The sequence below is a fragment of the Streptococcus sp. A25 genome (assembly GCF_043674095.1).
Taxonomy (GTDB): Bacteria; Bacillota; Bacilli; order Lactobacillales; family Streptococcaceae; genus Streptococcus; species Streptococcus suis_V.
The window spans coordinates 56,640-103,216 of the sequence record NZ_JBIMJO010000006.1; the positions used below are offsets into that span (position 1 = coordinate 56,640).

Here is a 46,577-nt window from a genome sequence, read left to right on the forward strand (position 1 = left end):
TGGCAATAGTCATACTAGCCTTTGCTACCATGCAACTGACAGACATGCTTGGTTTCTATTTGTTGGAATTGCAGGGGGCTACGACGACAGCTAACGACGCCTTCATTATCGAATCTTTGAAGGGAGTTCCTTTTGGGCTGGCACTCTTGACAACAGCATTTTTGCCAGCAATTGCAGAAGAGGTTATATTGCGGGGTTATTTCTTTAAGAAATTGTTTGGGTCGCAAGCAGTTGTTGGAATCATTGTTTCAAGCTTGCTTTTCGGAGCCCTTCATGGACCGACCGATCTTGCCTCTTGGCTGATTTATGGGGGAGGTGGCCTCATCTTTTGTATCCTCTATCATAAGACAGGCTACTTGATTTATCCTATTGCTGTTCATTTTATCAACAATGCTTGGTCGGTAGTGGCACTCTACTATTTTCAATAAGCAACAGAAAAGACGATTCCAAGTGGAGTCGTCTTTTGCAATGACCAGTACAAGCCTTGTCACGATAGAGATAGGAATGTCAACAAAGTCCTGACAGTGACCGCATAATTAAATCAACATCTTGGTTTTCTAATTCACGAATGATATGAAGATAGGTTTTCTGGGTCGTTGTTATGCTTGCATGACCAAGTCGTCTAGCAACACTTGCGATAGAAACCCCGGCAAATAATAAAATAGATGCATGGGTGTGTCGCAGGGCATGAATGGTGATGACAGGAAGGTTTGCACTTAGGCAACGCTTTTCAAGAATGGCATTGATGGTAGAGTTGTATATCCGCTCTTTCTTCACGAAAAGTAGGTCATCAGGTTGGGTGTGCTTCAATAAGTTGGCGAATTGGGTGCTGGTTTGCCAGTCGAGTTGGATTTTTCGAATTGAAGATTTATTTTTTGTAGGTAAAAATCCGCCATCTCCTTTATAATTCCATGTTTTATCAATGGTCAATAGCTGTCGGTGAAAATCAAAATCTTGAGTAGTGAGAGCAAGGGCTTCGGAGAATCGAATACCTGTTTTAGCAATCAATAAGATGAGCCAATCCCAATTCAGCTCCTCTCCGAGACGTAATTCTTGTATCAACTGATGAAGTTCAAATTGGTTGAGGTATTTTGTCTTTTTCTTTCGAGGAAGTCTTCCTTTGATAATCACCTTACGTGTCGGATCTCGTTCAATAATTCCTTCATCTACAGCATCTAAAATAGCTCCTTTCAACTGGTGATGAAAATCCATGGTTGTCTGTCGTTCATGTGTTTTAGCATAGCTGTTAATCAATTCTTGGTAACGAACCCGATTCAAATCTTCCAACAACAGACTAGGAGCTAGCCTGATAAGCCACTGCAATGTCATTCTATATTTCTTGAGAGTGACTTCTCGAATGGCTCCTTCCTTGTAAATCCGTAGCCAATTTGCATAATAGTGATGGAAAAGCAGTTTTTCTTTTGATAAGTTCATAGCAGAAGCTCCTTTTTTAATTTTTATAAATTACATAATTTATTGACATATTTCTGAGAAGATGCTATATTTAGTTTAACAAAAAATGTAATTATGAAAAATTTCAAGGAAAGGAAAATTATGAAACTAGAAGAATTAGCTCACTTTACGGGAGGTAGTTTACAGGTTCGCTTGGATACTACCAGCTGGGAAGATGCTAGAGACTATATCCTCTACAATCAGCAACATCATCAATTGGATGGTTATGAGGTGATAGAAGAAGTGATAGATAGTCGGACCGTGACGACAGATAGAGAAGTGACCTTGCTAGAGGAGGGAGACTTACTCTTTAGTTTACTATCGGGGAAGGCTGTTTTAGTGAGAGCAGAGCACGCAGGCTTACTCTATACACAAAACTATATCAAAATTGAGCCCAATGCAAAGCTGGATAAGGTCTTCTTGTTGTATCTGATCAATGAATCCTCGGCTATTAGACGGCAGTTTTACCAAAGCTTACAGGGGAGTGAGGTAATGAAATATACAGTCAAGCAACTGAAAAGTTTACAGCTAGGCTCCTTGCCTCCTTTAGATAGTCAGCAGAAACTAGGAAAGATTTATTTAGATGGATTAGCCTTACGGCAGAAGCGGCAAGCTTATGCGCAAGGAGATTTTTTACGACTAACATATTTGTTAAAGGAGGTTTACGCACATGAATGAATTAGCATTTGAAACAGAATTGATTCAATATATTACGACAGGGACTATTACACAACCGGAGCACCTAGAAGGTCTAGAATGGTCTGTTAGTGATTCTTCGACCCTGTATGCAGTCAAATCTAAACTGTGGACTTATGAGCCGGGTATCAAGACAACGGAGCAATTATGGGAAAATTTTCGTAATATTCTCTGGCAACACAACCAACATCGATTGGACAAACCCTTGAGCGATACCGAGTTTGCTCAGGTCAAGCAGATTATTTCAGATCTGAAGACACCTTATGAGGCTGGTCAGTTTTTATATGGGATTAGCGGTGTTTCCGAATTGGAAATTACGCTTGATGATGGACGGCATACATTTTTGACAGTATTCGACCAACGTAAGATAGGCGGTGGGGACACTGTCTACCAAGTGGTGAACCAAATTCGTAGGGCTCCTAAAATCCCTGGACGACGAGAATGTATATTCGATACAACCTTGCTGATTAATGGCTTACCTATTATTCAGATTGAAGAGAAAAAGGATACGGTAGATGTGGACAAGGCATTGAACCAAATGCACCAATATATCCAGGAACGGCAATATACGGATATTTTTTCTACCTTGCAGATTCTAGTCGCTATCGCCCCCAACAATGTTCGCTATATGGCCAATACCACTGCGGAGAAATTTAATAAAGACTTTGCTTTCCACTGGCAGCGTAAATCTAACGGTAGTAAGGTTCGGAATTGGAAAGAATTTGCGGATTCCATGCTCAGCATTCCTATGGCTCATCAGATGGCGACCAACTACATGATCTTAGATGGGACACCGCAGAAACAAATGCTGAAAGTCATGCGTCCCTATCAAGTTTACGCCACTCAGGCGGTCATTGAGGGGATAAAAAAAGTCGATTTTGAACTAGGCTGTAACAAGGTTGGCTACATCTGGCATACTACAGGCTCAGGGAAAACGATCACTAGTTTTAAAACAGCTTGGCTGGCAAGTCGAATGCCCAAGGTAGACAAGGTTGTCTTTCTAGTGGATCGTATCGCTTTGACCAATCAGACTAAGGATGATTATCTGGCTTATGATCCAGAAGCTGGGGAAAATAGTTTTGGCAGTATTCGAGAAACTCAAAATACCACAGCCTTGGCACGGCAGTTGACTAGTAAGGATAGTGGGATTATCGTTACTTCTGTGCAAAAATTGGATACACTGGTGAAGAGAAAATCCTTCAAATCACCAGATAAGCATATCGTGTTTATCGTTGACGAAGCCCATCGCTCAACTGGTGGAGATAGTTTTGCAGGGATTCAAAAGGCCTTTAAGAAAGCGGCTTGGATTGGCTATACAGGAACTCCCAACTTAGATGATACAGGTGCTAGTCTGCGGACGCAAGATATTTTTGGCCCTCTTCTTCATGCCTACACTATTAAAAATGCCATTAGTGACCGCAATGTACTAGGGTTTAAGGTGGATTTTGAGACAACCATCGATCAGGAAAAACTAAAAACAACTTACTTACCAGATTTTTATCGGCAAAAATACCCGAAGTGGACAAGTGCACAGATTGAAGAAAAGATTGCCAATCTAAGTCCAGATGATATGGATGATGCGGTGACTTCTAGCGTCTATGATGAAAATCCAGAGCATGTTCGATTGGTAGTCGAAGATGTCTTCAAACACTGGGCAAATCGCTCCGGCAATGGCCGTTACAATGCCTTGTTCACCACCCACGTAGGTGGAGGCAGGGCCTCCACACCCATGGCTATGATGTATTTCCGAGAGTTTCAACGAATCAATCAACTGCATCGAGAGCAAGGAGGTCTGGTCTTGAAGGTGGGAGTGACCTTTGCCTTGAATACTCAAAATAATGATAGCATGGTCGTGTCAAATACTGGTTTGCTTGAAGCTATTACGATCTATAACACAGAATTTGGGACGTCCTTTGGCTTGTCAGATGTTGCTGCTTATACAGAGGACCTGGTTAGTCGCCTTAATAGAACAGCCAAGGACAAGAACTACTTAGATTTGGTGATTGTCGTGGATCAGTTGTTGACAGGTTTCAATGCTCCTGAGCTCAATACTCTTTATGTTGACCGAACCCTTAAAGGAGCCAGTCTTATCCAGGCCTATTCTCGTACCAATCGTGTGGAGGATATGGATAAAAAACCTTTTGGACGGGTGGTCAATTACCGCTGGCCAGCTCATAATGAGAAATTGATGAATCAGGCCTTGGCCATCTATGCAGATGATAGTGCTGCCAATTTATCAGATGCGGAACAAAAAAATAACAATGAAAAAAATGGACTGGTGGCTAAGCCTTTCAAGGAAGTATTTGCTGAAGTCAAACAAACGGTCGACCAATTGAGAGAGTTGACGGGTGATTTCAATGATATTCCGAAGTCTGAGAAAAAGCGTGAAGCTATGTTAGAACTACTCCGTTCTTACAATCAAGGACTGTCTAAGCTCAAACAGTATCAGCCAGAGGAGGTTGATGGGGTGATTGAAGGATTTGATTACAATCAGCCGGACCGCTTTATTGAAAGTTTGGGAATGTCTGTAGAGGAAGAAAAACTTTTGACGACGGTCTTAGCCAACGAATTGAAACGAACCTTGGCGAAAGAGCAAAAAGTTAGCATTCACCAAATTGAACTCAAGATGACTCACATCAAGGAAGTGACAATTGACTACGATAAATTGACCGAACTGGTTGAGCTCTTGCTGAATCAGGTTCACGAAGAGAAGATGGTAGAAGCCGCAGCTACCAGGGATGAATTGGATAGATTTGCAAGCGGTTTGGAAGACCTCTACTATGCTGATCAGATCCGTCAAACAGGGGATGCAATCTATCGAGGTGATTTTCCGACACAAGATATGAACTTTGCTTATCCAGTCAAGGGGATTGATAGTCAGAAGATTATCCAAGAAGCTTCGCATGTTTACATTGACAAGAAGCTCTTTGCTTTCCGAATCCAATGGGGCTTGACGGAACATATCCGCAACCAAGAACTACGAGAGTTGTTGGCGAGACATCGATATGGTCAGAATGACTTGGATGATACCGGACACTTACGTACCTTGATAAAAGAAGCTAGTCGCGATTACCAGACCTGGGCAGAAGGTGATGCTGTTAAAGGCTTGAGCAAGATTCAGTACCGCAATCAGTTGAGACAAGCACTATATGATTTGGCCGACGACTTGGTTGGTCAATAGGTTGCGATTTTGCTGGATGATAGCGTATAATAGAATGGAAATCGTCCGAAAAATTGCAAAAATAACTTTCAAAAATAAAACAAAAAGAAAGTAGAAAAGGAGGGACTATGACAAAAGAAAAATCAACTGTACCACGATTGCGCTTCCCCGGATTCACGGACGCTTGGAAACAGCGTAAGTTGGGGGAAGTGGCGGACTTTTCCATAAAAACAAACTCACTTTCTAGAGATAAGTTATCATCGTATTTTTATGAAGTTCAAAACATTCATTATGGGGATATTTTAACAAAATATGATGCTATTTTAGATGTATGTAACAAAGAACTTCCATCAATTATTGGAAGTACGATTTCAGACTTTACAGATGCTTTACTTATTGAAGGAGATATTGTTTTCGCGGATGCGGCAGAAGACTCGACTGTTGGGAAAGCTGTTGAAGTTCGAAATTTTAAGGGTAAGAATGTTGTTTCTGGTTTACATACGATAGTTGCTAGGCCGAAAGTTTCTTATGCCCCCTACTATTTAGGTTATCTAATTAATTCAACTGCATACCATAATCAAATTTTACCTTTAATGCAGGGGACAAAAGTGAGCTCAATTAGTAAGGCTAATTTAAAATCCACGATAGTAGTGTTCCCCACCCTCCCCGAACAAGAAGCCATCGGTAACTTCTTCTCCGACCTAGATCGGCTTATTACTCTTCATCAGCGTAAATTAGATGATGTTAAAGAATTGAAGAAGGCTTTGTTACAGAAAATGTTTCCGAAAGGGAATGGAAACGATTTTCCTGAGCTAAGATTCCCAAAATTTACGGACGCTTGGAAACAGCGTAAGTTGGGGGAGGTTGCGATTTCGTTTGACTATGGTTTAAATTCGGCAGCAACTGAGTATGATGGTGAAAATAAATATTTAAGAATTACTGATATAGATGATGATAGCAGAGAGTTCAATATTAGTAACTTAACTTCTCCCGAAATAAACCTATTTGGTCTTGATGAATACAGATTAAGTATTGGAGATATTCTATTTGCACGAACAGGGGCCAGTGTCGGCAAAAGCTATATTTATAGAAGTGTAGATGGAAAAGTTTATTTTGCAGGGTTCTTGATTAGAGTAAAAATCAAAGATACTTTTAATCCTGATTTTGTTTTTCAAAATACCCTTACTTCAAATTATGAGAGATTTATAAGTATCATGTCTATGCGTTCAGGACAACCTGGGGTCAATGCGCAGGAATACTCAAATTATGAAATCATGTTCCCTACCCTCTCCGAACAAGAAGCCATCGGCAGCTTCTTCTCCGACCTAGATCAGCTTATTACTCTTCATCAGCGTCAGTTGGATCATCTGAAACTGTTGAAAAAAGCCTTGTTACAGCAGATGTTTATATAGAAAGAGGTTAGTATGACATATTCGCAGGATTATTTAGATGACCTTCTGGTACGAATGGCCTATCATTCCAGCGGGATTGAGGGGAATACCATTTCTCTGCCTGAGACGGTTTCGATTATTTTGGAAAGCACGCTACCAGGCAAGCACAAGAGTATCCGTGAATTTTACGAGATTGAAAATCACAAACAAGCCTTCCAAGCTCTGCTATTTGCCTTAGATAATGGGGAAGAGCTGAGTTTGGGACTGGTTAAGGATATTCATGCCTTGTTGATGGACCGCCTCCAGCATGATCGGGGGCAGTTTAAGTCGGTGCAAAACGCTATTATTGGTGCGACCTTCAAGACTGCATCGCCAGAGGAAACACCTTTTCTCATGCAACAGTGGGTGGACAATGCCAACTATCGCTTGGGGTTGCCTTTGGAAATAGCAGAGCTGTTAGAGGTGCTGGCAGATGTGCATATTCAGTTCGAGCGTATTCACCCATTTAGTGATGGGAACGGCCGGACAGGACGGCTGATTTTGATGTTCCAAAGTATGCTCAAGTTGGGAGCGCCTGTACTGATTAGTAAGGAAGATCGAGCTCTTTATATGGAGATGTTAGCGGAACAAGATGTGACTGGATTATCCCAATTACTCAAACGCTCCTTGGAGTTTGAACAAGAACGAAAAAACCAGTTTTAAGTCGAGTTTTCAGAAAGCGACTTTCAATCGGAACTATTATTTTGGCCTGAAAATACAATGAAAGCCCTACTTTCACAACTACTTGGAAACAGCGTAAGTTGGGGGAGGTGACGGTGGTAGTGATGGGACAATCTCCAGATTCAAAAAACTATACTAATAATCCTTTAGACAATATTTTAGTTCAAGGAAATGCCGATTTAAAAAATGGGAATGTTGAACCAAGAGTTTGGACAACGCAAATTACAAAGATTGCAGAAAAAGGAGACATCATTGTATCGGTCAGAGCCCCTGTTGGAGATGTTGCCAAAACTAGATATAAGGTTGTTCTTGGGCGTGGAGTTGCAGGTATTAAGGGAAATGATTTTATCTATCAGACTTTAATAAGAATGAAGCAGTTTGGTTATTGGATGAAGTTGAGTACTGGTTCCACCTTTGAATCAATAAATTCTGGTGATATTAAAAGTTCATTGATTCCTCTCCCCTCCCTCCCCGAACAAGAAGCCATCGGCAGCTTCTTCTCCGACCTAGATCAGCTTATTACTCTTCATCAGCGAAAATGAGATTTTGAGTAAAAAATGAAACAACATGAAAGGATTACAAAAACATGTCAAAAACTATTCAAGCCATTACCAATCAAATTTGGTCTATGGCTAATGAATTGCGAGGAAACATGGATGCTTCGGAATATAAGAACTATATCCTAGCCTTCATGTTTTATCGCTACCTATCTGAGCATCAAGAGCGTTTCTTGGTGGAAGATGAAATTATCAGTCCTGCTCCAGGGGAAACTGTTCAGGATGCCTATGCGCGAGAAGCAGTTGGGAATGACTTGGTAGAGCATTTGGAAAATACAGCTTCTCACCTTGGGTATGCCATCGAGCCTGAAGATACATGGGCAAGACTGGTAGCCAAAATTGATAACAGTGAGATTGTAGCGAGTGATTACCAGACGATTTTCGATCATTTTAATGCCAATGTAGAACTCAATCAGGATGCTATGGAAGATTTCAGAGGCGTCTTTAATGACATCAATCTAGGGGACTCTCGTTTGGGCAATTCAACAGTTGCGCGTGCAAAATCCTTGAACAGTATTGTGAAGCTGATTGACAGCATTGAGTATAAAAATGACGAAGGAAAGGATATTCTGGGAGAAATCTACGAGTACCTTATTGGACAGTTTGCTGCTTCGGCAGGTAAAAAAGGTGGAGAATTTTATACCCCGCATCAAGTGAGTAAGATTTTAGCCAAGATTGTTACTTTAGGTTTGGAAAAATCAGATACTAGCTTCTCTGTTTACGATCCAACCATGGGTTCAGGGTCCTTGCTACTAACAGTGCGTAATGAACTACCTCAGGGCCAGCATATCAAATTCTATGGCCAAGAAATGAACACAACTACTTATAACTTGGCGCGGATGAACCTGATGATGCATCAGGTCGGCTACAGCAATATGATTTTGAATAATGCTGATACCTTAGAAAGTGACTGGCCGGACGGGGTGGATGAACTTGGAATCGATCAGCCACGTAGTTTTGATGCGGTCGTCGCAAACCCACCCTACTCTGCTAAATGGGACAATCGTGAGTCCAAATTGAAGGATCCACGGTTTATGGAATACGGTAAGTTAGCACCAGCCTCTAAAGCGGACTTTGCTTTTATCTTACACAGTCTTTATCATTTAAATAATACAGGGACCATGGCCATTGTTTTACCACACGGAGTGCTCTTTAGGGGAGCAGCAGAAGGTCATATTCGCAAACTGATTATTGAGAAAAATTACCTGGATGCAGTTATTGGCTTGCCAGCTAACCTGTTTTATGGCACAGGTATTCCAACCACTATTCTGGTCTTCAAAAAAAATCGTCAGACCAAGGATGTATTCTTTATCGATGCGAGCAAGGAGTTTGAAAAAGGGAAGAACCAGAATCACCTTTCCGATGATATGGTAGAAAAAATTGTAGAGACCTATCATAATCGTCAGTCTGTTGACAAATATGCTCATTTGGCATCAATAGAAGAAATTGTAGAAAACGACTACAATCTAAATATTCCTCGTTACGTTGATACTTTTGAGGAAGAGGAAGAAATCGATCTCGGGCAAGTAACGCAGCAACTAGAACAAGATAGACTAGAGATTCGGGCTCTAGAAGATAAGATTCGTCAACAATTAAAGACTTTGGGAGTAGATTTTTAGATAAATGAAAAGAGCGAGTAGGAATTCTACTCGCTTTTTGAATATCCACAATTGCAATACAAATCAGAAATTAGCTTACCATTCTGCTGCCGGTTTTTATATAGTCGAATGAATTAGCTTTCAGACAAGGAACTGAGGTGCAGGCAGTACTAGAGTAGAGCAATTCGAAAGTTGCAATGTTTCAAAGCTAATTCAAATGTCTATAGTTTTTTCCGAAACAAAAAAACGCATAAAATTATGTAGTTAAAACTTGCTTTTATGCGTTTTGTTATATCCATTTGTTCTTTGTTAGCTTTAGTTGAGTTCAGACTTGTCTGGTAAAAGTATGGCCAGAATGATATAGGCAGTTAGAAAGGGGAGGTTGGTGACAATGGCCAAGATAATGACCACCAAACGAACATTTTCTAATTTCCAACCGTAGTTCTCATATAGGTCAAAGTAGTCATAAAGACCTGCGATAACGCCAGCCAGTTCACCACGACTTTTGTCCTTATACCATTTCTTGTTCATCTTCCTTACTCCTAAGGTTTAATCACTTCTACCCCACCCATGTATGGACGGAGAACTTCTGGAATGGTCACTGATCCGTCTTCATTTTGGTAGTTTTCAAGGATTGCCGCCACTGTACGACCAACTGCTAGGCCAGAACCGTTAAGGGTGTGGAGCAATTTGACCTTACCGTCAACAGCATCGCGGTAGCGGATTTGGGCACGACGAGCTTGGAAATCCTCGGTATTTGAACAGCTTGAAATTTCACGGTAGGCATTTTGGGCTGGAATCCAGACTTCTAAGTCATAGGTCTTAGCAGCTGAGAAGCCCATGTCCCCTGTACAGAGGGCTAACACGCGGTATGGCAAGCCTAATTTTTGAAGGATATTTTCTGCATTTGCCGTCATTTTTTCCAATTCATCATAAGACTGTTCTGGTGTGGCAAATTTGACCATTTCAACCTTGTGGAATTGGTGGAGGCGGATAAGACCACGGGTGTCACGACCAGCAGAACCAGCTTCAGAACGGAAAGATGGGCTCATTGCTGTGAAGTAGATTGGCAGGTTTTTTTCTTCCAGAATCTCGTTACGGTAGTAGTTGGTCAATGGCACTTCCGCAGTTGGGATGAGGACGAAGTTGGTATCCGCCAACTCGAAAGTATCTTCCTTGAACTTAGGATATTGACCAGTACCAAACATAGAGTCGTGGTTGACCATGTAAGGTGTGATGATTTCCTGGTAGCCTTCTGCGATATGCTCGTCCAACATGAAGTTGTAGAGGGCACGCTCCAAGCGAGCACCCAAGTTTTTGTAGAAGAGGAAGCGGGCACCTGTTACTTTTGCCCCACGTTCCCAGTCCAGAATATCTAGGTCTTCACCCAAGTCCCAGTGTGCTTTTGGCTCGAAAGTGAATTCACGAGGTGTTCCCCAACGGCGAACCTCCACGTTTTCTTCTTCATCTGCACCAACAGGAACAGAGTCATGTGGCGTATTTGGAAGTACAGTGAGAATAGCGTTCAATTTTTCATCGATTTCCAAGAGTTGAGCGTCCAAATTTTTCACGTCCGCAGACAATTTTTGCATAGCCGCAATCTTGTCATCAGCATTTTCCTTGTTGCGTTTCGCTTGGGCAATCTCCGCAGAAACGGTGTTGCGCTCTGCTTTTAATTCTTCTACAGTAACCAAGATTTCACGGCGTTTTGCATCCAATTCCTTGATGTTTGCCAAGGTTTCAGCAGCCACACCACGAGTAGCTAATTTGGCAGCCACTCCGTCAAAATCTGTACGAATACGTTTGATATCTAGCATAGATGTCTCCTTTAGAATAAAAAACACAGAATGAGAGATGCTGGAGCGATATTTACCGCGGTTCCATCCAGCTTCACATTCTGTGCACTTTAAGTATGTCATTTTTAGCCAACGGTAGAATTTCATATCCCTTGTTTATCTGCTCACAGCGACCGCAGACTTTCTGAAAAACGCCTGATACTACTTATCCGTTTGTCTTATTATACTTGATTTCTTATTTTTTTGCAAATAGATTTGAGATTTTCTGTCCTAGAATTTGCAGGAGAGTTGGCAGTTTGACCACCTTGTCATTGCCAATATGTTCACGAGCAATTTTTAGGATTTTACCAGAATCTTTAGAAGCAAAAAGGAATTTGCCGCTATCAGTATAGACTTCGAAGTGGCGACTGATTTTCTTGTTGGAAACATTGGCACCGATTTGATCGATAGATGTCCAAGGAATTTGAACGTAATTTTCAACGTTGTTATCAGCATAAAATTCCAGAGCTTGATCACCTAGCAGGAACTTGCCAACCGTTCCACCTGCAAGACTGAGATAGGAAACGCCTGTTGTGGATAGTTCGACGTGTTTGTTTAATGATTGTGCCATAGTTACCTCATTTCTTGTTTAATTATACCATAAAACCCCGCATGAGCGGGGTTTCTTAATGGATTACATAATTCCAAGTAGGCGAGCTACGATACCGAATGCGAACAAACCAACGATGATAGTGATTGGAGAAACTTTTTTCTTCAACAACCACATACATAGGAAGGTAAGAAGCAAGTGCATGAAGCCTGGGATAAGACCGTCCAAGTTTTGTTGGAAAGTAGTAACTTTAGTTGGAGTTTGTGACAAACCTTGACCAACCAATTCAAAGGCTTTTTGGATACCTTCGTAGCCTTCTGGCAATTTATCCCACTCGATGTAAGCACCTTCTGAGAGTGGAACTTCAGAAACCGTGAAGTTGAAGCCGATAGATACCCAACGTTGAGCAAGTACGGCAAGGATGAACATACCGAGGATAGAAGCCCCTTTAGTGATGTCTTGGAGAATACCACCTGACATATCTTTAGTGATTTCTTTACCTGATTTGTAACCAAACTCTTGAGTGTACCATAGGAAGCTCATACGGATAGCGTTCCAAAGACCGAAGAAGAGGATTGGGCCAAGGATGTTACCTGACACAGCAAGTGAAGCACCTAGGGCACCGAGGATAGGACGTACTGTAAACCAGAATACTGGGTCACCGATACCAGCGAGAGGTCCCATCATACCGATTTTCACACCTTGGATAGCAGCATCATCGATGTCAGCACCGTTTGCACGCTCTTCTTCAAGGGCAAGTGTTACACCGACGATAGGTGCAGCAACGTATGGGTGTGTGTTAAAGAATTCCATGTGGCGTTTAAGAGCCGCAATTTGATCTTCTTTCTTAGTGTAAAGTTTTTTGATAGCTGGAACCATTGTGTAAGCCCAACCCAAGTTTTGCATACGCTCAAAGTTCCATGATGCTTGAAGGAAGGTTGAACGCCAGCAAATCGCTTTACGATCTTTTACTGAAAGTTGAATTTTTTCTGTCATGATTGTGTTCTTCCTTTCTTCTTAGTAGTCTTCTAGGATGTCGCCGATTGGATCGTTAGAACCAGCTCCGCCACCGTTTCCACCTTTTTTAGAAAGGTTAAGGTAGATGAAGGCAAGAGATACACCGATAGCACCAAGAGCGATAAGTGTCAACTGGCTAACAGCAGCAAGAGCAAAACCGATAGCGAAGAATGGCCATACTTCACGAGTAGCCATCATGTTGATAACCATAGCGAAACCTACGGCAACAACCATACCACCACCGACGTTCATACCACCTGACAACCAAGCTGGCATAGATTCAAGAGCAGCTTGAACAGCCTCAGTTGGGATAGCAAGAAGAAGGGCAGCAGGAACAGCAATACGAAGACCTTGAAGTGAAAGAGCGATCAAGTGGTAGCGCTCAAGTGCACCGAAATCACCGCGTTCTGCAGCAGCGTCAGCACCGTGTACAAGGGCAACAGATGCAGTACGCACAAGCATTGTAAGGAAAAGACCTGCAACAGCAAGAGGGATAGCAAGACCTTGAGCAACTGAGATAGCAGTTGCTGAGAAGTCACCACCCTTAATCAAGATGATAGCGGCAGCAACAGAAGCAAGGGCAGCGTCTGGTGCAATCGCAGCACCGATGTTTGACCAGCCAAGAGCAACAAGTTGGAGAGTTCCTCCAAGCATAACACCAGCTGTTAGGTTACCGGTAACAAGACCGATGAGGGTACATGCAACGATTGGTTGATGGAATTGGAATTGGTCAAGGACACCTTCCATACCTGCAAGAAAGGCCACAAAAACGACCAAAATTGCAGAAATAATTGAAATATCTGACATAGTTATAATCCTTTCATATTTCTGATAATCACACAGTGTTAATCAGTTATTATTTAACATCTGCCTTGTTAATCAAGTCAAACAAATCTTTTGGTGAATCGTTTGGAACTTTACGGACATCGAATTTGACACCAAGTTCACGCAAGCGTTCAAAGGTTGCAACATCGTCCTTATCCATAGAAAGAACAGTGTTCACCATTGTTTTACCTGTTGAGTGAGCCATAGAACCAACGTTCAATTCCTTGATTTCTACGCCACCTTCAATTGCTTCAAGAGCTTCTTGAGGTGTTTCAAAGAGAATCAAAGCGTGTGTGTTACCGAAGCGAGGATCTTTAGAAACCTCAATCAGTTTCTTGATAGGAACAACGTTTGCTTTAACGTTTCCTGGAGCCGCTTGCTTGATCAATTGCTTACGAAGGTCGTCTTGTGCAACTGTATCTGAAGCGACGATGATACGGTCAGCCTTAGAAGCTGGAGTCCAAGCAGTAGCGACCTGACCATGCAAGAGACGAGTATCGATACGAGCTAAGTTGATTTTCAACTTACCATCACCGATAACAGTTCCTGGTGGGATTGCTCCTTTAGGTGCTTGAGCAGCACTTGCAGCTGGAGCAGCCTCAGCTGGTTGAAGTTCTTCTGGAAGAACCTTGATACCATCTTTGGCTTCCTTGATAATGTTTGCGGCAACCTTTTCAACTCCTGCAGATGCATCCATTAGACGCTCTGTGTAGGCTTGAATTAGCATTGGCAAGTTAAGTCCAGTGATGATGGCAAATTTACGGTCTGGACGTTCGCCAGCAACGCGACTTGCTTGGTTAAATGGAGAACCACTCCAAAGGTCCGCCAATACCAACACTTCATCATCAGCATCGAATGAGTCAACAGCTGCATTGAGCTTAGCATATAAATCATCTGGTCCTTCACTTGGCATAAAAGTTACAACTTGAACTTTTTCTTGTTCGCCAAAAATCATTTGACCAGACTGATGAATGCCAGCTGCAAATTCACCATGACTTGCAATAATGATTCCAATACTCATTATTGTTCCCCCTAAATTTTTTCTAGTTCCTTTGAAATGTAAAACTAATGAATGGGCTTACATTTCCTTGAACTTGTATATTATAAAACGTTTTCATGTAATTTGTCAAGCAAATTTGTGTTAAAAACAGAAAAAATTTCCGAAATTTTACATACTCTTTTCAGAAATCTGTTGCTGGCTATGCAAAACAAAAGAAAAAAACTGCAGACGCAGTTCTTTCTTATAGAAATAATTTTTCTAGTTCTTTGGCAACCCCATCTTCAACATTTGTAAATTCAGTCAAGCGGTCTGCGTGAGGACGAAGGGTATCACTACAGTTTTTCATGGCATAGCTAATGCCAGCCAGTTCCAGCATTTCGACATCATTGTGCTCATCGCCAAACGCAACTAAATCGCTAGGACTGGCCTGGAAGAGGTTTAAGACATAGCTAAGGGCGGTAGCTTTATTAACTCCTTTAGCACAAGTTTCTAGAATATTTAAGGGACCTCCCCAAGTATTGATTTCCAGTTCATCATTGAAGTAGGCCTTCATTTCCTTGGCAAGCTGATACTTATCTGTAGCACGTGTTTGCATGAGGATAGAGTGAGGGTCGCTGGTAATCAGCTCAGGTTTAATGAGTGTGTCTGGTGTAATTTGCTCAACTCCCATGAGGGAAGGGTCGATTTTATCTAAATGTTTTTGCGTAATGAAGAATTTATTTTTGTATTCTCCTGCGATAAAGTCTGCTTCAAACCGCTCCTCTTCTTTCAAAAAATCGAGTAGGTATTTTTTATCAATAAGAATATTCTTTTCCCAGGCCCATTTTTTTCCTGGGAGATGAATGAGAGAACCATTGAAGTTAATCATGGGCGTATCTAGCTCTAATTGGTTGTAAAATTGCTCTGCCATACGATAGGGACGACCTGTAGCAATCAAAACGGTATGTCCAGCCTCTTTTACTTTTTTAATAGTAGAAACTGTGTAATCACTTAGTTGGCTATCTTGATTTAGTAGGGTACCATCTAGGTCAATGGAAATAATTTTTTTCTTCATACCTTGTCTTATCCTTTTTGAAACTAATAAGTTCCAGTATAGCAAAATGCCTGTAGAAAAGCAAAAAGCTAATCGTTTTTAGGATGTGAAGAAAAATCAAGAGGGAATATTCGTGAAAAACGAACATTGTTTTAGAAAATAACGTTTTCATACACGAATTGCTTGAAGTATAAAAACGATTTGTATATAATAGCTATATCGTTCGTAAATAAAAGGAGAATAATTGAAAAATGGAACAGTTTTTTAAACTAAAAGAACATGGAACGACCGTTTCGACTGAAATCATGGCAGGTCTTACGACATTCTTCGCTATGTCTTATATCTTGTTTGTGAACCCTAGCATCCTCAGTGTTGCAGGCATGCCTTCTCAGGCAGTTTTCTTGGCAACCATTATCGCTAGTGCGGTTTCAACTTTGGTTATGGGTCTCTTTGCCAATGTACCTTATGCCTTGGCGCCAGGTATGGGTCTCAACGCCTTCTTTACTTATACTGTTGTTATTGGACTTGGTTTCACCTGGCAGGAAGCTTTGGCAATGGTATTCCTTTGCGGTCTCTTCAACGTCTTTATCACAGTGACCAAGGTTCGTAAGAGCATCATCAAGGCTATTCCAATTAGCTTGCAACATGCTATCGGTGGTGGTATCGGGGTTTTCGTAGCCTACCTTGGCTTCAAAAATTCAAACCTAATTACCTTCCTGACGTCAGCTTCGGATATCATCACAGTTAATGGTGTTGCTCCTGCTGATGCGACAGCTGAAACCTTCTCAAACGGGGTCTTCTCCGTGTTTGCAGGTGGTGGCGTTGTTCCAGCCATCTCAACCTTTACAGATCCAAGCGTTCTCTTGACTGTTTTTGGTCTTCTCTTGACTGCTGTCTTGGTCATTAAAAATGTTCGCGGTGCGATTTTGATTGGTATCATTGCTACGACTCTTGCGGGGATTCCAGCTGGTGTGGTTGATATTTCTGCTATTGATTTTGCCAACAATAATATTGGTTCTGCCTTTGCTGAGCTTGGCACAACCTTCCTAGCAGCCTTTGATGGCATGGCTTCACTCTTTGCGGACTCTAGCCGTTTGCCACTAGTATTGATGACCATTTTTGCCTTTAGCTTGTCAGATACTTTTGATACCTTGGGAACCTTCATCGGTACTGGCCGTAAGACAGGCATCTTCTCTGAGGAAGATGAGAAGGCGCTTGAAAATAGTACAGGCTTTAACTCTAAAATGGACCGTGCTCTCTTTGCAGATGCTATTGGTACGTCAATTGGTGCGATTTTTGGTACGTCAAATACGACAACTTACGTGGAGTCTGCGGCTGGTATTTCTGCAGGCGGACGTACTGGTTTGACAGCTGTGACAACTGCAGTTCTCTTCCTATTGTCTATCCTCATTTTGCCATTCGTTGGTATCGTGCCAGCAGCGGCAACTTCACCAGCTTTGATTATCGTCGGTGTGATGATGGTATCCAGCTTCCTTGATGTGGATTGGCAAAACTTTGAAGATGCGCTTCCTGCTTTCTTCGCTGCCTTCTTCATGGCCCTTTGCTTCTCTATCTCTTACGGCATTGCGGCAGCCTTTATCTTCTATTGCTTGGTAAAAGTTTCGACTGGTAAGGCAAATGAGATTCACCCAATCCTCTGGGGTTCAACAGCACTCTTTATCTTGAACTTCATTATCTTAGCGATTATCTAAAGCAACTTTGAAACTGGGGAGACCCAGTTTTTTTGTTGGGTAGGGCCATGACAAACTAGGGGAAGCTATGCTATAATGCTAGATATGTATAGTCAAAATGAACAAGAATTACAAGCTATTGGAAGAAAACTAGGAGAATTGCTTAGGGCAGGGGACGTCCTTGTTTTATCAGGTCAGCTAGGTGCTGGGAAAACGACCTTGACCAAGGGAATTGCCCTGGGACTGAATATTGAGCAAATGATAAAAAGCCCAACCTATACCATTGTAAGAGAGTATGAGGGTCGTCTGCCACTCTATCATTTAGATGTCTATCGGATTGGTGATGATCCGGATTCCATTGATCTAGATGATTTTTTGTATGGCGATGGGGTGACCGTGATTGAATGGGGAGAGTTGTTAGATGCCGACCTCTTGGACGATGTCTTGACAGTTCGTATTGCCATCGAAAAGGACGGTCGGAGGTTGGAGTTTAATGCGTCAGGACCGCGTAGTGCCCAATTGAAAGAGTTGTTAGATGATTGTTGAGAAGGAAATTTATTTTCAGGAAGCAGAACCAGCTGATGTCCAATCCTTTATTGACTTTATGAACCAGGTCGCAGGTGAAACCGATTTTCTTGTCATGGATGAGACGGGGTTTAGGCTTGGTGTCCAAGATATCGAAGATATTTTTACGGCTTGCATAGAAAATCCTCGGGAGCTGCAGTTGCTGGCCAAGTTAGACGATGAAGTCATCGGAGTAGTGTCGGTCAAGTCCTCCAGTCAGTTTCGTATTAGCCATATCGGAACTATTTTTATTGCGGTTAAAAAAGCCTACTGGGGACAGGGACTGGGTTCCATCTTGCTGGAGGAAGTGATTCATTGGGCTGAGGAAATGGATTTGCTCAAGCGTTTAGAATTGACGGTTCAGGTCCGTAACCAAAGAGCAGTGGCTTTGTATGAAAAATTGGGCTTCAAGATTGAAGGGACTCTGGCAAGGGGAGCTAGAACAGATGAGGGAGATTGGCTAGATTTGTATTCTATGGCCAAGTTAATAGGTGAATAATGAAAATAGGAACTAAAATTTTATTGATGTTCTTGTCCATCCTAGCGTTGACAATCGGGGCAGGAGCAATCTATACCGCGACTTTTTTGAATTACTCGACCGGGGAGATTGCAAAGACTTTTCGCTCTATCGGTAACCGAGAAGATGAAGGGATTATCGAGGCTACTGAGCCCTTGACCATTCTTTTGATGGGGGTGGATACCGACCAGGCAACTCGGGGTCTGGACTGGGAAGAAGGGCGGAGTGACTCCATGATTTTGGTGACGGTCAATCCTCTAACTAAGAAAACGACCATGATGAGCTTGACGCGTGACATCATGGTAGAGATAGCAAATAAGAATGGTCGTTCTAGTGATAAGATTGAGAAGTTGAATCACTCCTATGCCTATGGTCAAGCGGCCATGTCCATTGCGACCATTGAGAAGATGATGGATATTACCATCAATCGCTATGTCGAAATCAATATGGATGGCCTGGTGGAGCTGGTTGATGCCATTGGTGGTATCAAGGTCAACAATACCTTGGGCTTCCCGATTACTATCGATGAGTATGAACCTGCCTACACAGCTGTCGTTCCACCTGGGGAGCAATTGGTCAATGGAGACCAGGCCTTGGTCTATGCCCGGATGCGTTACGATGATCCGGAGGGAGATATTGGTCGGCAGAAGCGGCAGCGCGAGGTTATCCAGGCCCTGGTGACCAAGCTCTTGCAATTGGATGGATTTACGCAGTATAAAAAGATTTTGAAAGCTGTCTCTAAGCACATGCGGACGGATTTTGTGATTTCAAATTCAACCATTCCTAGTCTTCTGGGCTATAAGGATGCTCTGAATCAGGTTGAATCCTACCAATTGGGTGGTGAAGGTCACACAATTGACGAGTTGTCCTACCAGATCCCGACGGCGGCCCATGTTTTGGAAATGCAAAATGTCCTCAAGGAATCCTTGGGCTTGCCAAAAGTTTCTAAAATCAAGACCAACATCAAGGTTTTGGAATATCTCTTTGGACAATCCAGTCCAATCGAGGTCCTCAATGCCTATACTAATGATATCGAAGTTGAAGCCAACGGTGAAACCTACGAACCGGAAACAGCGCCAACCTACGATATTGACTATAGCCAAACAGAGACCTCTAAGTCAAGAGATTCGGAGTCCAGTCAGGTCGAAACCTCTTCTAGCTCAGCAGAAGGTGGCCAGTGATAGACAATCTCGAGTTTGTACATAGAAAGAAGCCTAGGCAAAAAGTCTAGGCTTCTTTCTTTAGTTCGTGTCAACATATCAGCGCAGTGGTTGATTGGCCTCCAACAGTCTCACCCCAGACTATTTTTTGATACGAACAGAGTTCGCTCAATTTCCAACCTCCAAAGGTTCCCCGAACCTTTGAAGCTATGCGGTGTGGAGTTAAAGGCTCCTGTGGAGGTTTTAAGCTCGAGCCAAGAAATAGGAACGCGAGGCGGTCTGGGGATAGACCGTTTTAGGTCAACAACAAGAAATAGAGACTTGTTGACGAACTCTTCTTAGCTTTGACGAGTTCATTCCCGCTCCCAATGTTGAGAATCTTCTGTTTTGTATTTATCAGTAAATTTTTGGATTTCAGTCAGGTTGCCTGCGATACTCTGCTGGTAAACCTTTAGTTGGTACTGTAAATCCTTGCTGAGCTCCTGGACAGGCGCCTTGAATGAATTGAGCAGGGCTAACTGGTCTGTTATTTTCTGCTTATCTGCCTGGATACGTTGGACCAGTTCTTTGGTTTCTTTAGCCTCTGCAGCGATTTCCTTGCGGTGTTTTACAGCCTGGTAGGCCAAATGAGCAGCTCCGACGGCTAGCAGTAGGTGGCGAAGTTTCATGATTATTCTCCTATGTAGAGGTCTTGGGCTAGTTGGGCTAGGGCTGGGAAATCAGGTTCATTTGTTGCAAATCGGATATCCAGGCCATCTTGTCCCTCAAATCGAGGCAGTAGGTGGATATGGGTATGAAAGACCGTTTGACCAGCAACTTCCTCATTATTATTGATAATATTGAGTCCGCTTGCTCCCAGTTTGTCTTTCAAGTGGCTAGCGATAGCTGGAATGGCTGAAAATAGTTGGCTGGCTGTTTCCTGGTCCAAGTCTAAGACATTACGAAAATGTTTTTTAGGGATGACCAAGGTATGGCCTTTAGTTACCTGGGTAATGTCCAAAAAGGCAAGAATATGTTGGTCTTCATAGACCTTGGAAGAAGGGATTTCTCCTGAGACAATTTTACAAAAAATACAATCTGACATAATACAACCTCTTTCTAGGATTTTTGGTATAATAATTATATCAAATAATAGGACGAAATGTATGTTAGAAGTAAAAAATATAACAGGTGGCTATGCCAATATTCCTGTTTTACATGATGTAGATTTTAAGGTGAAGGATGGGGAGCTAGTCGGCTTGATTGGCTTGAATGGTGCCGGGAAATCGACTACTATTAAAGAAATCATTGGTCTCCTAAGCCCTTACAAGGGAGAAATTCTAATTGATGGGCAGGGTATCAACGAAGACATGGCTACCTATCGAAAAAAAATTGGCTTTATACCTGAAACGCCTAGTCTCTATGAGGAACTGACCCTGAAAGAGCATATCGAGTTAGTGATGATGGCCTATGATTTGGAAGCTGAATCTGCCTGGGCGCGTGTTCAAGAACTATTGGCTATTTTTAGGCTGAAAGACCGTTTGGACTGGTTCCCTGTGAATTTTTCAAAAGGCATGAAACAAAAGGTCATGATTATTTGCGCCCTTATGGTTGAGCCGAGTTTGCTGATTGTCGATGAACCTTTCTTGGGTCTGGATCCGATTGCGATTGCGGATTTAATTAACTTGCTCAATCAAGCAAAGGCTCAGGGAAGCTCCATTTTGATGTCCACCCATGTTCTCGATTCCGCTGAAAAAATGTGTGATCGGTTCGTTATTCTACATAAGGGTCGGGTCAAGGCTACGGGCAATCTGACTGACCTACGCCAGGAATTTGCCATGCAGGATGCTAGCCTTAACGAGATTTATCTTAGCTTGACCCAAGAAGGAGGGCAGGGATGAAGGCGCTCTTTGGTCAACGAAAAAATCTATTTTTAAGGCAGTGTGCAACCTATCTTCGTTATGTACTGAATGACCACTTTGTTTTGGTTGTTTTGGTACTTTTTGGCTTTCTGGCGCTACAGTATCGGCAGTTGCTAGAAAACCTGCCCAGTCAGTCCTGGTTGCTGTACGTTATTTTGGCCCTGGTCAGCTTGCTGCTGTTCTTGGCAGGCAATGTTGCTACCTACGTAGAGGAGGCTGATAAGATATTCCTGCTATCAAAAGAAGCTGAAATGCCTGAAATCTTCTTTGCTGCCAATCGCAGGGCCTTTTTGGTATGGGCTAGCCTCCAACTTGTTGGTCAATTGATTCTACTCCCGCTCTACCTCAAATTAAAACTTCCTATTCTACTTTTTATTCCATTGATGTTCATGCTAACCATTGCCAAATATTTCTATTTTCGATGGAAACTCCTGGCCTTTATGGAAGAAGAAAGGGTGGACTGGGTCCGGGCTCTTCAATATGAGAGCAAGAGAAAAACGTCGATATTGAAATTTTTCTCCCTCTTTACCAATGTTAAGGGGCTGACTAGCTTTGTCAAACGTCGTTCCTATTTGGATTGGCTACTGGGTCATATCAAAAAAGAAACTGGCTTTACCTGGGACTATCTCTTCATGAGGGCCTTTTTGCGCAGTGGGGACTACCTTTCACTGGCTCTTAGACTGGTAATCTTATCCATTGTATTTTTTGTTACGGTGAGGGAATCCTGGCTCTCAGTAGGATTAGCCAGTTTATTTCATTATTTGCTCTTGTTCCAATTGCTCCCGCTCTATTACGCCTATGATTATCAACTGATGGCCGAGCTTTTGCCAGTCGGTCCAGACAAACGACTGATTAGCTTTAAACGAGTCCTGCGACAGATTTTGTATCTTTCCTTGATTTTGCAGTCTGTGCTAGGTCTATTGCTGCTGGAGGAAAAGCAGTATTTGCTGGTCTTTATTGGAATCGGAATTCTTTTAAATCAGCTCTACCTGGATAGTAAAGCGAAAAAATTGATTGACTAAATGGCCTAAAACTAGTAAAATAGTAAGGAATTTTTAAAGGAGGAATGGCATGCAGATTGATACCAGCGGGCTACAGTTGCAGTCTATTGCAGGAAACAGCGGAAAAGCATACAAAGGCTTGCGACCAGATGGTACGCCTGTTTTTGTCAAGTATGAAATGCCACCGATTGTCAATGCTCTGGCTCGGGAACAAATCACTCCGCCCATCTTAAGTAGCGATAGGGATTTGGGTGTGGGAGACCGAGCTGTTCAGGAATGGTTGAATGGTCGGACTCTTAATCGTCACGATATGTCTGGGAAACAGGTCCAGCAAATTTTGGTCAGAATGCACTTTTCACGCATTCTGCTCAATCAGGCTCTCCAACTAAGTTATACCTATTTGGAGCCGGCGGAGTTGGTGAAGAAGTGGCAAAAAGAAGCGCCCAAGCAATTAGCTGGTAATTCCTACCTGCAATCTATCTGCAGAGAATTGTTGCAGACCACACCGCGTTTCAGACAGGATTTGGCAACCTTTGTCCATGGGGATCTCCACCATAAAAACTGGGTGGAAACGACAAGTGGACTGATTTATTTGACGGACTGGGAAACAGCCTGTGTGACCGATCGGATGTTAGATGTCGCCTTTATATTGACCCATTACATTCCTAGACAGGAATGGGAAGAGTGGCTCAAGGGCTATGGCTACAAGTACAACAGTACGGTTATCAGTAAGATTTATTGGTATGGCCAACTAGGCTTCCTTAACCAAATTTCTAAACAACTTGAAAGTAACAATACCGAGGCGGCGAATCTAGAAATCTATGCCCTGCGGTTATTTAGACAGAATTTTTATAAGTATCAATGAGAGTAAGAAATCGTAAAGGTGCTAGTGAGCTCCTAGCCAATAATCCCCAGTATGTTATCTCCAATCCGGAAGAGTGCAAGGGGAAGTGGGCTGAAATTTTTGGAAACAGCAACCCTATCCACATTGAAGTTGGTTCAGGGAAAGGGCGTTTTGTAACAGGAATGGCTGCACAAAATCCAGATATTAACTACATCGGTATTGATATTCAGATGACGGTTTTGAGTTACGCCTTGGACCGAGTTTTAGAAGCAGGTTTACCAAATATCAAACTCTTGCAGGTGGATGGTTCTAGTTTGACCAATTATTTTGCCCCTGCGGAAATTGATCAGCTCTATCTAAACTTTTCTGATCCATGGCCCAAGAAACGTCATGAGAAACGCCGCTTGACCTACAAGTCTTTCTTGGATACCTATAAGGAAATTCTGCCTGAAAATGGTGAAATTCATTTCAAGACGGACAACCGTGGTCTATTTGAATATAGTTTGGCTAGCTTTTCCCAATACGGCATGGTCTTGAAGCAGGTCTGGCTAGACCTACATGCAGATGGTTTGGAAGGCAATGTTATGACAGAGTATGAGGAAAAATTCTCAAACAAGGGTCAGGTTATCTATCGTGTGGAAGCACAGTTTTAAACAATAAAAGAGGAGGCAGTTCGTACAGGCTGCCTTTTCGCATCGTTTTTCTTGCTATTTTCTCTGGCATGTGCTAGAATGATAGGAGTAAATAAGAAGTAAAGGGGGTTGGCGCAAGTCAACCCTTTACCTGTACCTTAAGATAACGAAGGAGGTGTCTATGTCATCGATTGTTGATTTGGTCACAGAGGCGATTGCTCCCACCATCCAGCCCCCTTATGAGCTGGTAGATGTGGAATATGGCAAGATGGGTGGAGAGTATGTCCTGTCCATTTTTGTGGATAAGGAGGGTGGCATTTCCCTGCAAGATACGGCAGACTTATCAGAGGTCATCAGCCCGCTCCTGGATGGGATTAAACCAGACCCATTTCCAGACCAATACATGTTGGAAGTGACTAGTCCTGGTTTGGAGCGTCCTTTGAAAACGGCGGCAGCTGTTGAGCAGGCGGTTGGAAAATACATCAATGTCAAGCTCTATCAGGCTATTGACAAGGTAAAAGTTTTTGAGGGGACCCTCTTGTCTTTTGATGGGACTGATTTGGTTCTAGAATACATGGACAAGACCCGTAAAAAAGAAGTAACCATTCCTTATCAGACTGTTGCCAAAGCCCGTTTGGCTGTTAAGATTTAATAGATTGATTTTTTAAGAAAGGACCTTTTGAAGTCAAAAGGAAAACAAGATGAGTAAAGAAATGCTAGAAGCCTTCCGAATTTTAGAGGAAGACATGGGGATTAACAAGGTTGATATTATCGAAGCAGTGACAGAGTCGCTCCGCTCAGCCTACAAGCGTCGCTATGGCCAATCAGAGTCAGCTGTTATTGAGTTTGACGAGAAGAAGGGCGATTTCCACGTATTTACGGTTCGTGAAGTCGTAGATGAAGTCTTTGATAGCCGTTTGGAAATCAGCCTCAAGGATGCCTTGGCTATTTCATCTGCCTACGAAATGGGCGATAAAATCAAATTCCCAGAAGATCCTGCTGAATTCGGTCGTGTGGCGGCCCAGTCAGCCAAACAGACCATCATGGAAAAAATGCGCAAGCAAAAGCGTGCTATTACCTACAATACCTACAAGGAACATGAAAATGAAATCATGTCTGGTACGGTTGAACGGTTCGACAACCGCTTCATCTATGTCAACTTGGGAACTATTGAGGCACAATTGTCCAAGCAGGACCAGATTCCTGGTGAGGTTTTCCAATCCCACGACCGCATTGAAGTTTATGTTTATAAGGTCGAGGACAATGGTCGCGGTGTCAACGTTTTTGTAAGCCGTAGTCATCCAGAAATGATCAAACGCCTGATGGAGCAGGAGATTCCTGAAGTCTACGATGGTACCGTTGAAATCATGAGCGTGTCTCGTGAGGCAGGTGACCGGACCAAGGTTGCTGTTCGTAGCCACAATCCAAACGTGGACGCTATCGGTACAATCGTTGGTCGTGGTGGTTCAAATATCAAGAAAATTACGAGCAAGTTCCACCCAGCTCGCTACGATGCTAAGAACGACCGTATGGTGCCTGTTGAGGAAAACATCGACGTTATCGAGTGGGTGCCAGATGAGGCAGAATTCATCTACAATGCTCTCGCGCCTGCTGAAGTAGACCAAGTTCTCTTTGACACAGAAGATGGTAAGCACGCGACAGTCGTTGTACCAGATGATAAATTGTCACTTGCAATCGGTCGTCGTGGTCAAAACGTCCGCCTGGCGGCTCACCTGACTGGTTTCCGTATTGATATCAAGTCAGCTTCAGAGTATGAAGCTATTGAAGCAGCCCAATATGCAGCGGCAGAAATTGTCGAAGAAACGTCCGAAGAAGTAGAATAAGATTCAAGGAGCAACCATGGCAAAAGCTAGAAAAATACCCTTGCGCAAGTCTGTGGTGTCCGGTGAAATCATCGACAAACGGGATTTGCTCCGCATTGTAAAAAATAAAGAGGGCCAGGTTTTCATTGACCCGACTGGTAAGGCAAATGGCCGTGGTGCCTACATCAAGCTGGATAATGATGAGGCGGCCCAGGCTAAGAAACGTCAGGTTTTCAACCGATCCTTCAGCATGGAAGTGTCAGAAGAATTTTATGATGAATTGATTGCCTATGTCGACCACAAGGTCAAGAGGAGAGAGCTTGGACTCGAATAAGAAGCAAAAAATCTTAAATTTACTGGGCTTGGCCCAACGGGCAGGTCGCCTGATTTCAGGGGAAGAATTGGTCGTTGATGCTATTCGCAAGCAGCAGGCAAAATTGGTCTTTTTAGCCAATGATGCTGCCGGAAATTTAAGCAAAAAAGTAACAGATAAAAGTCATACCTATCAAGTAGAAGTTGTAACCGCGTTTTCAACGCTGGAATTGAGTGCAGCTGTCGGCAAGGCTAGAAAGGTGCTTGCAGTGACAGACGCTGGATTTACAAAGAAGATGAGGTCTATTATGGAATAGAACAGGAGGACAAGGCATTGTCTAAGAAGAGATTGAATGAAATCGCCCGAGAATTGGGTGTAAGCAGTAAGGAAGTAGTGTCCAAGGCTCAAGAATTGGGTTTTGATGTCAAAAGCCATGCTTCGAGTGTTGATGAAGCGGGAGCTAAGCGAATTACAGATAGTTTTTCAGCTAAAAAGCCGGAGGCGCCCAAACCAGCTCCCGTACAGGCTGAGAAAGTTGTAGAAAAGCCAAAGGTGGCAGAACAAAAGGTGGAGACACCGAAAGCTGAAAAACCAGTTGAAGCAAAAACTGTCAGCCAAGAGGTTAGCAAGCCAGCTCCACCGGTTCGTCGTCCACAGAGCCGTAACTTCAAGGCAGAACGTGAGGCGCGTGCCAAGGAGCAAGCGGCCAAATGTGCCCAAGGTGGACAAGGGAAAGGCCGTCGTGACAACCGTCAAAGTGGCCAAGCTGGTCAAGGCAACAACCGCAACGATCGCCGTGATTTCCGTGGTAACCAAGGGGGCAATGACCGTAAGGAAAACCGCTTTGGAGACCGTCGCGACAATCGTGACAACCGCCGCCAAGACAATCGCGGAGGAAATGGTAGCTTTAATCGCAGCGACCGTCGTCAGGAGGAAGTGGTTCGTCCAGCTGCTCCTAAGATTGATTTCAAGGCCCGTGCAGCAGCTTTGAAAGCTGAGCAGAACGCAGAATACGCTAAGACAAGCGAGGAGCGTTTCTTGCAGGCTAAGGCAGCTAAAGATCAGCCTAAGAAGCCTAAGGAAATCAAATTTGAAGAGCCGGTTGTGGAAACAAAACCAATCGCTGAAACCAAACCTGCTTCAGTCCCAACTGCGGTAGCGGAAAGTACAGTCGATACGCGTCGTAAAAAACAAGCTCGACCAGATAAGAAGCGTGACTTTAATAGTGACGATGAAGATGGTCCACGTAAACAACAAAGAAATCGAAATAGTCAAAATCAAGTGAGAAATCAAAGAACAAGTAACTGGAATAACAACAAGAAAAATAAAAAAGGTAAGAACAATCAGACTGCCAAACCTGTCACAGAGCGTAAATTCCATGAATTGCCAACAGAGTTTGAGTATACAGCTGGTATGACCGTAGCAGAAATTGCGAAACGGATCAAGCGCGAGCCTGCTGAGATTGTTAAAAAGCTCTTCCTTATGGGGGTTATGGCAACTCAAAACCAATCTCTTGACGGAGATACCATCGAACTCCTCATGGTGGATTATGGTATTGAAGCCAAGGAAAAGGTTGAAGTGGACAATGCAGACATCGAGCGTTTCTTTGTAGAAGAGGGCTACCTAAATGAAGAGGAAATGGTTGAACGTCCGCCTGTTGTTACCATCATGGGTCACGTTGACCACGGTAAAACAACGCTTTTGGATACCTTGCGTAATTCTCGTGTGGCGACAGGCGAGGCTGGTGGTATCACCCAGCATATCGGTGCCTACCAGATTGAGGATGCTGGCAAGAAAATTACCTTCTTGGATACGCCAGGACACGCGGCCTTTACCTCTATGCGTGCCCGTGGTGCTTCTGTTACCGACTTGACCATCCTTGTAGTAGCGGCGGACGACGGTGTTATGCCACAGACCATCGAGGCAATCAACCACTCTAAGGCTGCCAATGTCCCAATTATTGTTGCTATCAACAAGATTGATAAACCAGGTGCCAATCCAGAGCGTGTAATCGGTGAATTGGCAGAGCATGGTGTTATCTCAACAGCTTGGGGCGGCGAGTCTGAATTTGTTGAAATCTCAGCCAAGTTCAACCAAAACATCGACGAACTCTTGGAAACGGTGCTTCTTGTAGCGGAAATCCAAGAGCTCAAGGCTGATCCCACTGTTCGTGCCATCGGTACGGTTATCGAGGCGCATTTGGATAAAGGAAAAGGTGCGGTTGCGACCCTCTTGGTTCAACAAGGTACTCTTAATGTCCAAGATCCAATCGTTGTCGGCAATACCTTCGGTCGTGTTCGTGCTATGACCAACGACCTCGGTCGTCGTGTCAAGGTTGCAGGACCATCAACACCTGTTTCGATTACTGGTCTTAACGAGGCGCCAATGGCAGGCGATCATTTTGCGGTCTATGAAGATGAAAAATCTGCGCGTGCAGCAGGTGAAGAACGTGCCAAACGTGCCCTTCTCAAACAACGTCAGGCTACGCAACGTGTCAGTCTTGAAAACCTCTTTGATACTCTTAAAGCCGGTGAAGTCAAGTCTGTTAACGTGATTATCAAGGCAGACGTGCAAGGTTCAGTTGAGGCACTTGCTTCATCTCTTCAAAAAATTGAAGTCGAAGGTGTCCGTGTCAATATCGTTCACTCTGCAGTCGGCGCCATCAATGAGTCAGACGTGACTCTCGCAGCAGCGTCGAATGCTTTGATTGTCGGTTTCAACGTTCGTCCAACGGCAGAAGCGCGCCAGCAGGCAGAAACTGACGATGTTGAAGTGCGTCTCCACAGCATTATCTACAAGGTTATCGAGGAAATGGAAGATGCCATGAAGGGTATGCTGGATCCTGAGTACGAAGAAAAAATCATTGGTGAAGCAGTTATCCGTGAGACCTTCAAGGTATCCAAAGTTGGTACCATCGGTGGATTTATGGTTATCCGTGGTAAGGTTACCCGTGATTCAAGCGTCCGCGTTATCCGTGACGGTGTCGTTGTCTTCGACGGTAAATTGTCTAGCTTGAAACATTACAAGGACGATGTCAAGGAAGTTGGAAATGCCCAAGAGGGTGGTCTCATGATTGAAAACTTCAATGACATCAAGGTAGATGATACCATTGAAGCTTACATTATGGAAGAAATTAAGAAATAATAAGCAAGTAAGAGGTTGGAAAGGCAACCTCTTCGCTTTATAAGGAAATAGAAAGGAGTTCCTATGGCAAATCATTTTCGTACAGATCGCGTAGGGATGGAAATCAAGCGCGAAGTCAATGAGATTTTGCAAAAGAAAGTCCGTGATCCACGTGTGCAGGGCGTGACCATTACAGATGTACAGATGGTCGGTGACTTGTCCATGGCCAAGGTTTACTACACCATTATGAGTAATCTGGCTTCGGACAATCAAAAGGCTCAAACTGGTCTGCAAAAAGCGACAGGAACCATCAAACGGGAATTGGGGCGTAAGTTGACCCTCTATAAGATTCCTGATTTGGTCTTCGAAAAGGACCAATCCATTGAATACGGCAACAAGATTGATGAGATGTTGCGAGCTTTGGATAAGAAAGATTAAGCTAATCCCCTGTATTCACAGTTTGGCACCTGAGAGAAGGCTAGTTTTTCTCGAAATACAGTCAGTATTCCATCTCAACCGACCTTGAGTAGGAAAAAAACTATTTCTTGTCTAAAGGGACCTTACTTGTGAATACAGCTTCAAGAATCGGGTAGAAATACCTGATTTTTCTTTTAAATGGCTATAAAAACCTAAAAAAATATATACTTTTCTAAAAATAGTAAATTTTCTGATAATTGTTGAAATTTGGCAAACAATTCGGTATAATAAATATAATTACAGTGTAAAGAGGAATTTATGGCAACATTATTAGAAAAAACACGGAATATTACGTCGATTTTAAAGCGTTCCGAAGAACAATTGGCAGAAGAACTGCCTTATAATGCGATTGCAGACCACCTGTCTGCAATTATCGACTGTAATACTTGTATTATCAATGCGGAAGGAGAAATCCTTGGCTACCACATGAACTACAAAACCAATAATGATCGTGTGGAAGAATTTTATGTCAATAAGCAATATCCGGAAGAGTATGTTAAGGCCATTGCGCAAGTTTATGACACGCAGGTCAACTTGCCGGTGGAGAGTGAATTGACAGCTATTCCGGTTGAGTCTCGTTCGACCTATCCAAATGGTTTGACGACCATTGCACCAATTCACGTGACGGGTATTCGTTTTGGTTCGTTGATTATTTGGCGCAATGATGAGCAGTTCCACGATGATGATTTGATTTTGGTGGAGATTGCGGCGACGGTGGTTGGTATCCAGTTGCTCAACTTCCAGCGGGAAGAGGATGAGAAGAATATTCGTCGTCGGGCAGCGGTCAATATGGCGGTCAATACGCTTTCTTACTCAGAAATGAAGGCTGTAGCTGCGATTTTGGGTGAGTTGGATGGCAATGAAGGTCAGTTGACGGCCTCTGTCATTGCAGACCGTATCGGTATTACTCGTTCGGTGATTGTCAATGCTCTTCGTAAGCTGGAGAGTGCTGGTATTATTGAAAGTCGTTCTCTGGGTATGAAGGGGACTTATTTGAAAGTTCTGATTCCTGCTATTTTTGATGAGATTAAAAAACGTGACTACTAAGATGACAAAAGCACTGATTTCGATTGATTATACGGTTGATTTTGTAGCGGACGATGGCAAATTGACAGCTGGTAAGCCTGCTCAAGCTATTGCAGACCGAATTGCGCAAGTGACCCAAGAAGCCTTTGACCGTGGGGACTATATTGTCTTTGCCATTGATGGGCATGAGGTGGACGACGATTTGCATCCAGAAAGCAAGCTCTTCCCACCGCATAATATCATGGGCACCAGTGGTCGTGATTTGTATGGTCCCCTGGCGGATTTTTATGCTGAATATCAGAACCATGCACGTGTGCGTTGGATGGACAAACGCCATTATTCAGCCTTTTCTGGAACGGATTTGGATGTTCGTTTGCGGGAAAGAAGGATTGATACGGTGGTTTTGACGGGTGTTTTATCCGATATTTGTGTGCTCCATACTGCCATTGATGCTTATAACAAAGGTTATAAGATTGAAGTCATTTCTTCAGCAATTGCGGCTTTGACGGAGGAAAAACATCAATTCGCCCTCAACCATCTGCAGCATGTGCTCGGTGCGACCATTATTGACTAGTGATTCTGACCAGCCAATCAGGCTGGTTTTTCCATGCCTAAAAGCTGACAAATGAGGTTATTTGGTTCTTTGTCCTCTTTCTAAAGTATGGTATAATGAGAAGATGAATTTCCAATAGGAGGAAGGTAAGTATGAAGATTTCTGAGGCTGAGGTGCGTCACGTTGCCAAGCTGTCTAAGCTGGAATTTACAGACCAGGAAACGGCGGAATTTGCAACGACCTTGAGCAAGATTGTTGATATGGTTGAGTTGTTAAATGAGGTGGATACGACAGGTGTGCCAGTGACGACCACCATGGCAGACCGGAAAAATGTCTTGCGTGCCGATGTGGCAGAGCAGGGTGAAAGTCGTAAGGACTTGTTCAAAAATGTACCTGAAAGTAAAGATTTCTACATCAAGGTACCAGCTATTTTAGACGGGGGAGGAGATGCCTAATGACATGGAATAATAAAACAGTTGATGAATTGCACGACCTCCTGGTCAAAAAAGAGATTTCTGCGGTCGAGTTGACCAAGGCGACGATTGAAGATATTCAGAGCCGCGAAGCTGTTGTGGATGCGTTTTTGAGTATCAATGAAGACAAGGCTTTGGCACAGGCAGCTGCCCTCGACCAAAAAGGGATTGATGCGGACAATGTCATGGCCGGTATTCCTTTGGCGGTTAAGGATAATATTTCAACCAAGGGTATTTTGACAACGGCTGCGTCAAAAATGCTCTACAATTATGAACCGATTTTTGATGCGACGGCTGTTGCTCAGGCCTATGCCAAGGATATGATTGTCATCGGTAAGACCAACATGGATGAATTTGCGATGGGTGGTTCCAATGAAAATTCTGCCTTCAAGCCGACGAAAAATGCCTGGGACCAGACAAAAGTGCCGGGTGGTTCATCAGGTGGTTCTGCGGCTGCTGTTGCGGCTGGTCAAGTTCGCCTGTCCTTGGGCTCAGATACAGGTGGTTCTATTCGCCAGCCTGCGGCCTTTAACGGAATTGTCGGTATTAAGCCGACTTATGGAACGGTTTCTCGTTTTGGTTTGATTGCCTTCGGTAGCTCCCTGGATCAAATTGGTCCTTTCTCTCAGACTGTCAAGGAAAATGCCCAGTTGCTCAACGTCATTGCTGGCCATGATGTTAAGGATGCTACATCTACTGTTAATGAGATTGCAGACTTTACTAGCAAGATTGGTCAAGACATTAAAGGCATGAAAATTGCTATGCCAAAAGAATACATGGGCGAAGGGATTGATCCACAGGTCAAGGAAACCATTCTCAAGGCGGCTAAGCACTTGGAAAGCCTGGGGGCGATTATTGAGGAAGTTAGCCTGCCACATTCTAAGTATGGGGTTGCCGTTTACTACATCATTGCTTCCTCAGAGGCGTCTTCTAACTTACAACGTTTTGACGGTATCCGCTATGGTTTCCGTGCAGAAGATGCGACAAACTTGGATGAGATTTACGTGAAAACCCGTAGCCAAGGTTTTGGTGAGGAAGTCAAACGTCGTATTATGTTAGGGACATTTAGCTTGTCATCTGGTTACTACGATGCCTACTTCAAGAAGGCTGGTCAGGTGCGGACCTTGATTATCCAAGATTTTGAAAAAGTCTTTGCGGACTATGACTTGATTTTGGGGCCGACAGCTCCGACGGTTGCCTTTGGGTTGGACACGCTCAACCATGACCCTGTGGCTATGTACTTGGCGGACTTGTTAACAATTCCTGTAAACTTGGCAGGTCTTCCTGGTCTTTCTATTCCTGCTGGTTTTGTTGAAGGCTTGCCAGTTGGTTTGCAGTTGATTGGTCCAAAATACTCAGAAGAGACCATTTACCAAGTGGCTGCGGCCTTTGAAGCGACAACAGATTACCACAAGCAACAACCAGTGATTTTTGGAGGTGCCAACTAATGAACTTTGAAACGATTATTGGTCTAGAAGTCCATGTGGAGTTGAATACCAACTCGAAAATTTTCTCACCTTCATCTGCGCATTTTGGTGAGGATCCAAATGCCAATACCAACGTGATTGACTGGTCCTTCCCAGGTGTCCTTCCTGTTCTTAACAAGGGTGTTGTGGATGCTGGAATTAAAGCTGCCTTGGCCTTGAATATGGACATTCACAAGGATATGCACTTTGACCGTAAGAACTATTTCTATCCTGACAATCCCAAAGCCTATCAGATTTCCCAGTTTGACGAGCCGATTGGCTACAATGGCTGGATTGAGATTGAGCTAGAAGACGGTTCAACCAAGAAAATTCGTATCGAACGTGCGCATTTGGAAGAGGATGCGGGTAAGAATACCCACGGTACAGACGGCTACTCTTATGTGGACCTTAACCGTCAAGGAGTGCCATTGATTGAGATTGTGTCAGAAGCCGATATGCGCTCGCCTGAGGAGGCCTATGCTTACTTGACAGCCCTTAAAGAAATCATCCAATACACTGGTATTTCAGATGTCAAGATGGAAGAGGGGTCTATGCGCGTGGATGCTAACATTTCCCTTCGTCCCTATGGTCAAGAAAAATTTGGTACCAAGACTGAGTTGAAAAACCTCAACTCCTTCAACTATGTTCGCAAGGGCTTGCAGTATGAAGTAGAACGTCAGGCCAAAATATTACGTTCAGGTGGTCAAATCCAGCAGGAAACACGTCGTTATGATGAATCTACTGGGGAAACCATTCTCATGCGTGTAAAAGAAGGATCAGCTGACTACCGTTACTTCCCAGAGCCAGACCTACCGCTCTATGAGATTGATGATAGTTGGATTGAGGAAGTGCGTGCAGAATTGCCAGTCTTTCCAAAGGCTCGCCGTGCTCAGTATGTGGAGAACTTGGGCTTGACAGCCTATGATGCAGGTCAGTTGACCTCTACCAAGGCCCTGTCTGACTTCTTTGAAGCGGCAGTAGCAGCAGGTGGCGATGCTAAGCAGGTATCCAACTGGTTGCAGGGTGAGGTGGCTCAATTCCTCAATGCTGAAGGTAAGACTATTGAGCAAATCGCTTTGACACCAGAAAACTTGGTTGAGATGATTGCCTTGATTGCGGATGGCACTATTTCATCTAAGATTGCCAAGAAAGTCTTTGTTCACTTGGCGAAAGAAGGTGGCTCTGCTAAGGCTTACGTTGAGAAAGCTGGCTTGGTACAGATTTCAGACCCAGCGGTCCTCATTCCGATTATCCACCAAGTCTTTGCGGATAACGAGGCAGCCGTAGCTGACTTCAAGTCCGGCAAACGCAATGCGGACAAGGCCTTTACAGGTTTCCTTATGAAGGCAACAAAAGGTCAGGCCAATCCACAAGTTGCTCAACAATTACTAGCCCAAGAATTGCAGAAGTTGTTGGATTAAATGAAACAATGAAGAGACTGAAACGGATGTTTTGGTCTCTTTTAATGGCGATAGATATGAAGCTTTGAATTTTTCGATGCCCATCCGTCCTTTTTGCTTGTCATTCTAATAAATGGTATAATGAAAGGAATCAGAAAAAGAGGACATTATGAAATATACAGATATGAAACTTAAGCCGTCCATCCAGGCGGCTTTGAAAGAGATTAACTTTGTCACGCCGACAGAGGTCCAGGAAAAATTGATTCCTGTGGTGCTATCTGGTCGTGACTTGATTGGAGAATCCAAGACTGGTTCGGGCAAGACCCATACCTTTTTAATTCCGATTTTCCAAAAATTGGACGAAGAGCTGGACCAGGTGCAGGCTGTTATCACAGCTCCGTCGCGTGAATTGGCGACCCAGATTTATCAAGCAGCCAAGCAGATGGCAGGGCATTTTCAACCTGAAGTCCGTGTGTCTAACTATGTCGGTGGGACGGATAAAAATCGCCAGATTGACAAATTGCAGGCTGGTCAGCCCCATATCGTTGTCGGAACGCCGGGTCGGATTTACGACTTGGTTCAATCGGGTGATTTGGCTATTCATAAGGCTAAGACCTTTGTCGTTGATGAGGCGGATATGACCTTGGACATGGGCTTTTTGGAGACGGTGGATAAGATTGCTGGGAGCCTGCCGAAAGATTTGCAATTCATGGTCTTTTCCGCGACCATTCCGCAAAAGCTCCAGCCTTTCTTGAAAAAATACCTGTCCAATCCTGTCATGGAACAAATCAAGACCCAGACAGTCATTTCGGATACCATTGAAAACTGGTTGATTTCGACAAAAGGGCGCGACCGCAATGCTCAAATTTTGGAAGCAACCAGGCTCATGCAGCCCTATTTAGCCATGATTTTTGTAAATACCAAGACTCGGGCAGATGAATTGCACAGCTACTTGCTTTCAAATGGATTGCGCGTGGCTAAAATTCACGGAGATATTCCACCTCGTGAACGCAAGCGTATCATGAACCAAGTTAAGAATTTGGATTATCAGTATATCGTAGCGACAGACTTGGCGGCTCGTGGGATTGATATTGAAGGAGTCAGCCATGTCATCAACGATGCCATTCCGCAGGACTTGTCCTTCTTTGTTCACCGGGTCGGTCGGACAGGACGCAATGGTTTGTCAGGTATTGCCATTACCCTTTATCAACCGAGCGATGATGCCGATATTCGTGAGTTGGAAAAACTCAATATCAAGTTCTTGCCCAAAGAAATGAAGGACGGCGAATTTGTCGATACCTATGACCGTGATCGTCGTGTTCAACGTGAAAAGACACGTGAGAAATTGGACATCGAGATGATTGGTCTGGTCAAGAAGAAGAAAAAGAAAATCAAGCCGGGCTATAAGAAGAAAATCCAGTGGGCGGTGGACGAAAAACGTCGTAAGACCAAGCGAGTGGAAGCGCGTGCTAAGGGGCGTGCAGAACGCAAAGCTAAGCGTCAAACCTTTTAAGAGTTAGCAGAGGGAGACCGATGTTACAATCAATATTAAGTAACTATTTGCAAGGACTACTCATTGCCACAATTATTGTGGTATTGCTGAGCTTGATTTGGTTTCTAATTCGAGCTTTAAAAAATCGAGATAAGACCTATCAAGAACGCCAAGAATTTTTATATGATTTATTGCTCATTAACATTATGACCATCCCTATTTTAGCTTTTGGAATCGTGGCCATTTTGTTAATGCTGAAGGCATAGAAGGAAGAAAGAATGTACGATACAATTGTCATTGGTGCAGGTCCTGCAGGCATGACCGCCGCACTTTATGCAGGACGGAGCAATCTCAAAGTTGCCCTCCTAGAACGCGGTATTTATGGCGGCCAGATGAACAACACCGCTGAGATTGAAAACTATCCAGGCTACGACCATATTTCTGGACCAGCTTTGGCTGAAAAAATGTTTGAGCCCCTTGAAAAATTCGGTGTGGACCATATTTTCGGGCCCCTCATCCGCATTGAAGAAGATGGACCTGTTAAAAAAGTGATTACCGAAGATAGCGTTTTGGAGACCAAGACGGTTGTCCTAGCCATGGGTGCCAAACACCGTCTGCTGGGAGTTCCAGGTGAAGATACCTACAACAGCCGCGGGGTTTCCTACTGCGCGGTCTGTGACGGAGCCTTCTTCCGTCAGCAAAAACTTTTGGTTGTCGGAGGGGGAGATTCTGCCGTGGAAGAGGCGCTTTTCCTGACCCAATTTGCAGAGTCTGTGACCATCGTTCACCGCAGAGATCAGCTACGTGCCCAAAAAGTTATCCAAGACCGAGCTTTTGCCAATGAAAAAATCAACTTCATCTGGGACAGTGTCGTCGAGGAAATCAAAGGAGATGACCTGCGCGTGCAAAGCGTGGTTATCAAGAATGTCAAGACTGAAGAATTGTCAGAGCTTGAATTTGGCGGAGTCTTTATCTATGTAGGGCTGGATCCGATGACTGAAAGCGTTGCGGATTTGGGTATTACCGATGAGGCTGGCTGGGTTGTGACCAATGAAAAAATGGAAACCAGCAAGTATGGCATCTATGCCATCGGCGACATTCGCCAAAATCAGCTCCGTCAGATTGCGACGGCTGTTGGAAATGGTGCAGTAGCTGGACAGGAAGTCTACAACTACATTACAGAACACGCTGAATAGGAGGGCTTATGTTTCACATTTACGATATTCAGAAAAATCCAGACGGTATTTCTTTTGAGAAAACACTGGATTTGAGCCAGGAAGTTCAGGGGCGTTCCAGCGAGGTTTTGGACCTATCGCCTGTCCAGGTGTCTGGTCGTGTCCATTTTGAGGCGGGGATCTTTTTCCTAGATTACCAGATGACCTACGACATTACCCTAGCTTCTAGCCGTTCGCTCCAGCCAGTGGTCTTACGTCGTGAGGAGCAGGTCAACGAACTCTTTGTGGCCAATGAAGCTGCTCTCAAGGACCAGGATTTGATTGACGAAGATATGGTTTTTGTGGTGGAAGAGGACTGCATTGTCCTAGAAGAAAGTGTCGCAGACAACATTATTCTCAACATTCCTATCAAGGTTTTGACGCCAGAAGAAGAGGCTGGGCAGGATTTGCCGTCGGGCCAATCTTGGACCCTGATGACCGAGGATGATTTCCAACAGGAAGCCCAGGAAAAGAAAGAGGCTAATAGTCCATTTGCTCAATTGCAGGGCTTGTTCGATGAGTGAAAAAGCTAGTGAAAGATTCAGAAAAATGTCGGAAGGTTAAATTATCAGAAAATTCTTGCCACTAGACTCTTTTCGGTGTATAATAGAAGATAGTAATTATAGGAGTTAGTATACATGACAAAAGCAAACTTTGGTGTAGTAGGGATGGCCGTTATGGGTCGTAACCTTGCTCTTAACGTTGAATCACGTGGTTACACAGTAGCCATTTACAACCGCTCTGCTGATAAGACAGAAGATGTGGTAGCTAGCAACCCAGGCAAAAACTTGGTACCAAGCTATGATGTGGAAAGTTTTGTCGCATCTATCGAAAAACCACGCCGTATCATGCTCATGGTTCAAGCAGGACCTGGTACAGATGCAACTATTCAATCTCTCTTGCCACACTTGGATGAAGGAGACATTTTGATTGATGGCGGAAATACCTTCTACGAAGATACCATTCGCCGTTCAAAAGAATTGGCAAATTCAGGCATCAATTTCATCGGTACAGGTGTGTCCGGTGGTGAAAAAGGTGCCCTTGAAGGTCCGTCTATCATGCCTGGTGGTCAAAAAGAAGCCTACGAATTAGTAGCGGATGTCTTGGAAGAAATTTCTGCAAAAGCTCCAGAGGACGGCGCTCCATGTGTGACTTATATCGGCCCAGATGGCGCTGGTCACTATGTAAAAATGGTCCACAACGGTATCGAGTATGGCGACATGCAGTTGATTGCTGAGTCTTATGACCTCATGCAACACCTGCTTGGTCTTTCGGTAGATGAAATGGCTGACATCTTTACTGAGTGGAATAAGGGTGAATTGGACAGCTACTTGATTGAAATCACTGCGGATATTTTGCAACGTAAGGATGATGAAGGTCAAGAAGGGCCAATCGTTGACTATATCATGGATGCGGCTGGTAATAAGGGTACTGGTAAATGGACTAGTCAATCATCACTTGATTTGGGTGTGCCGTTGTCACTCATCACAGAATCTGTATTTGCCCGTTATATCTCAACCTACAAGGATGAGCGTGTGGCAGCTAGCAAGGTCCTTCCAAAACCAGCACCATTTGCCTATGACGGCGATAAGGCTGAATTGGTGGAGAAAATCCGTCAAGCCCTTTACTTCTCAAAAATCATGTCTTATGCACAAGGTTTTGCGCAATTGCGCGTAGCGTCTAAAGAAAATAACTGGAACTTGCCATTTGGCGAAATCGCTAAAATCTGGCGTGCAGGTTGTATCATCCGTGCTCGTTTCTTGCAAAAGATTACCGATGCTTATGGACGTGATGAAGATTTGGCAAACTTGCTCTTGGATGAATACTTCCTTGACGTAACAGCTAAGTACCAACAAGCTGTCCGTGACGTTGTTGCCTTGGCAGTTCAAGCAGGTGTTCCTGTGCCAACCTTCTCAGCAGCCATTACTTACTTTGACAGCTACCGCGCTGAGAACTTGCCAGCAAACTTGATCCAAGCACAACGCGACTATTTTGGTGCCCACACTTACAACCGTAAGGACAAAGAGGGTGTCTTCCACTATGATTGGTATAGCGAAAAATAAATAATAGAAGTAGGGCGTGCAAGCGCCCTTCTTTCTGACTGAAATGGTCTTGAAACTTTCGATTAGATAAGGATATTATGGCTAAGAAAATTTTGATTGCAGGTCGTGAGCGCAATCTCTCGCATTTTGTTTCCATGGAATTGCAGAAGAAGGACTATTTGGTGGACTATGCTTCTACTGGCCAGGAGGCTTTGTCCTTGGCGCATGAGACGGATTTTGATTTGATTCTCATGAGTTTTCAGCTGTCAGATATGTCCAGTAAGGAATTATCCACGCAGTTATTAGCTATCAAACCTGCATCCGTCCTGATTGTGGCTATTGATTCGGCAGATGTGGATGAGCATGGTGAGGAAGTCTTGTCCTATGCGGTTTCCTATGTGGTCAAGCCCTTTGTCATCAGCGAATTGGTCGAGCAGATTTCAGCTATTTTCCGTGGTCGGGATTTTATTGACAATCATTGTACTCAGGTTCCCTTGCAGGCTGCTTATCGAGATTTGAAAATCGATTTTCAAAATCGCACGGTATCCCGTGGAGATGAGCTGATTAACCTGACTCGTCGAGAGTACGATCTCCTGGCGACACTGATGAATAGTCCTGAGCCTGTCACTCGCGAACAATTGTTAGAGCGGGTTTGGAAATACGAGGCGACATCATCGGAAACCAATGTGGTAGATGTCTATATCCGCTATCTGCGTGGGAAATTGGATGTAGCTGGAAAACCGTCCTATATCAAGACAGTTCGCGGTGTTGGATATGCCATGCGTGACTAAGTAAGAAAGGCTTGTCCTTTCTTTTTTGCTGGGCTTGTGTTAGTATTGTTAGTAAGAAATCTAAGGAGTAATTATGAATTCGTCGTTTAAAGAAAAGGCCTTGCTGATTTTATTGGCGGGTGCAATCCTCTTAGCTGTCCTTAATTGGTCGGCCTTGTACGCTATTATTAAGCTTGTCCTAGCAAGTATGAACTCTCTCTTCATTGGAGCAATCATTGCTTTCATCTTAAATGTACCTATGAAAAAGCTGGAAGTGCAGCTTGAAAAGGTCGCTTTTTTGAAAAAATCCAGCCGTAGTTTGGCCATTGTAGGGGTCCTCATTGCCTTTGTGATGATTGTGACAGGTTTGGTTCTGATTGTTTTGCCAACCCTGACCAAGACAGTTTCAGAGCTAGTAACGGTCAGCAGGACGGCTATTCCAAAATCGGTCACAGCCCTTACGGATTTTCTGGAGTCCAATGGCTTCTTGTCTGGTCAGATTGGTGACCAGATTGCAGGTTTTATTGAACAATTTAGGAATCTAGACTTTATTTCTAGTATTGTCACTCCGGTTCTGTCTCATCTGGTATCCAATGTTACAGGCATTTTTTCCAACACAATGACCCTGGTTATGGCCTTTTTCTTCACTTTGGCTATCCTGGGAAGCAAGGAACATCTGCAGTCCATGACGGGGAAACTCTTGCAGGCTACTCTGCCACAGAAAGCAGTTCGTCTGATCAACTACGTCGGGGAAGTTGTGATAGATACCTATGATAAATTCTTGATGAGCCAAATTGTAGAGGCCGTTATTATTGGGGTCCTGGTCTTTGTCAGCTATGGACTTTCTGGTATCCCCTATGCTAGCATGGCCGGTATTTTGGCAGGGGTCCTATCCTTCGTTCCCTATATCGGTCCATTTACAGCCTGCCTGATTAGTGCCCTCTTTGTGGCGGTACAAAATCCTTTGTTGGCTCTGTGGTCTATTGTTCTCTTCCAAATCATTCAATTGATTGAGGGTAATGTAATCTATCCGCGCGTAGTTGGACAGTCGGTTGGTCTGCCAACCCTCTTCACCCTGGCTGCAGCCCTGATTGGTGGAAATTTGTTTGGCCTTCTAGGAATGGTCTTCTTCACACCAATTTTTGCGGTCATTTACCGTCTGGTCAGGGAATGGGTTCACCATCGCCTGGATGACCAGATTGAAAGTACTTAGGAAAGCGTGCTTATCGCTTTCTTTTATTTTTGATTATTTTATGCTATACTGAAGTGATAAAAGCAAAGTAGGAGAAAGAGTATGCGTTGTCCAAAGTGTCAGAGTTTGAAGTCAAATGTTGTTGATAGTCGCCAGGCAGAAGATGGGAATACCATCCGTCGTCGCCGTTCCTGTGACCAATGCGGTCAGCGTTTTACCACCTATGAGCGAATTGAGGAAAAAACACTAGTAGTTGTTAAAAAAGACGGCACCCGTGAGCAATTTTCGAGAGAGAAAATCTTTAATGGCATTATTCGTTCGGCTCAGAAACGTCCAGTATCAACCGGTGATATTGATCAGGTGGTCAATCGAATAGAACAAAAGGTTCGCGCCCAAAATGATAGCGAAGTAGAAAGTGACTTTATCGGCAATTTGGTCATGGAAGAATTGGTTGAACTAGATGAAATCACTTATGTACGCTTTGCCTCTGTCTATCGCTCTTTCAAAGATGTTGGTGAGTTAGAAAACTTGCTCAAGCAGATGATTTCTAAGGGGTCAAAAGTGAAACCAGGTGCCAAAGATGAAACCAAATGATCCCTTTACCTATCTGAAAGCTGGGAATTTTGCACCTGATGTAATCAGTCTGAGCAAATGTTACCAGCCCATCATCGGTTTGGATGCGCTAGCGCTGTATTACTATTTATATAGTTTTGGTGACTCGGGGCAGGGGCGTTACCAATGGACTAGCATTCTAAATCACATGAATGTTGGCTTTCATCGCTTGCAGCAGGCGCTGGATATTCTGTCAGCAGTGGGTCTGTTGAAGATTTATCAGCTTGACGAGACTAGGGGCCTAGAGCTAATGCCTCCTTTAAGTGTCGGAGAATTTTTAGGCAAGCCCTTGTATCGGCATCTTCTTGAGCAAAGAATTGGCGAGGTTTCTGTGGAGAATCTCATACCCGCTAGCCCTAGCCAGGATAAGAATGTTTCCAAATCTTTCTCAGACGTTTTTGATGTGGAAGGACATATTTCTCCTGTAGCTAAGAGTAAGAGGGACTTTGACTGGTCAGCCTTCAAGGCTATGATGGCCAAGGACCAGCTACGATTTCAGGATGAGACGGACGATGTGATTGCTCTTAGTCACATAGCAGAGCGGTCCGGCTGGACCTGGTTGGAAACCTATCACAAGGTCAAGGAAACGGCTATCGGCCAGGTTATTTCGACCAAACGACTGTCACAGTCAGACCAAGCCTCCGCTAAACAAACGAGTGGGCTCACAGACCAGGAAAAAATCATCGTTCGTGAGGCCAAGTCCAAGTCTAGTCTGGAATTTTTGGTCTTCATTAAGGAACAAAGAAAGGCAGCAGTGACCCAGTCGGAGCGCAAGTGCCTGACAGATTTGGCTCAAATTGGTCTCTTGGATGAAGTTATCAATGTCCTTGTTCTTTACACTTTTAATAAGGTGGATTCGGCCAATCTCAATGAAAAATACGCCCTCAAGTTGGGCAATGATTTTTCCTATAAGGGGATTGGAAATGCAGAGGCAGCTGTCCTTTATCTGAGGGAATTGAAAGCAGGAAACAACAAGAAGGCAAGTGTCCTGAACAAGCAAGTGTCAGCAACTAATGTGCCGGACTGGAGCAAGGAAGAAGTTAAGCAAGAGCAAACGAGAGAAGGACAGGCCCAACTAGCCGCCCTCTATCGCGAATTGGAAGAAATGGAAACACAAGGAGGTGGCTGATGAAATCAGTGCAAGACAGGCTGTCACAAACAGCCAACTCTAGTCGCAAGTCCTATCAAGAACTCTACCAGGAGATTGTAGCGGATGCAGATGTGGCTGACTTTATAAAAGAACAAGGTTTGACACAGCAGGAAATTACCTTGTCTATTTCCAAATTTTTGGAATATATCAGCCAGCGCGACCAGTTTCTCAAGCAAGACGAAAGTTATATGGCTAAGGGCTACCAGCCTGTTCTCATTATGAATGAGGGCTATGCGGACGTGTCCTATTTGGAAACGGCAGAATTGGTTGAGTATCGTCGTCTGGAAGCTATCAAAAATCGCATTCAGCTCATCAATATGCCAGCCAGTCTGAAAAATGTGACGGTGGCGGACATTGATAAGAACGATGAAAATCGGGTGGAAATCATGTTGGCCATTGCAGATTTTGTCAAACGCTTTGATGAAAAGCCCAAAGGACTCTATATCTACGGTCATTTTGGCATTGGCAAGTCCTATCTCATGGCTTATTTGGCTAATCTCTTGTCTAAAACGCATTTGCAGTCGACCACCATGCTCCATTATCCGACTTTTGTGGTGGATATAAAAAATGCCATCAAAGACGGTTCAGTTAAGGATAAGATTGACGAGATTAAGACCGCTCAAGTTTTGGTCTTGGATGATATTGGGGCTGAGCAACATAGTCCGTGGGTGCGTGACGATGTGCTACAGGTCATTCTTCAATACCGCATGCAGGAAAATCTACCGACCTTCTTTACTTCCAATTTCTCCCTTGATGATTTGGAGCGGCATTTCGCCTCTGGCAAGTCTGGTGATGAAACCTGGCAGGCCAAACGTGTCATGGAGCGCATTCGCTATTTGGCACGAGATTTACACCTGAAAGGGATCAACCGACGATGAATGAAACCATTGATTTGATGCTGGCCCATAGTTCTGTCCGCCGTTTTACAGATGAACCGATTGAGCGGGCGGATTTAGAGGCTATTATCACAGCTGGCCGTGCTGCCTCCAGCTGGAAGAATTTCCAGTCCTACTCAATAATTGTCATCCAGACTGAGGAAAAAAAGCAGGCCCTGTATGATTTGGTGCCCCAACCTGCTATCTTGCAGGCCAAGGCCATTCTGTTTTTCGTCGGCGACCACAATCGTGCCAGCAAGGCAGCGGAACTCCACGGAACCGATTTTGATGCCAAGGGTACGGAAAATCTCTTGATTTCCTCGGTTGATGCGTCTTTGGCTGGTCAGAATGCCCTGCTTGCTGCGGAAAGTCTAGGTTACGGCGGTGTCTTTATCGGCATGATTCGTCATCAGGCTTTGGCAATGGCAGAGCTGTTCAATTTACCAGACTATACCTATCAGATTTTTTGTATTGCACTAGGTCTTCCAGCTCAAGCTCATCCTGTCAAACCGCGTTTGGCGACAGAGGCAATTGTCTTTGAGGAAGAGTATGTCGAGCAGGATATTGAAATCATCAAATCCTACGATCAGATCCAGACAGTATACGCTGGAGACCGCCAGACTGAATTGTGGTCAGAACGGATTGTAGCCCAATTTGGCCAGGCAGAACAAGCTGAAACCAAGGTTATTTTAGAAAAAAATAAATTATTGTAAGAGAAGAGGAGGAGCTATGGCTCTACCAACTATTGCCATCGTGGGACGTCCCAACGTTGGTAAATCAACATTATTTAACCGGATTGCGGGGGAACGCATTTCTATCGTCGAGGATGTGGAAGGTGTGACACGCGACCGTATCTATGCGACTGCTGAATGGCTCAATCGCAAGTTCTCCATCATTGATACTGGAGGAATTGACGATGTAGACGCTCCCTTTATGGAGCAAATCAAGCACCAGGCTGATATTGCTATGAGCGAGGCTGATGTCATTGTCTTTGTCGTGTCTGGAAAAGAGGGTGTGACCGATGCGGATGAGTATGTATCTCGCGTCCTTTACAAGACCAACAAGCCAGTCATTTTAGTTGTCAACAAGGTCGACAACCCAGAGATGCGTAATGAGATTTATGATTTTTATTCGCTTGGACTAGGTGATCCGTATCCTGTGTCATCTGTCCACGGGATTGGTACAGGGGATGTCTTGGATGCTATCATTGAAAACCTACCAAATGAAGAGGTTGAAGAAAATCCAGATATTATCAAGTTCAGCTTGATTGGTCGTCCCAACGTTGGTAAATCCAGCTTGATTAATGCTATTTTGGGTGAAGAGCGCGTGATTGCTTCTCCAGTAGCTGGAACGACTCGTGATGCCATTGATACGCACTTTACAGACCCAGAAGGTCAAGAATTTACCATGATTGATACGGCAGGGATGCGTAAGTCTGGTAAGGTTTATGAAAATACCGAGAAATATTCAGTCATGCGTGCCATGCGTGCCATCGACCGTTCAGATGTGGTCCTCATGGTCATCAATGCCGAAGAAGGTATTCGTGAGTATGACAAACGCATCGCAGGCTTTGCCCATGAAGCTGGTAAAGGAATGATTATCGTTGTCAACAAGTGGGATACGCTTGAAAAAGACAATCATACTATGAAGAAATGGGAAGACGATATCCGCGACCAATTCCAGTATTTGTCTTACGCACCGATTATCTTTGTATCGGCCTTGACCAAGCAACGCTTGCATAAGTTGCCTGAGATGATCAAGGCCATTAGCGAAAGCCAGAATACCCGTATTCCGTCGGCTGTTCTTAACGATGTCATCATGGATGCCATTGCCATTAACCCAACACCGACCGACAAGGGCAAACGCTTAAAAATTTTCTATGCGACCCAGGTTGCGACCAAGCCACCTACCTTTGTGGTCTTTGTCAACGAAGAAGAGCTCATGCACTTCTCCTACATGCGTTTCTTGGAAAATCAAATTCGCAAAGCCTTTGTTTTTGAAGGAACGCCGATTCATCTGATCGCACGGAAACGGAAATAACACACATGAGAGGACCTCTTGGTCTTCTTTTTTGCTTAAAACCCAATTTTCCTTATTGACAATTGACTCTTTAGCTGATAGAATAATCAAGCTATCATTTGAAGCATTTGTTGATCAGGCTTTTAGAACCTAGCCGATGAAAAATAATTTTAAAATTTTTGAAAAAAGCTATTGACAGTATTAGATATAGATGATAGAATAATGAAGTTGTCTCGCGAGGGACTGTTTGCGAAGTAGAAACGAAAAAAGTTTCAAAAAGTAGTTGACAGGAAATCAGGGATGTGATATACTGATATAGTTGTCGCGAGAGACGATAAGACCTTTGAAAATTAAAGAAGACGAACCAAACGTGCAGGGTGATTTATAGAAATATAAATCGTCAATGACAAAAA

General features: G+C 43.8%; 46 protein-coding genes and 3 pseudogenes (1 of these 49 only partly in view). 39 read left to right on the forward strand and 10 right to left on the reverse strand.

Annotated features, from left to right (window positions below; genetic code table 11):
* Nucleotides 1–428, forward strand: partial view of a CPBP family intramembrane glutamic endopeptidase gene (locus ACHBID_RS03855; RefSeq protein ID WP_238140746.1) — the 3' portion only. 238 nt of this gene lie to the left of the window's left edge; only the last 428 of its 666 coding nucleotides appear in the window; the start codon falls outside the window, past its left edge; the stop codon is at nucleotides 426–428.
* Between the two features lie 79 nt (nucleotides 429–507).
* Here the strand turns inward: ACHBID_RS03855 and ACHBID_RS03860 are convergent, their stop codons facing one another.
* Complete coding sequence (locus ACHBID_RS03860) at nucleotides 508–1,434, reverse strand: site-specific integrase (RefSeq protein WP_105160020.1); 927 nt, start codon at nucleotides 1,432–1,434, stop codon at nucleotides 508–510.
* Between the two features lie 120 nt (nucleotides 1,435–1,554).
* Here ACHBID_RS03860 and ACHBID_RS03865 point away from each other — a divergent pair, with 120 nt between their 5' ends.
* The 6 genes and pseudogenes from ACHBID_RS03865 (at nucleotide 1,555) to ACHBID_RS03890 (ending at nucleotide 9,595) form a co-directional block, all read left to right on the forward strand.
* Nucleotides 1,555–2,130 carry a restriction endonuclease subunit S gene (locus ACHBID_RS03865; RefSeq protein ID WP_105122943.1) on the forward strand — a complete coding sequence of 192 codons (576 nt, stop codon included), beginning with the start codon at nucleotides 1,555–1,557 and terminating at the stop codon, nucleotides 2,128–2,130.
* On the forward strand, nucleotides 2,123–5,329 hold the full coding sequence (locus ACHBID_RS03870; RefSeq protein ID WP_394731669.1) for a type I restriction endonuclease subunit R: 3,207 nt from the start codon (nucleotides 2,123–2,125) through the stop codon (nucleotides 5,327–5,329). Before ACHBID_RS03865 ends, ACHBID_RS03870 begins: the two co-directional genes overlap by 8 nt.
* 107 nt (nucleotides 5,330–5,436) lie before the next feature.
* The gene (locus ACHBID_RS03875; RefSeq protein WP_394734388.1) at nucleotides 5,437–6,720 is read left to right on the forward strand and encodes a restriction endonuclease subunit S; all 1,284 of its coding nucleotides are present in this window, start codon (nucleotides 5,437–5,439) and stop codon (nucleotides 6,718–6,720) included.
* A 12-nt stretch (nucleotides 6,721–6,732) separates the two neighbouring features.
* Entirely contained in the window at nucleotides 6,733–7,401 is a 669-nt protein-coding gene (locus tag ACHBID_RS03880; protein WP_394731671.1) for a Fic family protein, read from the forward strand.
* Nucleotides 7,402–7,493: 92 nt separating this feature from the next.
* Nucleotides 7,494–7,961: pseudogene (locus ACHBID_RS03885) on the forward strand (restriction endonuclease subunit S); the annotation flags it as partial.
* Nucleotides 7,962–8,005: 44 nt separating this feature from the next.
* Nucleotides 8,006–9,595, forward strand: a complete 1,590-nt coding sequence (locus ACHBID_RS03890) for a type I restriction-modification system subunit M (RefSeq protein WP_172026683.1) — start codon at nucleotides 8,006–8,008, stop codon at nucleotides 9,593–9,595.
* A gap of 294 nt (nucleotides 9,596–9,889) precedes the next feature.
* On the opposite strand, the gene ACHBID_RS03895 is transcribed toward ACHBID_RS03890, so the two are convergent.
* From ACHBID_RS03895 to ACHBID_RS03925, 7 genes are all read right to left on the reverse strand, one after another.
* Nucleotides 9,890–10,105: a PspC domain-containing protein gene (locus tag ACHBID_RS03895; RefSeq protein WP_105122949.1), complete on the reverse strand. Its 216-nt coding sequence runs from the start codon at nucleotides 10,103–10,105 to the stop codon at nucleotides 9,890–9,892.
* An 11-nt stretch (nucleotides 10,106–10,116) separates the two neighbouring features.
* On the reverse strand, nucleotides 10,117–11,391 hold the full coding sequence (gene serS, locus ACHBID_RS03900) for a serine--tRNA ligase (RefSeq protein ID WP_394731672.1): 1,275 nt from the start codon (nucleotides 11,389–11,391) through the stop codon (nucleotides 10,117–10,119).
* A gap of 214 nt (nucleotides 11,392–11,605) precedes the next feature.
* Entirely contained in the window at nucleotides 11,606–11,980 is a 375-nt protein-coding gene (locus ACHBID_RS03905) for a DUF956 family protein (RefSeq protein WP_105160027.1), read from the reverse strand.
* Between the two features lie 63 nt (nucleotides 11,981–12,043).
* Nucleotides 12,044–12,955, reverse strand: a complete 912-nt coding sequence (locus ACHBID_RS03910; RefSeq protein ID WP_105144979.1) for a PTS system mannose/fructose/sorbose family transporter subunit IID — start codon at nucleotides 12,953–12,955, stop codon at nucleotides 12,044–12,046.
* A 21-nt stretch (nucleotides 12,956–12,976) separates the two neighbouring features.
* Nucleotides 12,977–13,783 (reverse strand): PTS mannose/fructose/sorbose transporter subunit IIC, encoded by an 807-nt coding sequence (locus ACHBID_RS03915; RefSeq protein ID WP_105118523.1) that lies wholly within the window; start codon nucleotides 13,781–13,783, stop codon nucleotides 12,977–12,979.
* A gap of 49 nt (nucleotides 13,784–13,832) precedes the next feature.
* Entirely contained in the window at nucleotides 13,833–14,822 is a 990-nt protein-coding gene (locus tag ACHBID_RS03920) for a PTS sugar transporter subunit IIB (protein ID WP_105118522.1), read from the reverse strand.
* Nucleotides 14,823–15,042: 220 nt separating this feature from the next.
* A complete protein-coding gene (locus ACHBID_RS03925; protein WP_105118595.1) occupies nucleotides 15,043–15,855 on the reverse strand; it encodes a Cof-type HAD-IIB family hydrolase in 813 nt (270 codons plus the stop codon).
* 230 nt (nucleotides 15,856–16,085) lie between these two features.
* Between ACHBID_RS03925 and ACHBID_RS03930 the strand changes: the two genes are divergently transcribed.
* The 4 genes from ACHBID_RS03930 (at nucleotide 16,086) to ACHBID_RS03945 (ending at nucleotide 19,787) form a co-directional block, all read left to right on the forward strand.
* Nucleotides 16,086–17,546 carry an NCS2 family permease gene (locus tag ACHBID_RS03930; RefSeq protein ID WP_105160225.1) on the forward strand — a complete coding sequence of 487 codons (1,461 nt, stop codon included), beginning with the start codon at nucleotides 16,086–16,088 and terminating at the stop codon, nucleotides 17,544–17,546.
* An 84-nt stretch (nucleotides 17,547–17,630) separates the two neighbouring features.
* Complete coding sequence (gene tsaE, locus ACHBID_RS03935; RefSeq protein WP_105111600.1) at nucleotides 17,631–18,071, forward strand: tRNA (adenosine(37)-N6)-threonylcarbamoyltransferase complex ATPase subunit type 1 TsaE; 441 nt, start codon at nucleotides 17,631–17,633, stop codon at nucleotides 18,069–18,071.
* Entirely contained in the window at nucleotides 18,064–18,588 is a 525-nt protein-coding gene (locus ACHBID_RS03940; protein WP_394731676.1) for a GNAT family N-acetyltransferase, read from the forward strand. The genes tsaE and ACHBID_RS03940 overlap by 8 nt, the downstream gene beginning before the upstream one ends.
* On the forward strand, nucleotides 18,588–19,787 hold the full coding sequence (locus ACHBID_RS03945; protein WP_105122955.1) for an LCP family protein: 1,200 nt from the start codon (nucleotides 18,588–18,590) through the stop codon (nucleotides 19,785–19,787). The genes ACHBID_RS03940 and ACHBID_RS03945 overlap by 1 nt, the downstream gene beginning before the upstream one ends.
* Nucleotides 19,788–20,119: 332 nt before the next feature.
* Here ACHBID_RS03945 and ACHBID_RS03950 read toward each other — a convergent pair whose 3' ends face one another.
* Together ACHBID_RS03950 and ACHBID_RS03955 are read right to left on the reverse strand one after the other, a co-directional pair.
* The gene (locus tag ACHBID_RS03950) at nucleotides 20,120–20,434 is read right to left on the reverse strand and encodes a chemotaxis protein (protein ID WP_105111603.1); all 315 of its coding nucleotides are present in this window, start codon (nucleotides 20,432–20,434) and stop codon (nucleotides 20,120–20,122) included.
* A 2-nt stretch (nucleotides 20,435–20,436) separates the two neighbouring features.
* Nucleotides 20,437–20,850 (reverse strand): HIT family protein, encoded by a 414-nt coding sequence (locus tag ACHBID_RS03955; protein WP_105122956.1) that lies wholly within the window; start codon nucleotides 20,848–20,850, stop codon nucleotides 20,437–20,439.
* A 61-nt stretch (nucleotides 20,851–20,911) separates the two neighbouring features.
* On the opposite strand from ACHBID_RS03955, the gene ACHBID_RS03960 reads away from it, so the two are divergent.
* From ACHBID_RS03960 to der, 28 genes and pseudogenes are all read left to right on the forward strand, one after another.
* Nucleotides 20,912–21,646, forward strand: a complete 735-nt coding sequence (locus ACHBID_RS03960; RefSeq protein WP_105122957.1) for an ABC transporter ATP-binding protein — start codon at nucleotides 20,912–20,914, stop codon at nucleotides 21,644–21,646.
* Nucleotides 21,643–22,689 (forward strand): ABC transporter permease, encoded by a 1,047-nt coding sequence (locus ACHBID_RS03965; protein ID WP_105122958.1) that lies wholly within the window; start codon nucleotides 21,643–21,645, stop codon nucleotides 22,687–22,689. The genes ACHBID_RS03960 and ACHBID_RS03965 overlap by 4 nt, the downstream gene beginning before the upstream one ends.
* Nucleotides 22,690–22,738: 49 nt before the next feature.
* Entirely contained in the window at nucleotides 22,739–23,533 is a 795-nt protein-coding gene (locus ACHBID_RS03970) for a phosphotransferase family protein (protein WP_105111607.1), read from the forward strand.
* Nucleotides 23,530–24,165 (forward strand): tRNA (guanosine(46)-N7)-methyltransferase TrmB, encoded by a 636-nt coding sequence (gene trmB, locus ACHBID_RS03975; protein ID WP_105122960.1) that lies wholly within the window; start codon nucleotides 23,530–23,532, stop codon nucleotides 24,163–24,165. Before ACHBID_RS03970 ends, trmB begins: the two co-directional genes overlap by 4 nt.
* A gap of 160 nt (nucleotides 24,166–24,325) precedes the next feature.
* The gene (gene rimP / locus ACHBID_RS03980; protein WP_105122961.1) at nucleotides 24,326–24,796 is read left to right on the forward strand and encodes a ribosome maturation factor RimP; all 471 of its coding nucleotides are present in this window, start codon (nucleotides 24,326–24,328) and stop codon (nucleotides 24,794–24,796) included.
* A 49-nt stretch (nucleotides 24,797–24,845) separates the two neighbouring features.
* Nucleotides 24,846–25,988, forward strand: a complete 1,143-nt coding sequence (nusA, locus tag ACHBID_RS03985; RefSeq protein ID WP_125266113.1) for a transcription termination factor NusA — start codon at nucleotides 24,846–24,848, stop codon at nucleotides 25,986–25,988.
* Between the two features lie 16 nt (nucleotides 25,989–26,004).
* Entirely contained in the window at nucleotides 26,005–26,301 is a 297-nt protein-coding gene (rnpM, locus tag ACHBID_RS03990) for an RNase P modulator RnpM (protein ID WP_105111611.1), read from the forward strand.
* Nucleotides 26,258–26,596 carry a YlxQ-related RNA-binding protein gene (locus ACHBID_RS03995; RefSeq protein ID WP_105111612.1) on the forward strand — a complete coding sequence of 113 codons (339 nt, stop codon included), beginning with the start codon at nucleotides 26,258–26,260 and terminating at the stop codon, nucleotides 26,594–26,596. Before rnpM ends, ACHBID_RS03995 begins: the two co-directional genes overlap by 44 nt.
* A 17-nt stretch (nucleotides 26,597–26,613) precedes the next feature.
* A pseudogene (locus ACHBID_RS04000) lies at nucleotides 26,614–27,340 on the forward strand (translation initiation factor IF-2 N-terminal domain-containing protein); the annotation flags it as partial.
* A 74-nt stretch (nucleotides 27,341–27,414) separates the two neighbouring features.
* Nucleotides 27,415–29,424 (forward strand): annotated as a pseudogene (gene infB, locus ACHBID_RS04005) (translation initiation factor IF-2); the annotation flags it as partial.
* 63 nt (nucleotides 29,425–29,487) lie between these two features.
* Entirely contained in the window at nucleotides 29,488–29,841 is a 354-nt protein-coding gene (gene rbfA, locus ACHBID_RS04010) for a 30S ribosome-binding factor RbfA (protein WP_105111614.1), read from the forward strand.
* Between the two features lie 297 nt (nucleotides 29,842–30,138).
* Nucleotides 30,139–30,927 (forward strand): GTP-sensing pleiotropic transcriptional regulator CodY, encoded by a 789-nt coding sequence (codY, locus tag ACHBID_RS04015; RefSeq protein ID WP_105111615.1) that lies wholly within the window; start codon nucleotides 30,139–30,141, stop codon nucleotides 30,925–30,927.
* A 1-nt stretch (nucleotide 30,928) separates the two neighbouring features.
* Nucleotides 30,929–31,480 (forward strand): cysteine hydrolase family protein, encoded by a 552-nt coding sequence (locus ACHBID_RS04020; protein WP_394731673.1) that lies wholly within the window; start codon nucleotides 30,929–30,931, stop codon nucleotides 31,478–31,480.
* 131 nt (nucleotides 31,481–31,611) lie between these two features.
* Nucleotides 31,612–31,914, forward strand: coding sequence for an Asp-tRNA(Asn)/Glu-tRNA(Gln) amidotransferase subunit GatC (gatC, locus tag ACHBID_RS04025; protein WP_105111617.1), 303 nt, complete (start codon nucleotides 31,612–31,614; stop codon nucleotides 31,912–31,914).
* On the forward strand, nucleotides 31,914–33,380 hold the full coding sequence (gatA, locus tag ACHBID_RS04030) for an Asp-tRNA(Asn)/Glu-tRNA(Gln) amidotransferase subunit GatA (protein WP_105111618.1): 1,467 nt from the start codon (nucleotides 31,914–31,916) through the stop codon (nucleotides 33,378–33,380). Before gatC ends, gatA begins: the two co-directional genes overlap by 1 nt.
* On the forward strand, nucleotides 33,380–34,819 hold the full coding sequence (gene gatB / locus ACHBID_RS04035) for an Asp-tRNA(Asn)/Glu-tRNA(Gln) amidotransferase subunit GatB (protein ID WP_125266110.1): 1,440 nt from the start codon (nucleotides 33,380–33,382) through the stop codon (nucleotides 34,817–34,819). Before gatA ends, gatB begins: the two co-directional genes overlap by 1 nt.
* 148 nt (nucleotides 34,820–34,967) lie before the next feature.
* The gene (locus tag ACHBID_RS04040) at nucleotides 34,968–36,311 is read left to right on the forward strand and encodes a DEAD/DEAH box helicase (protein ID WP_394731674.1); all 1,344 of its coding nucleotides are present in this window, start codon (nucleotides 34,968–34,970) and stop codon (nucleotides 36,309–36,311) included.
* Nucleotides 36,312–36,331: 20 nt separating this feature from the next.
* On the forward strand, nucleotides 36,332–36,556 hold the full coding sequence (locus ACHBID_RS04045) for a DUF4059 family protein (protein WP_105122970.1): 225 nt from the start codon (nucleotides 36,332–36,334) through the stop codon (nucleotides 36,554–36,556).
* 12 nt (nucleotides 36,557–36,568) lie between these two features.
* On the forward strand, nucleotides 36,569–37,486 hold the full coding sequence (gene trxB / locus ACHBID_RS04050; RefSeq protein ID WP_105122971.1) for a thioredoxin-disulfide reductase: 918 nt from the start codon (nucleotides 36,569–36,571) through the stop codon (nucleotides 37,484–37,486).
* Nucleotides 37,487–37,494: 8 nt separating this feature from the next.
* Nucleotides 37,495–38,028 carry a DUF177 domain-containing protein gene (locus ACHBID_RS04055; RefSeq protein ID WP_105111623.1) on the forward strand — a complete coding sequence of 178 codons (534 nt, stop codon included), beginning with the start codon at nucleotides 37,495–37,497 and terminating at the stop codon, nucleotides 38,026–38,028.
* Nucleotides 38,029–38,142: 114 nt separating this feature from the next.
* The gene (gene gndA, locus ACHBID_RS04060; protein ID WP_172094883.1) at nucleotides 38,143–39,567 is read left to right on the forward strand and encodes an NADP-dependent phosphogluconate dehydrogenase; all 1,425 of its coding nucleotides are present in this window, start codon (nucleotides 38,143–38,145) and stop codon (nucleotides 39,565–39,567) included.
* Between the two features lie 77 nt (nucleotides 39,568–39,644).
* Nucleotides 39,645–40,337, forward strand: coding sequence for a DNA-binding response regulator (locus tag ACHBID_RS04065; RefSeq protein ID WP_105111625.1), 693 nt, complete (start codon nucleotides 39,645–39,647; stop codon nucleotides 40,335–40,337).
* Between the two features lie 73 nt (nucleotides 40,338–40,410).
* Complete coding sequence (locus tag ACHBID_RS04070; protein ID WP_105160212.1) at nucleotides 40,411–41,529, forward strand: AI-2E family transporter; 1,119 nt, start codon at nucleotides 40,411–40,413, stop codon at nucleotides 41,527–41,529.
* 81 nt (nucleotides 41,530–41,610) lie between these two features.
* Nucleotides 41,611–42,102 (forward strand): transcriptional regulator NrdR, encoded by a 492-nt coding sequence (gene nrdR, locus ACHBID_RS04075; protein ID WP_105160211.1) that lies wholly within the window; start codon nucleotides 41,611–41,613, stop codon nucleotides 42,100–42,102.
* Nucleotides 42,089–43,249, forward strand: a complete 1,161-nt coding sequence (locus ACHBID_RS04080) for a replication initiation/membrane attachment protein (protein WP_105160210.1) — start codon at nucleotides 42,089–42,091, stop codon at nucleotides 43,247–43,249. Before nrdR ends, ACHBID_RS04080 begins: the two co-directional genes overlap by 14 nt.
* A complete protein-coding gene (gene dnaI, locus ACHBID_RS04085; RefSeq protein WP_105160209.1) occupies nucleotides 43,249–44,148 on the forward strand; it encodes a primosomal protein DnaI in 900 nt (299 codons plus the stop codon). Before ACHBID_RS04080 ends, dnaI begins: the two co-directional genes overlap by 1 nt.
* A complete protein-coding gene (locus ACHBID_RS04090) occupies nucleotides 44,145–44,858 on the forward strand; it encodes a nitroreductase family protein (RefSeq protein WP_161943007.1) in 714 nt (237 codons plus the stop codon). Before dnaI ends, ACHBID_RS04090 begins: the two co-directional genes overlap by 4 nt.
* Before the next feature lie 16 nt (nucleotides 44,859–44,874).
* Nucleotides 44,875–46,185, forward strand: a complete 1,311-nt coding sequence (gene der / locus ACHBID_RS04095) for a ribosome biogenesis GTPase Der (protein ID WP_105160208.1) — start codon at nucleotides 44,875–44,877, stop codon at nucleotides 46,183–46,185.
* Nucleotides 46,186–46,577 lie beyond the last annotated feature (392 nt).

Coding starts and splice junctions, on each gene's coding strand:
- ACHBID_RS03860 (WP_105160020.1), bottom strand. CDS start 1,434: ATGAACTTATCAAAAGAAAAACTGCTTTTCCATCACTATTATGCAAAT.
- ACHBID_RS03865 (WP_105122943.1), top strand. CDS start 1,555: ATGAAACTAGAAGAATTAGCTCACTTTACGGGAGGTAGTTTACAGGTT.
- ACHBID_RS03870 (WP_394731669.1), top strand. CDS start 2,123: ATGAATGAATTAGCATTTGAAACAGAATTGATTCAATATATTACGACA.
- ACHBID_RS03875 (WP_394734388.1), top strand. CDS start 5,437: ATGACAAAAGAAAAATCAACTGTACCACGATTGCGCTTCCCCGGATTC.
- ACHBID_RS03880 (WP_394731671.1), top strand. CDS start 6,733: ATGACATATTCGCAGGATTATTTAGATGACCTTCTGGTACGAATGGCC.
- ACHBID_RS03890 (WP_172026683.1), top strand. CDS start 8,006: ATGTCAAAAACTATTCAAGCCATTACCAATCAAATTTGGTCTATGGCT.
- ACHBID_RS03895 (WP_105122949.1), bottom strand. CDS start 10,105: ATGAACAAGAAATGGTATAAGGACAAAAGTCGTGGTGAACTGGCTGGC.
- serS (WP_394731672.1), bottom strand. CDS start 11,391: ATGCTAGATATCAAACGTATTCGTACAGATTTTGACGGAGTGGCTGCC.
- ACHBID_RS03905 (WP_105160027.1), bottom strand. CDS start 11,980: ATGGCACAATCATTAAACAAACACGTCGAACTATCCACAACAGGCGTT.
- ACHBID_RS03910 (WP_105144979.1), bottom strand. CDS start 12,955: ATGACAGAAAAAATTCAACTTTCAGTAAAAGATCGTAAAGCGATTTGC.
- ACHBID_RS03915 (WP_105118523.1), bottom strand. CDS start 13,783: ATGTCAGATATTTCAATTATTTCTGCAATTTTGGTCGTTTTTGTGGCC.
- ACHBID_RS03920 (WP_105118522.1), bottom strand. CDS start 14,822: ATGAGTATTGGAATCATTATTGCAAGTCATGGTGAATTTGCAGCTGGC.
- ACHBID_RS03925 (WP_105118595.1), bottom strand. CDS start 15,855: ATGAAGAAAAAAATTATTTCCATTGACCTAGATGGTACCCTACTAAAT.
- ACHBID_RS03930 (WP_105160225.1), top strand. CDS start 16,086: ATGGAACAGTTTTTTAAACTAAAAGAACATGGAACGACCGTTTCGACT.
- tsaE (WP_105111600.1), top strand. CDS start 17,631: ATGTATAGTCAAAATGAACAAGAATTACAAGCTATTGGAAGAAAACTA.
- ACHBID_RS03945 (WP_105122955.1), top strand. CDS start 18,588: ATGAAAATAGGAACTAAAATTTTATTGATGTTCTTGTCCATCCTAGCG.
- ACHBID_RS03950 (WP_105111603.1), bottom strand. CDS start 20,434: ATGAAACTTCGCCACCTACTGCTAGCCGTCGGAGCTGCTCATTTGGCC.
- ACHBID_RS03955 (WP_105122956.1), bottom strand. CDS start 20,850: ATGTCAGATTGTATTTTTTGTAAAATTGTCTCAGGAGAAATCCCTTCT.
- ACHBID_RS03960 (WP_105122957.1), top strand. CDS start 20,912: ATGTTAGAAGTAAAAAATATAACAGGTGGCTATGCCAATATTCCTGTT.
- ACHBID_RS03965 (WP_105122958.1), top strand. CDS start 21,643: ATGAAGGCGCTCTTTGGTCAACGAAAAAATCTATTTTTAAGGCAGTGT.
- ACHBID_RS03970 (WP_105111607.1), top strand. CDS start 22,739: ATGCAGATTGATACCAGCGGGCTACAGTTGCAGTCTATTGCAGGAAAC.
- trmB (WP_105122960.1), top strand. CDS start 23,530: ATGAGAGTAAGAAATCGTAAAGGTGCTAGTGAGCTCCTAGCCAATAAT.
- rimP (WP_105122961.1), top strand. CDS start 24,326: ATGTCATCGATTGTTGATTTGGTCACAGAGGCGATTGCTCCCACCATC.
- nusA (WP_125266113.1), top strand. CDS start 24,846: ATGAGTAAAGAAATGCTAGAAGCCTTCCGAATTTTAGAGGAAGACATG.
- rnpM (WP_105111611.1), top strand. CDS start 26,005: ATGGCAAAAGCTAGAAAAATACCCTTGCGCAAGTCTGTGGTGTCCGGT.
- ACHBID_RS03995 (WP_105111612.1), top strand. CDS start 26,258: ATGTCGACCACAAGGTCAAGAGGAGAGAGCTTGGACTCGAATAAGAAG.
- rbfA (WP_105111614.1), top strand. CDS start 29,488: ATGGCAAATCATTTTCGTACAGATCGCGTAGGGATGGAAATCAAGCGC.
- codY (WP_105111615.1), top strand. CDS start 30,139: ATGGCAACATTATTAGAAAAAACACGGAATATTACGTCGATTTTAAAG.
- ACHBID_RS04020 (WP_394731673.1), top strand. CDS start 30,929: ATGACAAAAGCACTGATTTCGATTGATTATACGGTTGATTTTGTAGCG.
- gatC (WP_105111617.1), top strand. CDS start 31,612: ATGAAGATTTCTGAGGCTGAGGTGCGTCACGTTGCCAAGCTGTCTAAG.
- gatA (WP_105111618.1), top strand. CDS start 31,914: ATGACATGGAATAATAAAACAGTTGATGAATTGCACGACCTCCTGGTC.
- gatB (WP_125266110.1), top strand. CDS start 33,380: ATGAACTTTGAAACGATTATTGGTCTAGAAGTCCATGTGGAGTTGAAT.
- ACHBID_RS04040 (WP_394731674.1), top strand. CDS start 34,968: ATGAAATATACAGATATGAAACTTAAGCCGTCCATCCAGGCGGCTTTG.
- ACHBID_RS04045 (WP_105122970.1), top strand. CDS start 36,332: ATGTTACAATCAATATTAAGTAACTATTTGCAAGGACTACTCATTGCC.
- trxB (WP_105122971.1), top strand. CDS start 36,569: ATGTACGATACAATTGTCATTGGTGCAGGTCCTGCAGGCATGACCGCC.
- ACHBID_RS04055 (WP_105111623.1), top strand. CDS start 37,495: ATGTTTCACATTTACGATATTCAGAAAAATCCAGACGGTATTTCTTTT.
- gndA (WP_172094883.1), top strand. CDS start 38,143: ATGACAAAAGCAAACTTTGGTGTAGTAGGGATGGCCGTTATGGGTCGT.
- ACHBID_RS04065 (WP_105111625.1), top strand. CDS start 39,645: ATGGCTAAGAAAATTTTGATTGCAGGTCGTGAGCGCAATCTCTCGCAT.
- ACHBID_RS04070 (WP_105160212.1), top strand. CDS start 40,411: ATGAATTCGTCGTTTAAAGAAAAGGCCTTGCTGATTTTATTGGCGGGT.
- nrdR (WP_105160211.1), top strand. CDS start 41,611: ATGCGTTGTCCAAAGTGTCAGAGTTTGAAGTCAAATGTTGTTGATAGT.
- ACHBID_RS04080 (WP_105160210.1), top strand. CDS start 42,089: ATGAAACCAAATGATCCCTTTACCTATCTGAAAGCTGGGAATTTTGCA.
- dnaI (WP_105160209.1), top strand. CDS start 43,249: ATGAAATCAGTGCAAGACAGGCTGTCACAAACAGCCAACTCTAGTCGC.
- ACHBID_RS04090 (WP_161943007.1), top strand. CDS start 44,145: ATGAATGAAACCATTGATTTGATGCTGGCCCATAGTTCTGTCCGCCGT.
- der (WP_105160208.1), top strand. CDS start 44,875: ATGGCTCTACCAACTATTGCCATCGTGGGACGTCCCAACGTTGGTAAA.